This window comes from Psychromonas sp. MME2 (assembly GCF_040566515.1).
In the GTDB taxonomy this organism is placed as follows: domain Bacteria; phylum Pseudomonadota; class Gammaproteobacteria; order Enterobacterales; family Psychromonadaceae; genus Psychromonas.
Window position 1 is genome coordinate 1 of the sequence record NZ_JBEWXI010000011.1, and the last position, 57,671, is coordinate 57,671.

Sequence of the window (57,671 nt, forward strand, 5' to 3'; positions counted from 1 at the left end):
AATACATAGCAATAGCGGTTCTATTATTAATAGCTTCAATATAAAACAAAAAGGTATAATTATGGGTAATGTGCTTGAACTAGTAAAAATCACACGTCGTAAAAATAAATTAAAACGTGAAATTATAGATAATGAAACAAAAGTCAGGGACAATCGTAAACGTGTCGATTTCTAAGCAACTTATTAGAATACATCACGCCTGATATGAACCCAGAAGACGTTCTTGCTATCATTAACAACATGAAGTTTGACTATGAAAATCGTGTTGATGATCACATCATTATTGGTGCGGAACTTTCAAAAGAGCGTCGTGAGCTAAATAATAAAATTATGTCATTCAAACTTACTGGCCATGTTGCTAAATAACTTTCTTATTTAAGAAAAACATTCAACATTGAGGGATAGTCTAATACCAAAGGGTATTCCTATCCCTTTTTTATAGCGCAACGGAGCTCTGGTGGATATTAATCACCCTTCATTATTAACACTGCCTAATCACTCTATTCACCTGTGGCATATTAACCCACAACAGATCAAAGACGCTAACCAAATCAATTATCTGCAGACTCTATTAAGCAGCGATGAACAAGCTAGAGTAGCGCGTTATCGAACCCCAGAGGCGCAGCATAGTGCATTAATAACGCGTGCATTTTTACGTTTAATCCTATCACAGTATGTCGCCATACAACCACAGGATTGGCAATTTACGGTATCTGCCCATGGCAAGCCAGAAATAGCCAACTCGACGTTGCCATTACGTTTCAATTTAAGTCATAACAGTGAGTTGATTATTTGTTCAATCTGTTTAAACCACGATATTGGTTGTGATATTGAAAATGTACATCGTAAGATTAATTACACGGGGATCTCAAAGCGCTATTTCACCGAACGGAACAACGGGATATAGCTTCACAGCCAAGTTTATTACAGGGGCGCCGATTTTTTGAATATTGGACGCTTAAAGAGGCATTTCTCAAAGCGACAGGATATGGAATAAGCCTTGGTCTAGATATCGTTAGCTTTACTATTAAGTCAAATCTAAAAACATTAATTAATGACGATATAAATATCGTTATTACTGACAATCATAAGATCAATTGCAATGATCACTGGTATCACTGCCTCACCTACCCAGACCAAAAACATTGTATTGCTATCTCCGTTAATACTGGCAAAGATAAGCGTGTTCTTGAAATACAACATTTTTCAGCTGAAAAGTTATGCCAATTGGTAAATTAGAGACATTGCTATTAGTTAAATGATAAGGTTGATTTAATCGATGGCAGGGGGAGCCGTCGCGATGAACTCTTTATCCGTATTAGCCAATGCCAGTAAATGTTGCAAAACCGGTAACTCAGACAAGTCTATCCGCCTGCGGTATAGCCCCCAATTTAGAAAACACGCCAACCTCAGCTCGCCATCACTCAAAGGTAATTCATGGGAAAAGGTGCGCTTATTTAAAGCCATTAAACCAGAAAGAACACGCGCATGTTGCCTTTGCAAGTAATGACTTTGCGCTAATTTTATACCATCAAGTTCTAGAAAAAAAATATTCACACAGGCATCAAGCACGGTATTGCTCATATTAAAAAGCTCAAAATCAGCTACATCAGCAAAAAACGGCTGCCCCGACTTTTCCCGCAAATATTTAATAATGGAACTTGAGTCAGTAAGCGTTACACCATTATCAATCAATAGGGGCACTTTTTTAGTTGGCGATAAATTTGCACTGGTTGCGGCATCTGTCTCAATAAATTGATGTTGTAAACCGGTTTGTAATAGGACAATGCGACAATGACGAACAAATGGAGAGGTATAACTACCATATACTTTCATAGTAATCCTTATTGATGGAAGCGTATAAAAAGAAAGGGGGGTGGATTAATAATCCCCCTGTAATAGAGGGATTATCGACTTAACTAACTCGCTTCTTTCTCTTCGCCTTCGTTTGGCTGATCTGCTAACCATAATTCATGATTAGGATCTATTTTTTCCGATAGAGTCAATTCAATGCCCATTTCTAATAACTCTTTAAGTGTTAAGTTATCAGCTAGATTCATTGCTTGACCAGCTTTATTATGAAAAATCATGCTACTCTCCTTTTACGACCACCACCTTTATAACCTTAGCTTAAAATTGCTCAAAAAGTAGCCGATATACAGAAGAGTTTTAATTAAAATTGGTAAATTCAATCGCTGCGATGAAACGCCCTGCTTCCTCTTTAACCCTTAACACATTAGCTTCTACATCTAAGGGGACAAAACGTGAATTTTGTGTATCTAAAATGACTTTAATATTATCACCAGCACGTAAAACAGGCTCCATCACTTGCAAAGACATCCCCGTACTACTTAAATCATTGCAAAGACCAGAAATTTCCATTTCTCCCTTAATTATTTTAACATTCGCTTTAACTTCCATACGCTGAAATACACGTCTTTCATCATGAGTTATTAACACATTGCCTCCAAAGATTAATCGATTTAAATTTAGTAAGTTAATGTTATTTCTATATCAAGCAAGTGATGTTGTTAATTTCTGTTAAGTTTGACTATTTAAAGCTTAATTATTATCGAATAACGCATTTAATATTTGTTCGGGTATCACCTGCAACTGCTTTTGTTTATCTAAACAGACCATTTCAATATCGGCAATAACGGCAGCTTTATTCGCGCCGGGTCGCCATAGTTCCTGTCGCCAAACTGTTTTATATTTTCCATCTAATGAGAATTGGGTTCGGATATCACAAACTTCAGCAAATTCCACTCCCTCTTGGAAGATTAAATTTGCTTTATAGACTGCGAAGCCAACACCTTGTTCTCGCCATAAAAGGTCAAGTTTACGGCAGCCAATTACATGCTCACGCGCCCTTTCAAAATATTTCAAAAAATTAGGGTGATAGACGACGCCTGAATGATCTGTATCTTCGTAATAGATCTGCACCGCATGATGGTAAATTTTAGCCATTGTCGTTTCTCGTTGTTGCTCTATTTCAATCATTCTTTGCTTTATGCACAAGTTTAGCAATGATATGGTCGCTTGCGTTCTCAATTAAATCTAACACTTCTTCAAAACCTTGATCGCCACCATAATAGGGATCTGGAATTTCAGCACATTCACTGTCACCATAACTGAGAAATAGCGATAGTTTGTGCTGTAGATGATTGGGACAAAGTGCTTTTAAATCCGCTAAGTTATGGTTATCCGCTGCAAATATAAAATCAAAATACTCAAAATCTTTAGCAGATATCGGCCGCGACACAATGCCATCAAATCGGTATCCCCTTAATGCAGCAGCGCGCCGAGCTCGCTGATCGGGAAGGTCTCCTTGATGATGATTAATTGTCCCCGCAGAATCAATAATACAATCTAGGCCACGCTGCTGTACTTTTGTTCGTAACACAGCTTCCGCTGTCGGTGAACGGCAAATATTACCAAGGCAAACAATCAATATTTTTACTTTCATTATCCAGTAACGCCTATATAATTCGACAAAATTTACCACAAATTATACACTTTACTTATCATTATACTCATTAAAATAAGAAGATAGCATGTCACTTATCAGTAAAATTCGCTGTGCCTTTACGCTTGGTCAAGGTGTTTTAATCGAAAATAAAGCCCTACAATCAACACAAGATCCAATCGCCTTTTTTAAGGAATGGCTAAAAGAAGCAGAACAGACTGGCGTGGTATTGCCTGAATCAATGTCTCTCTCTACCTGCACACCTGAAGGTCGTCCCTCTTCTCGTATTGTGCTACTTAAAGAGGTTGATCAACAGGGTTTTGTCTTTTTTACCAACTACGGCAGCCATAAAGCGAGTGAATTAGAAGCAAACCCATTTGCTGCTTTACTCTTTCATTGGAATATTTTACAGCGCCAAGTGCGTATTGAAGGACGTATTGAACGAATTAGCAGTGAAGAGTCAAATAGTTACTTCCAAACTCGTGGACGAGGTAGCCGCATTGGCGCTTGGGCATCGCATCAAAGTCAACCTTTAGCGGATAGAGAAACGTTAATAGAACGGGTTAAATATTTTGAGGATAAATTTCAAGGTCAGGAAGTGCCATTACCTGAATTTTGGGGCGGCTATCGTGTTATTCCTGAACGCATCGAGTTTTGGCAAGGTAAGGCAGACAGGTTACATGACCGTTTTGTTTATCAAGTGAATGGCAATAATTGGGATAGAACACGGTTAAACCCTTAACAACAGCTTTACATTGATTGCAGTAACTAATTGTTCTAATTGCAAAATAAATACAAGAAGTGAAACGTAGTTTCACTTCAAGCTCACATTAATGGGTAGATAAATATAACATTCGTTATCACATCCAGCCATGTTTAGAAAACATGTCAGCGAGTTTATCTAATTCATTATCCATATGTTTTTTCCAATCAATGCCATTCTCTCGGCCATTAACTTTACGCATAAACCAATCATAAAATACTTTATTTTCAAAAACACCATGTAGATAGGTAGTATAGATATTATCCATTTGCCAACCCAAACCTTCCTGTAAAAAAGGCACTACATATTCATCTGCAACTGTTTTGCCATGGTGGATCTGGTAGCCCTCGATATTACCACCTAGAAAACTGATTGAGGTCTGTAGGGTTGATTTAGAGGCCTCCAGCTGCGTGACCAAATTAATTAGTGACAGCCCTTTCTTGTCACCATCTTCGATATTCAGAGGATCTAATATTTGTTTACCCAATATTTGCAAGCCACCACAAATACCTAACATCAGCTTCCCTGTACCTTTAAATTGTGCGATACGTTTATCCAATCCCGATACTTTTAAAAATTCTAAACTGACACCACTGTTCTTACTACCCGGTAGAATCAACGCATCATAATGGCATAAATCTTCATTTTGATGAACGGGCACCAAATTAATGTCGTCTTGAAACATAAGTGGATCAAATTCATCTAAGTTCGATGCATAGGGGTAATAGATAAGCGCAATATTAATTGCTCCTCGCTGCCATTTTCTACCAAAACGAAAGCTATCCTCTTCGGGTAATTGATGTCGATAATAGGGAATGTTAGCCACCGTCGGAATACCAGTTTTATCCTCTAACCATTGCATGGCATTTCCGAGTAATAAGGGATCACCGCGAAATTTATTTAATACAAAGCCTTTAATTAATCGCTGCTCCTCTGGTGCAAGCGCCGCCCAAGTTCCCAATAGATGGGCAAATGAACCTCCCTTATCAATATCAGAGAGCAGGTACACATCGGCATTACACTCAAGGGCGACGGCCATATTGACAATATCACCTGCTCGTAAATTTATCTCCGCAGGACTTCCCGCCCCTTCAATCACCACTTGTTCATACTCTTCCTGTAGTGAGTGCAAGGCACTTTGTACTTTGGGCCATAAAAAGGCTTTACGTTGCATCCATGGACAGTGGCTTATTTCATTATTAACGATGCCATTGACTATCACTTGACTGGACGTTTCTGAACTAGGTTTTAATAAAATAGGATTCATTAATACTGACGGGGTAATTTTAGCCGCTAACGCCTGTAAGTATTGTGCGCGCCCCATTTCTAATCCATTATCGGTAATGGCTGCATTATTGCTCATATTTTGCGCTTTAAATGGAGCAACTTTTACACCTCTATTTGCAAGTAAACGACAAATTGCAGTGACGATTAACGATTTCCCTGCATCACTAGTACAACCTAAAATCATAATCGGTCTATTTTTCTTACCCATAACCTTTTCCGAAATTCAGACACAAAAAAGCACTGCCTAAACAGTGCTATGTTCATGTTAACCATTGCTTTAATGATTAAATTAAGCGCGACGTTTTGCCACTGCTGTAGAGAGTTGTTCTAACAGCGCTTCGGTATCATCCCAACCGATACAAGCATCGGTAATACTTTGACCATAATTTGCAGCAACGCCATCAATTAAGTCTTGGCGGCCTTCAACAATATGACTTTCGACCATAACGCCAGAAATAGCTTGCTCGCCTGCAGCAAGTTGTGCACACACATCAGCACAAACTTTCATTTGGTTTTCAAATTTTTTCTCAGAGTTTGCATGACTAAAATCGATCATCAAGGTTTCTGTCATCCCTGATTTCTGTAGTTCAGATTTAATTTCAGCAACATCTTTTGCACTATAGTTTGGTGCTTTACCACCACGTAAAATAATATGACAATCTGGATTACCAGCCGTTTCAACAATGGCACTATGTCCAAATTTATTTACTGATAAGAAATGATGCGACGCATTTGCAGCGCCAATAGCATCAACGGCAATTTTAATTGTGCCATCGGTACCATTTTTAAATCCAACCGGACATGAAAGACCTGACGCCAATTCACGATGCACTTGCGATTCCGTTGTACGCGCTCCGATTGCTCCCCAAGTCATTAGGTCGGCAACATATTGCGGTGTGATCATATCCAAAAATTCAGTGGCTGCGGGTAATCCCATTGCATTGATATCTAAAAGTAGTTTGCGCCCAGTGCGTAAACCTTTATTAATATTGAAAGTACCATTTAATTCAGGATCATTAATTAACCCTTTCCAACCAACCGTTGTACGTGGCTTTTCAAAATAAACACGCATAACCACTTCTAATGTATCTTTATATTTCTCACGCAAAGGTGCCAGTCTAGCTGCATAATCCAACGCAGCGTCCGTATCATGGATGAACAAGGTCCAATGATAACCAATAGACGGTCATCTTCTTGGCTTAAAATTTTATGAATGGCATTACGAGAATTAGCAACAGTTTCACAGATTTCATCGGTTGCAGGAAATTTTTCTAATAATGCGATAGGTGGTAAAAGTTCTTTGATAGCGGTGATATGTATATCATCAGTTATAGTCATTGTTGTTCCTAAAGCACTTACTTGTGCACATTAAGTTAATATATAGATGTTAGTTTTAATACCAATTGGTATAAAATGGAATTAATCAGTAATATGTTTAATCCATTAGGGTGTTATAGGGCTCAATAACCACCATTTCACCGATTTCGACATCACCTCGATGTTGCTCGAGTACGATAAAACAGTTAGATTGACTCATTGAGCTAAAAACACCCGATCCTTGGCTCCCAGTTGAACTAACAACAAGTCGTCCGTGATCATCCACAGCATATATCGCCCGTTGAAAATCGGTGCGCCCTGCTGCTTTTTTTAGTCTGTTTTGTGCTATTGCATTAAAACGAATTGCCGGCTTTGCCTGCATTCCACCAAGAGTGAGCAGTGCAGGCACGACAAGTTGATATAAAGTGACCATAGCGGAAACAGGATTACCTGGCAAGCCAAAAAAAGTACTTCTTGGTAGTTTGCCAAACGCAAAGGGTTTACCGGGTTTAATCGCCAATTTCCAAAAACCAATTTCCCCCATTTCTGCCAAAATGTCTTTAATAAAATCAGCTTCCCCGACGGAAACACCACCACTTGTAATGACTACATCGGCTTGCGCATCTGCCTGTGAAAATGCGTTGTTCAATAAATTTCTGTCGTCTTTAATGATGCCAAAATCAATGACATCAACATTCATTCGCGACAATAAAGCGATAATGCTATAACGATTACTATCGTATATTTGACCACTTAAAAGGGGTTCACCAAGACTCTTAAGTTCATCACCGGAGGAAATAACCGCCACTTTTAATCTGCGAAAAACATTCACATTGGCAATTCCCAGAGAAGCGATCAAAGGGATGTCTCGTGGTGTTAATTTATGCCCTTTATGCAAAACCAATTGATTTAATTTAAGGTCTTCCCCTGCCAAACGTACATTGTCTGATAATTTGGGTAACTGCATAAAAGTGATCAAGTCATCATTTGCCTGCACTCTTTCCTGCATGACAACACAATCGGCACCATCAGGCATAACAGCCCCAGTCATAATGCGAATACAGCATCCTGTATTTAATTGCCGACATAGGGAGCACCAGCGAAAGATTTACCAACCTGTTTTAAGGTGACGGGACTATCAACCGAACAAGCCAATAAATTATCACGCTTTATTGCATAACCATCCATTGCTGAATTATTAAAAGGAGGCACATTCAAAGGCGAGTGAATATCCTCAGCCAACGCGTAACCTAATGCCTCTGATAATGGTAATTCAACCACGTCACAGACATTCGCTATTGACGATTGCATTTGTGCTAATGCTTGCTCAAGGGGCATTAACCCATCAACGTCACAACATCCCATATTTCTTCACCTTAAATAATTAAGTAATAATTGTGACTTTTTATTCGCTACTGTGCAATTACTGATGGTAAAAAAAGGCCAAAAACAGTTCATTAACAGCATATTTAATCACAAATGTACAAATAACAGACAAAACATCTTTAACGAAATATCTAATCGATTAAAATTAATTATTGAGAAACCGACTTAATCCCTTTTAAATGTTCAAAACAGCTAGCTATAGCCGTTTCAATAAAATCTTCAATATAGGCTAAGTGCTTTTGCTTTCGCGCACGGCGGCATAGAGTGTATTCCATAATCCCTCTTTACCTAAGCGTTTAGCAACGACATAATCTTTTTGTAAATACTCAAAAAGCGCCCAGTTTGGTAACCCGGCCACGCCATGCCCACTCGCAACTAACTGCAACATCATCAATGTCATTTCGGCATGGCGAATTTTATCTGGTGAAACGCCCTCTGGAATTAAAAATTGGTTAAAAATATCTAACCTTTCTTTTTCAACGGGATAGGTGATCAATGTTTCGCACTCTAAATCCTTCGCCTCAATATAACTTTTATTTGCCAACTTATGATGTCGACTAACCGCTAGCATCGGCTGATAACTAAATAGTGGGATATAAGTTATACCTTCGAGTGGTTGAGGATCAGAAGTAACGACTAAATCAAGGGTGCCTCGCTTTAATGCTGGCAAAGGCAAAAAACTAAAGGCACTGGAAAAATCTAATTCTACTTCAGGCCAGCTATCTCTGAACTTATCAATGGCAGGCATTAACCATTGAAAACATGAGTGACACTCTATTGCCATATGCAGTTCTCCTGCGTCGCCAGAGACAAAACGCGAAAGGTCTCGTTCAGCACTGCGAATCAGGGGCAATACTTGTTCACCAAGTTCAAGTAAACGCATGCCTGCAATAGTAAAACGAATCGGCCTAGATTTACGAATAAACAGCGCACAATTAAGTCGCCCCTCTAACTCTTTTAATTGATGAGATAATGCCGATTGGGTTAAATGCAACTGCAGCGCAGCTTCCACTAAACTACCCGTTGCTTTTAATGTTAACAAGGTTTTTAAGTGTTTGATTTCTATCATGGCGAAACATAATTCTATGTAATATTCAATAATTTCAACGATACGTGAAATAAATTTATAATTAAAGACTATTTATGCACATATTTTTTTAATTTACTTCACTCTATGCCTAATATCAGGTAGTTTTAGCTTTCTTAATGAGTTGCCGTATTTACGTGCTATTGCCCCCTACTGTTTTTAAGAGGTTTTTATGTATTCCATCGAAAAGTCCCATAAATTAGACAATGTTTGCTATGACATTCGTGGGCCTGTGCTTAAACAAGCCCATAAGCTGGAGGACGAAGGGCAACGTATCATGAAGCTCAATATTGGTAATCCAGCGCCATTTGGCTTTGAAGCACCGGAAGAAGTGCTCATGGATGTGATCAAAAACCTCCCGTTGAGTCAAGGTTACTGTGATAGCAAAGGGCTATTTTCTGCTCGTAAATCCGTTATGCAACACTATCAAGCAAAGGGACTACTATCCCTTGATATTGAAGATATTTACATAGGCAACGGAGTCAGTGAGTTAATTGTGATGGCAATGCAGGGCTTGCTAAATAATGGCGATGAATTGCTTATCCCAGCTCCCGACTACCCACTTTGGACCGCAGCAGCCAATCTTTCTGGAGGCAAACCTGTCCATTACCTTTGTGATGAACAATCGGATTGGTTTCCAGATATTAACGATATTAAATCTAAAATCACGTCGAAGACTAAAGGGATTGTTATTATCAATCCTAATAATCCAACGGGTGCCGTATACAGTAAAGAGTTATTAGAGCAGATTATTGAATTAGCGCGCCAACATAAGTTGATCATATTTTCCGATGAAATCTACTCTAAAATTACTTATGACGATGCGGTGCATGTTCCCATGGCAACGCTCGCCGATGATGTCTTAATCGTCACCTTCGATGGTTTGTCAAAGGCGTACCGAGTTTGTGGTTTCCGTGTCGGCTGGATGATGTTAAGCGGGGCAAAAAAGCAAGCTCGTGACTATATTAGTGGGTTAGAAATCCTTGCCAGCATGAGACTTTGTGCCAATGTACCGATGCAACACGCTATTCAAACCTCACTCGGTGGCTACCAAAGTATCAATGAACTGACCGTTCCCGGCGGGCGTTTATACGATCAAACGCAAACCGCTTGGAAACTGATTAATGATATTCCCGGTGTGACCTGCAACAAACCTAAAGGGGGACTCTATATTTTCCCTAAATTAGATAAGCAAAAGTTCAATATCAAAGATGATCAACGCTTTGCGATGGACTTGTTAATGGAAGAAAAAATACTCATTGTACAGGGAACTGGTTTTAACTGGCATAAACCCGATCACTTCCGCATTGTTTGCCTACCGCGCGTTGATGAACTCACTAAGGCAATCGGTAAAATAAGTAAATTTTTACAACATTATCGTCAATAATAATAAAATGGCCGTTGCGATGTATGCAGCGGCTTACTCTGTAGGAAATAATGACACCTAAAAATCATACAAATAATGGTATCAAAGTAGCCAAAGATATCGAAGGGGTTCGTCGTAGCGCCCTTTGGCACTTGAGTCGACGCGACCATAGCGAAATGGAGCTACGACAAAAACTGGCACGAAAAAGTGATAATCAACAATGGGTTGATGACGTCATTAGTGAATGTTTTCACTATGGTTATTTAGATGATAATCGTTTTGTTAATAACTTTATTCGCGCCTGCCAACAGAAAGGTTTTGCAAAAAATCGCATCATACAAGCGCTGCAACGAAAAGGGATAGAGAGTGACTTAATAGCTTCTACTCTCCTTGACAACCAGTTCGAATACATCACCAGTGCAATCCATTCACTTAACATCAAGTTCCCTCACCATATTGCTAGCCCACATCTCAAACAAAAAGCGATGGCATTTTTACAAACTAAGGGACATAGTTTTGATGATATTCAACGGGCGATTGAACAACATAATGGCGCCTATCCGATGGATGAAGTACTGACCATCAGTGATGCCCTATTGTTACTCAACAATAAGTTTAAAAACAGCGCGATTGTTGAAGCGAAAAGTAAAAATAAAGCGCTACGTTTCCTCGTTTCACGTGGCTTCTCATTTACGGATGCACTAGCTGCAATAAAACAATATAGTCATGAACGCGATCAATAATGACCAACCCTAGGATAGAAGATGACCAAAGCGAAAACCAAAATAGCCTATCTGTGCAGTGAATGTGGCGCTGATTTTAAAAAATGGCAAGGTCAATGTAGTGAATGTAAATCTTGGAATACCATCACCGAATTTAGACAACCCACGGCAACAACGGGCGCTTTAAATTCAGCTATCAATCGTAACAAAACGGCGGGTTATGCTGGTGTATTAAGCAGTGGCGTACAACGTATCTCGACTGTACAAATAGAAAATGCGGCACGCGTTAGCACCGGATTATCAGAATTAGATCGTGTCTTGGGCGGCGGAATAACGCTTGGCTCCGTGGTCTTAATTAGTGGCGATCCCGGCTCAGGTAAAACAACATTACTTACCAAAGTTGCCGCGGTTATGTCACAGAGCATGCCAACATTATACGTCACAGCAGAAGAGAGCCTCAGTCAGTGGGCAAAACGCGGGGTTGAACGATTAAAATTGGACTTCAATAGTGACAATTTTTTATTGTCCGATACTGATTGCGTAGAAGATATTGTCGACCAATGTATTGAAAATAATATTAAATTTTTAATCGCTGATTCCATACAAGCCTTTGAATTTAATCAAGCAGAAGGTTCGGCAGGTGGCGTTACACAGGTAAAAAATTGCGCGAAAATTCTTAACCTGGTGATGTAAACAACACGGTATCACCCTGATTTTAGTTGGTCAGGTAAATAAAAATTCACAAATGGCGGGGCCACAAACCCTAAAACATATTATTGATACGGCAATCCATATTGAAGTGAATGATGCCTCGGTGCGCATATTACGCGCCGATAAAAATCGCTTTGGAGATACAGAACAAGTGGGTATTTTTCAAATGACTGAAAAAGGGATGTACTCCGTTGATAACCCCAGCCGACTTTTTCTATCGGGTAGCGATGAACACTTTGAAGGGTCGGCAATTTCAGTGATTAAAGATGGCGCACGTAATTTATTAATTGAGATTCAAGCCTTAGCAACGGAAGTTGAAGGCGAAAAATCGATTCGTAACTGTATCGGCATCTCCTACAGTCGTCTCTCATTAATCACAGCTGTACTCAGAAAACATGGCGGCATACCGACCTACTACGATATTAATATCAGTCTGGTCGGAGGCTTAAAAATGTCAGATACAGAAACCTCTACGGATATGGCGGTTACCGCAGCCCTATTAAGTTCAATTAATTCTAGACCATTACCGGAGGATTCCGTTTTTATTGGCGAATTAGCATTAACGGGAGAATTAAGACAAATACCACAAATTGTCCCTCGGGTTCGTGAAGCTCTCACTCATGGTAAAAAGCAGATTTATATTCCTGCCGTAGCTTATCACAAATCCATGGAGCAATTTGTTAAAGCAGGTCAATCTATACACCCGCTTAAAAATGTCAGAGCGTTAATAGAGGCGTTGTCTTAAGCAAGCAGCCAATATTGTCTTAATCGTTCAGCCATTAAGACTCTATTTGTTTGCGGAAGAGGCGTAGCATTTCATGGCGCGTTTTTTGATGGTCGAGATAATAGATATCTTTGGGGAATAAAAGCTCAATAACCCCCGTATCAAAAATACGTTTAACCTCATACTCATCGTGCGCAACGTCCTGCTGATACATATAATTTAACCAGGTTTGATTGGTGTGAATAATAAATTCCACTCGCATCCCCCCTAAACGGGCAAAGAATTTCATCATTGAGGTTTTTTCACTGGAGCCTTCTGCCCTGCCTCGATATTGGGTATGTTCGACTAATGTGTCGGAAATATCTTCGAGCACCATTAATGAATTCGCCTTCGAAGCACTGTGCGTTAAGTGTTGCTGAAATGCTTTGACATCGGCAACTGAATCTAAAACGGCCATCAAGCCTAATTCATCATCAACGGCAACGGCAGGATTTTTCTCGTTTTTACGGAGTAATTTTAATACCTTTGCCTCTGGTGGTTTTTTCCTAATAGAGACATAAATTGGTATGTTTTTTTTACCCACCGTAAAACTACGACGCTTTATTAAGGTCAGTTTTTTGCCTTTTTCTTTCTCTTTCAAATTAGCTTGTGAAGGTTGTAATACTTCTACACCAGTACAATAATAATCGTCATCCCGATGCGTCGAATGCAGGTATACGGAGTCAAGTTGGCCAATTTTTAAATCAGAGTTCCATACATATCCATTTAAAAAAGTTAAAAAGCTAGAAAACTTCGTCTCAATTTTGGTTTCACGCTCACGTTGGTCGATACTCCCGGCTAAGGTCATTAATATCAGTTTTCGACGCGCTTCAAAACGTGCTTTTTTGTGGTAATGGTCGTTAAACATAATTAATAGCAGCTCAACGGGATTATTAGCGACTTCAATTTCATTGGTCATTTCAATATGTGATGCATAGGTAGAGAGTACCTTACCCGTTATAGCACGAATTACTGCATCGGCCGTTCGCGCATATTCATCAACACGGCTTTTAATCTCATTTAAGGTGCCATCAATACCAAACATATTACCAAGTAATTTAAGTGCTCGATCACTGCGCGCTTGGTGAAGAGCTGTATTGGCTAATAATATTTGAATTTGTGTTAAAGATGAGACCTCCAAAAACTCAAATATTTGACTGCGTAAAGCGCGATATTTAGTGACATTATTAGGATCTTGTTGCAATCGTTTTACCCATAAACGGGTTTCAGGAGAAAAACAGCCTACATTGAAGGCGCTTTTAGAAACGGCAAGTGGTCCATCTTGTAGCAGAGAAGTAAAAACACTATTTTGCGAAAGCACTGTCATAGCGGATCCTAATTATCATTGAAGCTATAAAATCAAATATACACGAATTTAACACTGCGCTGCATGATTAAGTTAAGTAAATGAAAAATTAACAAAATTTGCCAAATCTTTGCTATCTACATTATCAATGTATGGTATTTCAGCTATTTTTGGCGCTTTAATATTTTCACTTAAAAAAGCGACATTTTCTGTATAAAACGGCATGTCACTTTGTAATTGATTAGCTATCCAACCAACCACCTCTAGTCCATCATTAATAATTGCTTGATAGGTCAACAACGCGTGATTTAAACAACCCAACTTCATACCGACCACTAAAATCACAGGTAAACGCTGACTAATCACCCAATCAGAAAGCATCTGCGTATTATTGATAGGTAAACGCCACCCCCCGGCTCCTTCTACCAAAATAATCTCAGCAGCTTGTGCCTGCAGCTTGTGCAAACCACTGGTTATTAGATTAACATCAATGGGTTGCGCTAGAATATCAGCAGCGATATGTGGTGCTATCGGTGGCTCAAAAGCAATGGGGTTAATAGCTTCATAGGCTAGTTTAATACTGCTATGTGTCTGTAAAGTGATGGCATCTTGATTACGCAATCCCTGTTGCGTTAATTGACAACCTGCCGCAATCGGCTTATAAGCAAGCGTTGTAAGTTGCTGCCTATTCGCCGATTGCAACAACGCTTTACAGCAAATCGTTTTACCGACATCGGTGTCGGTACCCGTGACAAAAAAAGTGTGTTGTTTCACTATACTATTTCTCAACCTCTACATAACAAACTTCATAGGTTAATGGGTATTTTTCAAGGTGGTTAATAAAAGGGCACATAGCCTTGTTCGAGCATCTCAATAAGCCGTCTACCCTTGATGGTCGTACCTTGATGCCCATGTACATGGTTTGCTCCAATTCCTTTTAATGCACGCATTACTTCCATCACATTATCGTACTCAAGCACTCGTGTTTCTGTTTTTATAGTGACATGCGTAAAGCCAATGGCGCCTACCACTTTACGAATTTCTGCAAGCGTTATGAATCGATTTGTATGTGGTAAATCATCAACCTGTTTCCAGGCTTGAGTTAATTCATGCAACGATCCATCTAACAGGGTAGAAAAATATAATTTACCGTTAACCGCTAGAATTTTTTTCAGCTGCGTCAAACAATTGCTAAGATCTTCACTCCATTGCAGAACAAGATTAGAAAAAATCAAATCATACTGAGCAACAGCAAAGGGTAAATCATCGATATCGCCCTGTTGTAGTTTAACACTGGGCAATCCCTTAGCCGCTACTTCATCTAGCATCGCTGGGGATAAATCGAAACAGGTAATTAATGCATTGGCATTATTATGATAGAGTTTTTCGCTGAAATAGCCTGTACCGCAACCTAAATCTAGGATATGCGTGAATGCCCTACTATCTATTTTCGACAATAACGAAATGCCAATATCGCGTTGTAACATGGCGAATTGATCGTAATATTTAGCCGCCTTAGAAAAAGATTCTGCAACCGCATTTTTATCTATTTTTGTGTAATGATTAATATTCATTTAATACTCGGCGAATGGCCGTAACCAACTGTTTAACATCTTCTAACTCATGGCTTGCCGTTAACGTTATACGTAAACGAGCGCTATTTCCGGCACAGTCGGAGGGCGAATAGCGGTCACCCATAAACCCATCTGTTTTAGTTTATTAGCAACCGCGACACAACGTTTACTATCACCCATGATAATAGGTTGAATAGCCGTGTGGGAATCCCCTAGTTGGATCTCATTTTCACAAGCTAAGCGTCGAAAGGTGGCAATTAATTCACTTAATTTATCGCGTCGCCACTGCTCTTTTTCTGCAATAGTGCAGGCTTGACTAATACAGTAGGCCATTGCCGGAGGCATGCCGGTACTATATATGTAAGGTTTGGAATAATTAGTTAAGTAATCAATCAGTTTTTTAGAGCCTGCAACAAATGCCCCACCAACACCTAACGCCTTACCAAAGGTCGCCATATAAATTGGTATATCACGGTTTACTAACCCTGCGGCTTGCACACTACCTTGACCATTTTTACCAACCACACCGAGTCCGTGGGCATCATCGATCATTAACCATGCATCACTGCTTTGGGCTTGTGCGTGCAGCGCGCTAATGGGGGCACAATCCCCATCCATGCTAAACACACCTTCACTGATAATGAGCTTATTAGTTTGTTCCGCCTTACTCAGTAAATGGCCTAAATGAGCAATATCATTGTGCTTAAATCGTTGCATTTTACAGGGAGCTAAGAAGCCAGCTTCCATTAGCGAAGCATGATTTAGTTTATCCTGTAGTAAGATATCTTGCTTATTGAGTAGCAATTTTATGATGGCTTGATTGGCTGAGTAACCTGAATTAAACAAGGCAACGGCTTCAACGCCTAACCATGATTGCAACTGTGCAGATAACTCAGCGTGCGCCTGATTGTAACCAGTGACAAGAAAAGAGCCACCGCTGCCAACACCATATAAATCCGCCCTTTTTGCCATGCTTTTATTAGTGAAGGGTCAGAAGCTAGGCCAAGATAGTCATTACTAGAGAAATTAAGGTAGCTTTTTTGCTCAAACGTTAACAACCGTTCTTGTTTACCCGTTACCGTACTACAAGCGCGATAAAGGCCTTGATCGGCACGCTCCTGCAACTGTGCATCAATGAAATCAAAGGCCATCAGTTAACTCCAGTTAATCGCTATTTAAAGCACACTTGTTGCGTCATAAAAAAGTTCATCTTTTTCATTATGACGAACAATGGCCGCAGCAACGGGTTGCTCTTTTTCATAGGGAGAAAAATTAACCGCCTCTTTATTAATACCTAATTTATTAAATAACTGCTGATCTGAATTTTCATCGGGGTTGGCCGTGGTTAATAATTTACAGCCATAAAAGATAGAGTTTGCACCTGCCATAAAACATAAGGCTTGTGTCTGCTCAGACATTTTTTCACGTCCAGCCGATAAACGTACATGCGATTTAGGCATTAAGATACGGGCAATTGCAATAGTTTTAATAAAAGTAAACTCATCCAAGTCATCCACACTATCAAGCGGCGTACCCTGTACTTTCACTAATTTATTAATCGGAACACTCTCAGGTTGCTGTGGCATGTTAGCCAGTTGCACCAATAACCGCTGAATCTGTACCAGCTTCACCTAAACCGACAATACCGCCGCTACAGACTTTCATTCCCGCTTTGCGTACGTTATCTAAAGTATCGAGTCTATCTTGATAGCTGCGTGTCGTGATGATTTTGTCGTAATATTCTGGAGAAGTATCTAAATTATGGTTGTAGTAATCTAATCCAGCTTCAGAGAGCTGTGCTGCTTGTTGGCTATCAAGCATCCCAAGAGTCATACATGACTCAAGTCCTAGTGATTTCACCTCTTTTATCATCTCAACCAAATAGGGCATATCACGCGCTTTCGGATTTTTCCATGCTGCCCCCATGCAAAAACGAGTCGAGCCCGTCTGTTTTGCTTCTTTAGCAGCTTTGATAACCTTTTCAACTTCCATCAACTGCTGTTTTTCAAGTCCTGTATCATAACGTGCACTTTGCGGACAATATTTACAATCTTCAGGGCAAGCACCTGTTTTAATAGACAATAATGTACTTACTTGGACTTGATTAGGTAAGAAATTAGCACGATGTACAGTTTGCGCCTGAAAAAGCAGATCCATAAAAGGCATTGCATACATAGCTTCGACTTCTGCAACGGACCAGTCGTGACGAATTTGCGTTTGGTTAGCAGAGTTGCTGCTCATAATCGATCTCACTTCGCTTAAAATAGTTTGGCTAGTTTAATCTTGCAGGCTACACTGTCAACTTTTTAGCGCAAAACACTTTACATCCGATTAAAAAGCGAGCAATTATGACCATTGACCTACAATTTGATAGTAAACATATCTGGCATCCCTACACTTCAATGGTTGACCCGCTTCCCTGCTATGGCGTAGTTTCCGCAGACAAATGCCTAATTAAACTCGATACGGGGGAGCTGCTAATCGATGGAATGTCATCTTGGTGGGCATGTTTATTTGGCTATAATGTAGCGGAGCTAAACGAAGCGGGCTAAGAATCAACTCGATAAAATGTCACATATCATGTTTGGAGGGTTAACTCATCAACCAGCCATTGAATTAGCAAAAAAATTAGTCGAAATAACACCTGATGGGCTTGATAAAGTTTTCTTAGCCGACTCAGGTAGTGTTAGCGTTGAAGTTGCGCTTAAAATGGCACTGCAATATTGGCACTCACGAGGCACACCTAGAAGTCAATTTTTAACGATACGTAATGGTTATCACGGTGATACCTTTGGGGCGATGTCAGTGACTGACCCAATAGGATCAATGCATGAGTTATATCATAATTTTTTACCTACTCATTTATTTGCTCCTCAACCTGCTATTGCCTTTAATGAATCGTGGCAAGCGGAGGATCTCAATGCTATCACTGAACTGGTTTTACAACATAAAGATAACATAGCTGCGATTATTGTCGAGCCGATCGTGCAAGGCGCTGGGGGAATGTACTTTTATCACCCTGAATATTTAAAAGGTCTACGCAAATTATGTGACCAACATGATTTACTGCTCATTACCGATGAGATAGCAACAGGGTTTGGCCGTACAGGAAAAATGTTTGCCTGTGAACACGCTGCCATTAGCCCGGATATTTTATGTATTGGCAAGGCGATTACTGGCGGTTATATGAGTCTAGCGGCAACCTTAACCAGTGACAAAGTGGCAACCACTATTAGTCAAGGGAAAGCGGGAGTCTTTATGCACGGGCCAACCTTTATGGGTAATCCGCTTGCCTGTGCCGTTGCCTGTGCTGCGATTGATAAACTGATTGCCTGCAATTGGTCAGAAAAAGTTTCCACCATTGAAAAATTTTTGCAAGAGAATTTAGCACCTTGTCAAACGCTAGCCAAAGTCAAAGCGGTACGCGTATTAGGGGCAATTGGTGTGGTGGAAATGCAAGAAAATGTCAATATCGCAGAAATACAAAAGCAATTTGTCGAGTTAGGGGTTTGATCCGTCCCTTGGTAAATTGATTTATATCATGCCACCCTATGTAATTTCTGAACAGCAACTTAAAACACTCTGTTCTGCTATATATACGGTAGCAAAATAGTATAAAAATCACGATGTAGAATATCTATACTTCAATTTTTTGCCTCGCATCTCGGCACTATATTCCTTGCTGACTTTGCATCTTGAAGTGTCATGCGTATAAGTTCACCCCACCGCATTAATAATTGCGGTGGGAGTACAATCAAGACCCACTTAACCACCAAACAGACGAGCCAATAGAGATAACTGCCCATTTAAATAATTTAAATCCGTTTTGGCATAATAAAAGGCAAAGACGACCGTTGCCGACATGATCACAATTAAGAATTTGTCTGGCGTATTATCCCCTTCACGCCGCTTTTTATTCCATGTATTAATAATGGCAAGAACAGAAACAATGCAGCACGACCAAAGTAAATACATAAATATTTTGATTTCCACAAATTGATAATATTGCTCCGATTCAACACCAACATGGTTCATAATCAAGGGCTCAAAAAATTCTCGCGCATAGTGAAAAAGTAGCATATAACCTAAAAATGCAGCCCATAAAAAAACAGTAAGCCAAAGCATCAATAAACGTCGCCACTCATGTGCATTATGCAGACGTTCTCTTATATACCTCTGTTCCATTATAAATCCTAATAAAAATCGATGATTATCAATCATAGACTTGTATCTGGCACTAGCCAAGGTAAGATATGCAGCAATTAATTTTTTTTACTAAGTAACAGTGAAAACTGTGATTATGGAGCAATAATTCAGATGTCAAAAACAGCGATTGTTGAAATTTTCAACAGCAAATTCCCAATCGGAACTACGGTGACAGTTCAAGGATGGATCCGTACACGTCGAGATTCAAAAGCAGGTATTTCTTTTTTAACGGTTTACGATGGTTCTTGCTTTGATCCAATTCAAGCAGTGGTTCCTGCTGAATTAGAAAATTACAGCTCTGAAATCCTCAATTTAACTGCAGGTTGCTCAGTTCAAGTAACGGGTGAATTAGTTGAAAGTCCTGGAAAAGGACAAAATTTCGAGATCCAAGCGACTCAAGTCAATGTACTTGGTTTTGTGGAAGATCCTGAAACTTATCCAATGTCCGCGAAGCGCCATAGTATTGAATATTTACGTGAGCATGCTCATTTGCGTCCACGCACAAACATCATCGGTGCAGTAACACGTGTTCGTAACTGTCTTTCTCATGCTATTCATAACTTTTTTTATGAAAAAGGGTTCAACTGGATCAGCACCCCAATTATCACGGGCAGTGACTGTGAAGGCGCGGGTGAAATGTTTAGAGTCAGTACTCTTGATTTAGAAAATCTTCCACGCACAGAGCAAGGCGCGATTGATTATAAAAAAGACTTTTTTGCTAAAGAGACCTTTTTAACGGTTTCTGGACAATTAAATGCTGAAACTTACGCCTGTGCATTAAGTAATGTTTATACATTCGGTCCTACATTCCGTGCAGAGAATTCAAATACAACCCGTCACCTTGCAGAATTTTGGATGGTTGAACCTGAAATCGCCTTTGCTGACCTCGCTGATGCAGCTCAACTTGCTGAAGACATGCTTAAATATGTCTTCAAAGCGGTGTTAACTGAACGTGCCGATGATATGGCATTTTTTGCAGATCGTGTTGATAAAGAAGCAATTACTCGCTTAGAAAAAATGATCAGCTCGCCATTCGTGCGCATGGACTACACCGATGCGATTGAAATTTTACAAAACTGTGGCAAAGAATTCCAATACCCCGTTGCATGGGGCGTTGATCTGCAATCTGAACATGAACGCTATTTAGCGGAAGAACATATTGGTGCGCCAATTATTCTGCAAAACTATCCTAAAGATATTAAAGCGTTTTATATGAAACTCAATGCTGATGGTAAAACCGTTGCCGCAATGGATGTATTAGCACCGGGTATTGGTGAGATTATCGGCGGCAGCCAACGTGAAGAAAACTTACAGGCACTTGATAAACGTCTCGAAGAGATGGGGTTAAATCAAGAGGACTACAGCTGGTATCGTGATTTGCGTAAATATGGCACCGTACCACATGCAGGCTTTGGGCTTGGATTTGAGCGTTTGGTTTCTTACGTTACTGGTGTACAAAATATCCGTGATGTTATTGCCTTCCCACGTGCACCAGGTTCAGCAGACTTTTAAAAAAATTAGATAATTACACTCGATATAAATCCGATGTACTACACATCGGATTTTTTATACCTGAAAGGAAAATCGCTATTTTTTCTTATACCAACTCCGGTAAGTATGTGATCTAAATTTTGCGTAGGAAAAACAGCTTAATTCAAGGCGTAATTTGACGTAAATGGTTATTCCCTTTGCAAAAATTACAACGCAGCAGTAAGTTGTTTTAACCAGTAAAATAGATCAGCTATTTATCGGAATTGGTATTAATTGATAGTCACTCTATTTCGCCCAGATTCTTTCGAGTTATACAGCGCCACATCTGCTTTAGCGATGATTGAATGTGCAGAGTCTCCTTCTTGATATAGGGATACGCCAAAGCTTGCAGTTAAACATCCAACATCGGAAAAATTATATACACTTATGTTTTTTCTTAAATTTTCAGCTAGGTTATAAACACCTTCTTTAGATGTTTCCGGACAAATCACTAAGAATTCCTCCCCTCCCCAACGACCGACAGTATCAACATGTCTAATATTAGTTGTTAATATATTAGCAAATTCGACCAACACACTATCTCCTGCTTGATGGCCATAGCGATCGTTAACACCTTTAAAATAATCTATATCGATTAAAATCACTGCGAAAATATTGCCATAACGTAGAGAGCGTTCCTGCTCTTGTTGTAATACTCAATTAAGTTTTGCTCTATTATAAAGCCCAGTGAGCTTATCGGTAATAGATAATTTTTTAAGTGTCTCATTATTTTTCTTAAGTAAATTTTGTGTACGTCTCAACCTAGTGAGGGCAATTTCAGTTTTCTTTTTTTCCCTCCTGAGCGTTCTATTCCACCAAAGTACGACCAAAATAATCACTAAGGTAATCGACAAAACAAGCCATAAAAGTGTGTAATTTGTGGTTTCAACCATTTGAAAGGAAAACCATTTCTGTTGTGTATCCGTGTGAAAATTAGCAGGCAATGCTAAATAAGCTTTGCTTAAAATAGAAGCAAGCTCTGGCCATTCTTTAGGCGCTATAAAGCTATAGTCAATACTGCCGTATCCCGATGGTGCACTAATCTTAAGATTATTAAGTTGCCCATGAACGGCCATGTAATTGGCCACGGCAACATTACCAATATAAGCATCCGCTTTTTCATTATTGACCATTTCTAATGCTTTGATACTAGAAGGAACATTAATTATTTGTATTTCGGGATAGTCGTTAGCTAACCACTTATTCGTTAAATAGCCTTTTTCAATCGCAACCAATTTTCCATTAAGATCGCTCATTTTACCGATGAATGGTGAATTTTTATGGGTGATAATCATCATCGGGTAGGAAAGGTAACTTTCACCGAAAGCGAATCTTAAAGCACGCTCTCTGTTTTTTACTGAAAAAGCAAGTGTATCAAAATCATGCCGTGTCCCTTCGACCATATCCATAGCACCAGCAAGTGACAAATTATTAACAACAAATTCAGCTTTAAAACCAGCATGACTCGCGATGGCAGAAAGATAATCGACTGCTATTCCTGCTGGTTTACCATCACGCAGTAGCTCAAATGGAGGTCGGTCCGATCTTATTCCAAAGCGTATTATTGGGTGTTCCGCTATAAAATTTTGCTCTGCCCTATTGAGAGAAAAATCAGATGAAGCAAATATCCATTTTTGTTTAAGTTTTTGAATTTTCTCTTCCGGAATAGCGCTATTTGCCTTTTCAAGCAGCGATTTAAGAATAACATTTCCCTTTACAACCCCCATCGGTAACTCAGTTTTAGTTGTAACGCCCGCATCTTTAACGTTTATAATCTTAAGATTACTACGCCAATCTAGTTGTATGTAATAGGTTAATCCCGGGAGACTACCTATAACCGCATAAGCTTCATCATTAGAAACAGCGGCAATGCCTTTGGTATCTCTATCAACTAAGAGTAAATTAATATCCGGAAAGTGTTTTGCTAGGTAACTATGTAAAAATGATTTTTCAAGTACTGCTACTATTTTACCATTTAGGTCCAACATAGAACGAATGGTTTCTCCCTTGCGAACTGCAAACCCAGTGCTATAAATCAAATGATTAAAATTTGTATATTCAACTCGCTCTCTGCGCTCCGGTGTCACCGCAATATGTGGAATAACATCAATACTCCCCGTGCTAAGTAAGTGCATTTGCTCATTCCACGGTTTGGTGGCAAAACGTACTTCTTTACCTAACTGCTGTGCAATTAATCGCATAAATTCAACAGTGTAGCCAGATGGCTTACCATCTTTAATAAAGTCAAAGGGAGCAAAATCATTCATACTCCCTACGGTAATATAAGCTTTTGTATCAAGATATTTTTTTTCTGCTTCCGTGAATACTATCGATTTATATTCGCTCTCGTTACTTATCTCCGTTTTAATAAAAAACCATCTATTTTCAATTTCCATTTTAGAAGTACGAGAAATCGCAGCGAGCCCTTTATTGATAATTGAAATCGCTTCGGGATAATCAGCCCTAAAAGAAAAAGAAGATCTAAAGTGCTATCAGGAATCAAAGCCACTGTTTTCATAAAAGGGGATTTGGCTTTATCCACATGATAAATAATATTGGCTTCAATTGTCGCGTCAATATCGCCAACGATAAGCGCATCAACGACCTCTGAAAGCGAGTTCATCGGCACAGCAATAACGCCTTCGTATCTATCTAATAATGATTTATTAAACTGATTATCAGCTTGGTAGCCAACCCGTTTTCCAGCTAAATCTTGCACTGATTGTATATTTTTAGGATTTGTATCTGCGACAATCAACGCTTTTTGCACTGTAAAATAGGGTTTACTATATAGATAATCATGCGCATCAGCAAAATGCCTTGAAGATGTACTGACACCATCAATATCACCCGCTTTTAGTTTTGCTACCATTTCCCCCAAGTGCCAGAGGTTAATTGAAAATTTGCGCCGGTATTCTTATTTATCAGATTTAAAATATCATTATCGAGACCGATAATCGTGCCATCGGCCTGTTTGATAATGTACGGTTCCAACTGGAGTCTGAGCCAAGTGTTATGGTGGGATGTGCTTTTATCCACGCTTTTTCGCTCTCGGTAAGAGTCACATGGGCAGCATTTACATTGCTAACAATTAATAAACATAGCGTAACGAGCAATGAAGCGATGGTCGTGCTCCATTTTCTATTAAAGTTTAATTTGCAACGTCGTTTTTTGGGCATAAAGCAGCTCTCGTTCCATCATCTATATTTTTTCAGTTCCATAATCCAAATATTTTTAGTCAGCTGGTATTAACCTATTAATTATAGGGCAATTTTAAGCCATAAATCTTGAATTGTAATTCAATTGTTAAAATAATGCGTACTAACACAGTAAATCGGTTATTTTTCAAGGCAGATTAATGGTCTTAATAAAAAGCCAACATAAATGTTGGCTTTGTATAAGGTAAGAAAAGCAGATAGAAAAGTTAGGCTTCGTTATGTAATTCCAAACTAGCAATTTCTTCTTTTTGTTCTTGGATTTTTTTTGCATCCTCACTTCTAAGGCTTGCTAAATAATCAAAATAGTTTTGATCAATATCGCCAGTCACGTAAATGCCATCGAATACGGAACATTCAAATTCCTTAATATCTGGATTTTGTTTACCAACAGCATCTTTGAGATCCTGTAAATCCTGGAAAATCAAGCCATCCGTTCCAATGCAAGCATTTATTTGTTCGACACTGCGATTGTAGGCAATTAACTCCGATGCCGTTGGCATATCAATACCATAAACATTAGGATGACATACCTGTGGTGCGGCTGAGGCTAGGTAAACTTTTGTTGCACCAGCATCCCTGACCATCTCAACAATCTGCTCTGACGTAGTACCACGTACAATGGAGTCATCGACGAGTAAAACTGATTTACCCTTGAATTCCGTAGTAATAGGATTAAGTTTACGACGCACTGAATTACGACGCTGAGTTTGCCCTGGCATAATAAAAGTACGACCGATATAGCGATTTTTTACAAATCCCTGGCGATAAGGCAGCCCCAACTCTAATGACATTTGTAATGCAATATCATTAGACGTTTCTGGAATAGGGATAATTGCATCAATATCAATATCAGCCCATTCACGTTTGATCTTAGCACCTAATTTACGCCCCATCTCCAAACGCGCTTCGTAAACTGAGATACCGCTTAACGTAGAATCGGGTCTAGCTAAATATACATATTCAAAGATACATGGGTTAAGGCTAGTTTGTTGCGCACACTGTTTGGTGAATAATTGACGGTCTTCGGTAATATAAATCGCTTCTCCGGGCTCAACATCACGTATTACTTTAAAACCAATGGTATCGAGTCCGACACTCTCAGAAGCAACGATATACTCTAAGTCCCCTTCATCGGTTTTCCGAGAACCAAGTACTAAAGGACGGATTCCGTTAGGGTCTCGAAATGCCACTAAGCCATGGCCAATGACTAATGAAACAACACCATAGGCACCTTTAATTTGCTTATGGACAGCACTAACAGCATTAAAAATATCATCGGCTGATAACTTGTCTGATTCAGCTTTATCTAATTCTGCAGCAAAAATATTAAGTAATACTTCTGAATCTGAAGTGGTATTAATATGACGGCGAGATTTAATTAAAGATTCACGTAACCACGGTGCATTAGTCAAATTACCGTTATGTGCTAGCGCAAGCCCCCAAGGTGAATTAACATAAAATGGTTGCGCCTCAGCGGCACTTGAACTACCAGCCGTTGGGTAACGAACATGGCCAATACCAATCGTTCCTTTTAGACGTTGCATGTGTTTAGATTCAAACACATCCTTGACTAATCCATTCGCTTTACGCTGTTTAAAGTTATCATCTGCGATAGTTATAATACCTGCCGCATCCTGTCCTCGATGCTGCAAAACGGTCAATGCATCATAAATACTTTGATTAACCGGTGTTGAGCCAACGATGCCAACAATTCCACACATAAATTCACGCCTTTGTTTTTATAGATAGTTTAAGATTAATTTTAAATATATGTTTCAATCCAACATTTCCCTATTGAATTGGTTGATATTACTTATATATTAGGGTTTTTAGCAATCTACTTAAATCCCATAATTTCCACTAATTATTATATTGGTGAATTTATTTCCTAGCTAAAAGCGCATACCCATTATGCGGTCAGCTTATTTAAAAAACTGGATGAGTTTTCAATATGTTCAAAAAACCATTCAATGATAATACCAAATTGGGGTATTAAAGTAGAATTTGTCCACCATTCTGCTTGATTTAACGCAGTAAATGAGTCGATGAAAAATAATATAGCGCTAACAATTAATACACCTCGAATAGCACCAAAAACGAGACCGACAACACGGTCAGTACCAGATAATCCAGTAACCGTTACCAGTCTGTTCACTATATAATTGACCAGCGCGCCGAGTAGTAAAACTGAAATGAATAGAATGGCGATGGAAACCGAATCTCGTACTAGTTTATCGGCTATTTGAGTTAAATATTGCGACAGTTCTGGGTAGAAATTACTGGCTATAAAAAATGCACAAAACCAAGTGACGAGTGAAATAGCTTCTTTTGTAAAGCCGCGGAGTAGACTAATAAACGCTGAAAATATAATAATACCGAGAATCGTGAAATCAAACCAATTCATTGTTATCCCTAATAATCTTTTAACCAGTTATAAACGACCGCATTCTAGCAGAAGTAAAAATGAAATGCTGTAAATTATCTATGGGTTTACCGCATTAAAGGGGATTAATTGACCTTTCAAATTTGTTAAACGTTTTAACTGAGGCAACTGTTTTTCAAGTTTTTCTTTAGAGACATCGGGCCCCACAAAAACACGCGTTAATTGACCATCAACGACTTCAGAAGGAACGGTATGTGCCTGAAAGCCGGCCTTATGCAGTTTTTTTAACAACTGATTAATATTTTCGGCATTTTGAAAAGCGCCCAACTGTATCGTCCAGGCTTTGTCAGGGAGCGTTTTTTTTATCGATTTTGCTGTTTCAATAGCATTTAACTCTGATTTGTTAGCTTCTTCACCTGTCTCATCATTTTTAATGGTGACGGTGGGCGCTACTTCCTGAATTTCCCAATCAGTATTATCGATCACATCAATTGGTTCATTCTTTTTATGCTCTACGGAATCAATAAGGTCATGATCACTATCTGGCGAACTATCAGCAACGGCAACTTGCGTATGTTCTTTAATAAGCGGTTTAATTGGCGTGGCCACAAATTCATCTTGATAGGTCGCTTTTTTACCATCAATGATAGAAGGTAAAAAAATAACCACCGAAGCAACCACAATCGTTACACCAACTAATCTATTTTTGAACTGAGAAGCCACGTTTTATCCTTGCGAAAAAGTTAAAAAATCCGAAACCGTAAAGAAGGATCCAAAAATAACAATAATATCAGATGAAGTCACCCGATTGGCGACGGATTTATAAGCTAACTCTATATTTTCAAAACAAGTTACCTGTTGGTGACTATCCTTACTTTGCTGGTAACTACTCAGCAAAGATTGACAGCTAGCCCCTCTAGCACAGGCTAAAGAGATTAAATTGCAATCATCAATTTGGCCATTAATCACATCAAAAGTGCCGATAACATCTTTATCTCGCAGCATACCAATAATAGCAAAAACGCGGCAGTTATCTTTTGCTTGACGTAACTGTTCTATTTGTGAAGCGAGATATTGGGCGGATTGTGGGTTATGAGCGACATCAATATAGAGATCACAAACAGCGCCAGTTACACATTTTTGCAACCGCCCCGCCAACTTCGCCTGTTGTATTGCACGACACAACACGCTTTTATCGATATCAAGCGCTAATGCTTCGATAACTGCCAGTGCCGTTGACGCATTTTGCCTCGGCATTAACGTCTGCGGGATATCTTTAATGGTGCTTTTTCCGCACCAATCCCAACTGGATACTTTATCAGTAAAGTGAAAATCTTTATTGGCATAGTAAATATCAGCACCAATATCTTTGGCATGATTAACTAGGGATTGTGGTGGCTCATATTCGCCACAAATAACCGGCTTATTTCGGCGAAATATCCCCGCCTTCTCATAACCAATTTTTTCACGGTTATCACCTAACCAATCTACATGGTCAATGGCAATGGTCGTTATAACGCTAATATCAGACTCCACCATATTAGTGGCATCCAGACGACCACCCAGACCAACCTCTAAGAGAATAAAATCACAGTTCTCTTTTTTAAGTAGCGCTAGACAACCCAAAGTAACAAACTCAAAATAACTTAACGAGATTTCTTTTCTTGTTTTCTCAATGAGTTCGAATGCTTGGCAATGATCTTCAGCACTTAACTCCTGTTTATTAATGCGTAAACGTTCGCTATAACGCAAAATATGAGGGGAACTATAAACACCGACTTTATAACCAGCCTGCATCAAAATTTCTTCTAAAAAAGCACAGGTAGTGCCTTTACCATTAGTGCCACCGACGGTGATCACCATTGCATCAAAATGAATTAAATCGAGCGCTTTGCCGACTTTAGATATACGCGTTAATCCAAGCTCTATCTCACTAGGGTGAAGCTTTTCAATATAGCTTAACCACGCTTCTAAGCTGTTGTGCAACATTATCTCGTTTTCCATATTTTCCACTATATATCTAAAAACAACGGGCCACAATTTACCTTAGGTAAGGCAAATTCAGTAGGATAGTCAACCTCAACCAGATACAACCCCCCTGGTTTTGCAGTTGCAGCCGCCAAGGAACGGTCTTTATATGCAAGTAAAGTTTGTAACCAGTCAATGGGCTGATTACCACGTCCAATTTCAATTAAACTGCCGGCTATATTGCGTACCATGTGGTGCAAAAAAGCATTGGCTTTAATATCTATGATAATAAAATCCTTGCGACGGACAATATTAAGATACTCAATGGTGCAAACCGGGCTGCTAGCTTGACAATGCAATGCACGAAAGGAGGTGAAATCTTGCTCACCGAGGAGATATTGACCTGCCTGATGCATTAACTCGGCATCAAGAGGTACATGATAATGACTTAACCCCGTACGTAGGATCCCCGGACGAAATTGACCATTATAAATAATATAACGGTAGCGGCGGGCTGTTGCACTAAAACGGGCATGAAAAGAGTCGTCAACCTGGGTCATCCAACGTACAGCAATATCATCGGGTAAATTTGCATTCACACCCAATGTCCAAGCGACATCTTTACGTGCCGCAGTGGTGTCAAAATGAATCACCTGCCCTGTACCATGAACTCCCGTATCGGTCCGTCCAGCACAACTTACCGTTACTGGATGGTTGGCAACAATTGATAATGCTTTTTCTAACTCTTCTTGAACCGATATCACTTCTTTTTGGCGTTGCCATCCATAATATGCGCTTCCATCATATTCAATACCCAGTGCGATACGCATTGATAGTTCACCCTAAATTTAAAAGGTGCAGTATAAATTTTAAAAGCGCTGCTTGCAATTATAGCTGGGGGTTATATATAAAATGTATAGAAATAAATAGACGAGGACGTTTTATTCAAGTAACGCTTTGCCATAGCGCGCTTGGCTGAGGGGGGCTACTTTTAAAACATCAACATTAGCTTCATCAACAATTTGTAGCGCGGAATGAATGGCACTATTATTATTCGCAATAATATTTATATCGTACTTATGTTCATGATAATTAAAATAAACTTTTAATATACCATGCTCTAATTTCCAATGACCGTGATAATCCTCCTTATCAAAAACACTGGTAATATAAAGACAATTATTTTCTTCAAACTTCAACAAGATGGACTGATTCTTTTGTGAGGTTACTAACCAAGAATGAGCAACCACCTCCGTTTCCGTCAATTTACGTTTTTCTAATTCCCAAAGAATATAATCCCCTTCAGTGATAATAAAAGAGCGAAAGTCATCATCTAGCAAATCCAGCGATAAGCTTTTTTTATTAATAAACCTTTTTTCATAGGTAAATAAAATTACCTTACAATCTAAATCTGATAGTAGTGGAAATAGCAGCATCTCAATCTCAACGTTACCTCATACTCATATAAGGTAAAATTAGTTGAGATTAGAGAAACTAGAGTAAGTGAAAGTGATTAAATTTGAGGGGGGTCATATAAAAAGGTAAAGAGATCAGTTTTAGTTGATTTGTATCACAACCGATTCGGGGAATATAGGCCATTTTCACGGCCTATATTGTATTCTTCCTGATAACCTGATTTATCTATTCTTTCTTTTTAGACACTGCGCGTTTCTTCGTTTGCTCTTCTACCCATTTATCATTAATAAATTTAGCAGTCCAGCCCGTCGCTTTCTTATCTACCTCAGTCATCACATACTGCTCTTTATTTTTACGACTATAACGAACAATAGCGAGATTGCCTTCAGGATCCTGTTGCGGCGCATCGGCTAAATAGTAAAATTTAGGCGAAATACGTTCCCTAAAACGCGCTAACTCAGCGACCTTAGGTGCTCTCGTTTCACGCGAGCGAGGGAACGTACTTGCCGCTAAAAATAGCCCTGAAGCACCATCCCTTAGAATAAAATGCGCGTCACTCTGTTCGCATTCTAATTCAGGTAGGTCAACGGGATCTTCTTTTGGCGGTGCGACTTCACCATTACGTAATATTTTACGCGTATTCTTACACTCTTCGTTAGTACATCCCATATACTTACCGAAACGACCATCTTTTAACTGCATATCATGACCACATTTATCGCACTCTACAATCGGGCCATCGTATCCTTTAATTTTAAACTCGCCCATCTCAACAATATGCCCATCACACAGCGGATTATTGCCGCAGACATGCAATTTACGTTTTTCATCGATCAGGTAACTATCCATTGCCATATCACATTTAGGGCAACGTTTTTTAGCCATTAAGGCTGCAGTTTCGGCGTCTTCAGTCGTTAAAAGATCAATCACCTCTTCCCCATCAACTAGATTGATCGTGGTTTTACAACGCTCTTTAGGGGGAAGCGCATAGCCCGAACATCCTAAAAAGACACCTGTTGAAGCCGTTCGGATACCCATTGCTCGCTCACAACTTGGGCAACGAACATCATCAATAATGACTGGTTCATTGAGACGCATGCCGCCCTCTTCAACGGGAAGCTCTGCTTTTTCCAATAGCGATGTTAAATCATTATAAAAGCGATCTAACTCTGCAGTCCAACTTGCTTTTCCTTCTGCAATAGCATCAAGATTAGCCTCCATTTGTGCAGTAAAATCGTAACTCATCAACTCAACAAAGTTTTCGCTTAATCGGTCGGTAACTATTTCGCCCATTTTAACGGCATAGAAACGACGTTTATCTACTTTTACATAGCCGCGATCTTGAATTGTTGAAATGATACTTGCATAGGTCGAAGGACGGCCTATTCCCTGCTTTTCAAGCTCTTTTACCAAGGCAGCTTCAGTAAAACGGCAGGCGGCTTGGTGAAATGTTGTTGAGGATCAAGTTCAATTAAGTTCAGTGATTCACCAACCGCTAAATCTGGCAACTGCACATCATCTACTTTATTTTTTGCAACGGGTTGCGCTTTGGTCCAACCTGCAAAACGCATCGTGCGCCCCTTCGCACGTAATTGATAATTACCAGCTTCAACAATTAACGTACTTGCATCATAAAGCGCGGGTAACATTTGACATGCTAAAAACTGACGCCAAATCAGCTCATAAAGACGTTGCGCATCACGGTCTACTCCGTTTAAAAAAGAAGCAAGCTGTTTCACGTCAGAAGGACGTATCGCTTCATGCGCTTCTTGAGCGCCAGATTTACTGCTATAAGCAATCGCTTCTTTGGGTAGATAATTAGATCCAAACTCTTCGTTAATATAATCACGAGCAGAAGCAACGGCGTCCTTACTTAAATTAGTCGAATCTGTTCGCATATAAGTGATGTAACCAGCTTCATACAGACGTTGTGCCAGCATCATGGTTTTTTTCACACCAAACCCTAATCTTGTACTGGCAGCCTGTTGTAGTGTTGAGGTGATAAATGGCGCACTTGGCTTACTCGTTGTCGGTTTGTCTTCCCGAGAAAGTAATTTATACTGTTCAGGTTTTAATAAATCAACGGCATGCATCGCCTGCGCTTTATTAGTCGGTTTAAAAGCTTGTCCATTTACTTTAAAAACTTCTAAACGTAAGTCGATTTTTTTATTGGTCTGTACGTTGGCATGCAGATCCCAAAATTCATCGGGATTAAATGCTTTGATTAAACGCTCACGTTCAACAATCAAACGTACGGCCACGGATTGTACACGTCCAGCAGAGAGTCCTCGTGCAACCTTTTTCCATAATAATGGGGAGACCATGAAACCAACAACACGATCTAAAAATCGACGCGTTTGTTGAGCATTAACGCCATCAATATTTAAATGAGTTGGATGCTGAAATGCTTCTTGGATTGCACTTTCTGTTATTTCGTTAAACACCACTCGTTGATATTTATCGTGGTCACCACCGAGTGTTTCACGCAAATGCCAAGCTATCGCTTCCCCTTCTCTATCCAAATCGGTTGCGAGATAGATAGTCGGGGCATCTTTGGCCAATTTTTGTAGCTCACTGACCACTTTTTCTTTACCGGGCAATATTTCATAACGAGCTTGCCAGTGATTATTAGGATCGACGCCCATGCGAGCAACTAATGCTTCCTGTGCCCGTTTAGCTTTCTCTTTCTCTTTTTGTGCCAGGCGTCATTCCAGTCAAAGATTTTTGTTTCTTAGCTTCGATTGTTTGCTTTGCACTGCCACTAGTCGGAAGATCTCTAATATGACCGACACTTGATTTAACAATAAAATCGTTTCCTAGATATTTATTGATGGTTTTTGCTTTTGCAGGAGATTCCACAATAACAAGTGATTTACTCATAATTCATCTTTACCTAATGTAGTATTAATCGAGGTAGGGAAACCTAATATTATGTTCATCCAATGAACGCTCTTTTTTTATATAATCCAAAGTTGCAAAGAATAGCAACCTATTTTTGCAATTAAGTTGATAAATAGGGGTAAAAAAGCCAACAATAACATGTTGGCTTTGTACATTGGCTGAAAATTAAACGAAAATCAGAATAAACGGTGACTATTAAGTTGTAATAACTTGAAAACACTTTTTTCCAGGGCAACAGATGCAGCTTGCGCAAATTTATCCGTTATTTTTTTACGTTTTGTATATTTTATCTGTACGATATGGCGTTCTGGTAATTGTGCTACTAGATAGTCATCACTGGTAGAAATTTGATCCACTAATTGACGTTCGATAGCCTGTAATCCATACCAATGCTCTCCCGTGGCGACTTTATCTATTTCAACTTGGCTGCGATGTTCACTTACAAATTGTTTAAACAGTTCATGCGTTTCCTGTAATTCTTGCTTAAATTTATCACGACCTTGCTGATCATTTTCACCGAACATGGTTAAAGTTCGTTTATATTCACCCGCTGTCAATTGTTCAAATTCAATATCATGTTTTTTTAATAAACGATTAAAATTGGGGATTTGGGCAATTACACCAATCGACCCTAAAATAGCAAAGGGAGCGGCAATAATTTTATCGGCTATACAAGCCATCATATAACCACCACTTGCGGCAACTTTATCAACAGCAATGGTAAGTGGGATATTACGATCCTTAATGCGTTGTAATTGAGATGCAGCTAAACCATAGCCATGTACCATTCCTCCGCCACTCTCTAAACGGACAAAGACTTCATCTTTTTCACTAGCAACACTTAAAATGGCAGTGATCTCTTCTCGCAAAGAGGCAACTTCTTTCGCATCTATACTCCCTTTAAAATCGACAACATATAATTGCGGCAAACCATCACTCTGCTTGCCATCTTTGAGAGCTTGCTTGGCTAATTTGTCTTTTTCTTTTTGTGCTTTTTTAGCTTCTTTATGGCGTAACTTTAATTGCTGCGCTGTTAATAATTGCTCTTCGATTGTATTTTTTGTTTCTTCTAACTGTTCAGATAAATCAATTAATTCTAACTCACCTTTCTTACTTTTTTGTTTAGCTGTTAGAGCAATAACGGCAAGCAAAGTTATTATTACCGTTAATACAAAAGTGACTGATTTTGCTAAAAACAGACCATAATCAGATAAAAATTCCAATGTTGTATTCCTTTTAAAAAATATATTGCCATATCATGACAAAAAGCGCGTCTCTGTACAAAAGAGTTTGAGTATTTTATGTAAAAAAAGTTAATATTCCTAGATATTGTTAACCAAGAGAAGCGTTATGATCGAATTTCAACCACAGCCAGACTGTTTGGCAGAAAAAACAATTTTAATCACGGGTGCTGGTGATGGAATAGGTAAAACATTAGCGCTGCAATGCGCTGCATTTGGTGCTACGGTTATTTTGCTCGGACGAACCGTAAAAAAACTGGAAGCTGTTTATGATCAAATTGAGCAACTAGGTAAAAAGCAAGCGGCAATAGTCCCTCTGGATTTACAGGGAGCCACAGAGCAGCACTATATTGACTTAGCAAATACAATACAAAATGACTATGGCAAGCTAGATGGTTTAGTGCACAATGCCAGCGAGCTTGGTGTATTAGGGCCCTTCGCCCATATTGAACAAGATACATGGAATGATGTGATGAAAATCAATGTGACGTCAGCATACCTGTTAACAAAATCATTTTTACCCGTTTTAACACTCTCTGAAAATGCCTCGACCATTTTCACAACCTCTTCAGTTGGCACTAAAGGCCGAGCCTATTGGGGTGTTTACAGCGTATCAAAGTTTGCAACAGAAGGTATGATGCAAGTACTTGCAGATGAGTATGAAAACAGCAACTTACGCTTTAATGCGATTAATCCCGGTGCTACCCGTACAGCGATGCGCGCAAAAGCATTCCCAGCGGAAGATAATTCCACATTGAAATTACCCGAAGATATTATGCAAAGCTATTTGTATCTTCTTAGTAATGATAGCATCAATGTCACAGGGCAAGTTTTAAACGCTCAATAATATCATCGTAACAGATAGATGAGTCCTGTTATTTTCTTGCCCTACGGGGCACTTACTTGACGTAAATTGCACCTAAGTAGATCATATAATTAGAGGAGTAGGTCTTACCCAAAAAGCATTGTGTTTATTAAATGAAGCACTCTATAGAGAAGAAACAGAACAGATAAAGGAAAGGTATTCGAGGAAATTGTGGGTGGCAGACTCCCCAGCAAACCCTCGGCACTTGAATCACCTACTATGGCTGCTGCCTTCCGGCCCTGACCAGGTTAATAAGTTATCAATGCGAGGAACCAAGAAGCCTACCATTGTCACTGTTATCAAAACATGACTAACTGCTTTGATGTCGAGGATTATACGTATGAAATTAATAAATTCAATGACAACTTGCTATATATCGTCTAAGTGCCTAATTAACAAACAAACGGCCATCAAAGAAACAGCTTAGCTGCAATAATAAGCAGTAACATAGAAAATAATTTTTTTAAGATGTTAGCCGGTAAATTGTAGGCAAGCTTAGCCCCTAATTTTGCAAAAATGGTACTGCTTAATATTATACCTAGCATGGCAGGCCAATACACATAACCAAAGCTTTCAGCAGGAAGCGCTTGGTTATGCCATCCCATCCAGATGTATCCTATGCTACCTGATAAAGAGATAGCCACACCTGTTACAGAAGAGGTGGCTATCGCTTGCGTCATTTTTACACGATACAATGTTAATATAGGAACGACTAAGGTACCACCAGCAATACCAAACACCCCCGAAACAATACCTATCGCACCACCTAACAGACTACAGCCAAGTTTTTTAGGTAACACTAATGAAGCCTTTGGTAACCAACTAAACCACATCTGTAGCGCGACTAAGATAGCATAGATTGCAAATACCCGCTGCAACATGGCACTTGATAAATATTCCGCAACATAAGCACCAATAAATCCACCAAATAACATGCCAATACTAAGTTTTATTGATAATGACCAATCAATATTAAATTTTTTATAGTGCACATAAATCGCACTCAGTGAAGTAAATAAAATGGTAGAGAGTGACGTGCCAACAGCCAAATGTGCTATGACTTCAGGTGAAAAGTGTAAATATGTGAATGCAAAAATGAGCGTGGGAACAATAATAATACCGCCCCCTATACCAAATACGCCTGCAGTAAACCCCGCAACCGCACCTAACAATATGTAGCCCAAAATAAGCACTATATTATTCCTTTTACCAGTTTATCGACCTTAGTTCGACGCATACGCAGTAATAATTTTTTGACATGAGCAGGATAAGCTTCAACATCATCTATTTGCGCAGGGGAAGTTATTTGTGTGGTATTTTGCAAAATAGTATTTAACTCTTTATCAAGTAACTCCTGCAACACTTGATTGGGATCATCAATCAGCAGACCATTTTCAAGGTCCAGACGCCACGCACGCGGGTTCAAATTATGTCCAGTCAACATAACAAATCGGTTATCCGCATACATGCCTTTAAGGTGAAAACTATTATCACCATGCTTCCAAAGATGCAATTTCAACTGACCACTTGCAAGGGATGGAATATGTTTTTGCACAAACTTTTTCAAATTACTTTCATATAGATAGGGTAAACCACCGATTGTTCTAAATGGTTTATCCTCTGGAATATAAAAATCATTGGCCGTTTTATCTCCGACGACGATAGTTAAAGAAACGTTACGTTTTAATAATGCATCAATATCGCGGTCTAATACGGCGGGTAAATTAAAGTATGGGGTAAATATCACGAGCTCTTTTTGTGTAGCGTGAATGACATTGCGGATACAGTCATTAAGCTTGTTTTTTTTAGAGCCAAGCCCGGCTATAGGAAAGATAGACAAGTTGTTGGTCGTGCGTTGACCTTCGAATTTATAGGTCGCTTTCTTTAAATGTTTACTTAATTTCTTCTGTACTATTTTAAGTTCTGTAATTTTAGGAATGGTTGCTACGTTCAATGCAACCACTGCATCACTACTTAAAATATCATTTTTCAAGTATTCAACCATTGAATCAGCAAGTTCTTTGTTATTAATTAACCAATATCTATCAAAGCGATAACGTCCATTATTATGTAGATAAATATCGTTAAAACTTGCACCGCTATAGAGAATTTGATCATCAAAAATAAAACCTTTTAGATGTTGAACACCAAATAGCTCTTTACGCTTAACCGGGATACCCACAATTTGAATCCCCGTGCCATAGGTTTGTTGCATTTCTTGATACCAAGTAGCATTAGTATCCTTTGATTTTTTATTCCCAATTAAACCTCTTTGAGCGCGATGAAAATCAATACATACAACAATATCTAAACTGGGAATGTTTTTTTTAGCGGCATAAAGTGCCTGCAAAACCTCTTTACCTGCATCGTCAGCTTCCAAATATAATGCAGCTAAATAGATACGTTTTTTTGCAGCCGCAATTTGTTTTAATAACTCAGCTTTAAATGATGCCGAAGAAAATAGGCAATCCACAGCGTTAGTCGAAAGTGGTATTTTCTTAAGATTGTCTAGATATGATAAACTTCGTTTGATTCGAATACTCATAGAACTCTTTCATGGAATTGAATGTGTTATAGGTACAAATGAATTGCTACCTATAACGACAAAAACAAAACAAGGTTGCCTAGACAACCTTGTTCAATTATCGGTCAATTAACGATTAAAAAACCTCTGCTAATGCATCACAAAGAGGTTGCATATTATTTTTTGTCATTCCAGCAACAGAAATACGACCTGAACCAACAATATATACAGCAAACTCTGCTTTTAGTCGATTAACTTGTTCAACAGATAATCCAGAGAATGAGAACATGCCGTTTTGACGATTAATGAAGCTAAAATCACCAGCAACGCCCTTCTCTTTCAAGGTTTCAACGAATAGCTCGCGCATCTCTTGAATACGTTCACGCATGGCAGCCACTTCCAGAACCCACTCACTGTATAGTTTTTCATCATTTAAGATAGTCGCAACAACAGCAGCACCATGCGCAGGAGGATTTGAATAATTTGAACGAATTCCCGCCTTAATTTGACTAAATGCTGACTCTGCTATTTCACTATTTTCAGCCACTAGCGTGATACCACCGACGCGTTCATTATATAAACCAAAGTTTTTAGAGAATGAATTAGCAATTAATAACTCTTTATTATACTGAGCAAATATACGTAATCCTTGGGCATCTTCTTCAACCCCTTTGGCGAAACCTTGGTAGGCAAAATCGAAGAATGGAATTGCGCCTAATTCAGCAACCAACTTCGCAAGTATTTCCCACTGTTCGGTTGTTGGGTCAATACCCGTTGGGTTATGGCAACAACCATGAAACAAGATAAGGTCGCCAGCTTCAACCTGCTGTAATGATGCAATCATCGCATCAAAATCGAGGTCTTTGCTCGCTGCATCATAATAGGCATAATTAGCAACTTCCAGCCCTGCTGTATTAAATACGTTAGCATGATTAGCCCAAGTAGGGTTACTTACCCATATTTTTTTGATACCTAATTTTTTTACCGCAAAATCAGCGCCAGTACGTAATGCACCCGTACCGCCAGGCACTTGCGCAGTGCATGCTCGATTGGCTGTAATTATCTCGGAATCTTTACCAAATAACAGTCTTTGAACAGCTTGATCATATTCAGCAAGGCCCTCGATACTTAAGTAGCTTTTAGTGGTTTCACTATTAAGTAGGCGCTTCTCCGCTTCTTTAACGGTTGCTAAAATTGGGGTTAAACCGCTCTCATCTTTATAAATACCAACACCAAGATTGATTTTATCAACACGCGGATCCTTTTTAAACGCATCTGTTAAACCTAAAATAGGATCAGCAGGTGCCATACTCACTTGTTCAAACATGTTTATTCCTTCACAAAGATAATTGATAGATTATTTTCTATTTGCAGTTATACCATTACTGCTTTAGTGATCAATAAAAAATTTACTATTGCGTTGATTTCGCTTCAAGTTCTGCAATTTTTACTTTCCAAACTGCCGGCCCTTGATCATGTACGTTATTTCCTTGACTATCTACCGCAACGGTAACAGGCATATCTTCAACTTCAAATTCATAAATGGCTTCCATACCTAAGTCAGCAAAAGCGACGACTCGTGATTTTTTTATTGCCTTAGAAACAAGATAAGCAGCCCCCCCAACAGCCATTAAATATACCGCTTTATGGTTGGCGATGGAATCAACCGTTTGTTGCCCACGCTCAGATTTACCTATCATGCCAAATAGTCCGGTCTGCTCAAGCATAAAATCGGTAAATTTATCCATTCTAGTCGCTGTCGTTGGCCCTGCTGGCCCGACAACTTCATCTCTAACCGCATCTACGGGGCCTACATAATAGATAAACTTACCTTTAAAATCGACACCTTCGGGTAACGCTTTCCCCGATGAAAGCAATTCATGAATACGTTTATGGGCGGCATCACGTCCCGTTAGTATTTTCCCTGAAAGTAGTAATGTATCGCCACTTTTCCACTTACTAATATCACTTTTACTAATACCATCGACATTAACTCGATGTACGTTACTTCCCTCTTGCCGAGTTATAGCAGGCCAATCTGTAAGCTTCGCGGGTATAAACTGCGCTTCACCAGAGCCATCAAGGGAAAAATGAACATGCCTTGTTGCAGCACAATTTGGGATCATCACAACGGGTTTACATGCAGCATGGGTCGGGGCACTTTTAATTTTCACATCAAGTACTGTTGTTAATCCACCTAACCCTTGAGCACCGATTCCTAATGCATTAACACGGCGCATAATTTCTAAACGTAACTTTTCATCACTACTCAATAAATGCGCTGTATTTTTTTCTTTAGATTGGAGATCATGAATATCAATGGGCTCCATCAATGACTGTTTCGCCATTAATGCCGCTTTTTCAACTGTACCTCCAATACCGATACCTAGCATACCGGGCGGACACCACCCAGCCCCCATGGTCGGCAAGGTTTTTTCAACCCAATCTTCAATCGAGTCGGAGGGGTTAAGCATCACCATTTTTGATTTATTTTCTGAGCCGCCTCCTTTTGCTGCGACCATGACATCAACTTTATTACCACTTACTAGCTCAACATGAACAACACTCGGTGTATTATCCTGTGTGTTTTTTCTAGCACCAGCAGGATCACTGACAATGGAGGCGCGCAATGGGTTACTTGGGTCACAGTAAGCCTGACGAACACCTAAATCGATAATTTCTTGTAACGATAAATCACTATCAAACTGGACTTTCATGCCCACCTTAACAAAAACGTTTACGATGCCAGTATCTTGACAAATAGGTCTCTGCCCCTCAGCAGACATACGTGAGTTAATTAAGATTTGTGCAATCGCATCCTTTGCCGCAGGATTTAGCTCTTTCTGATATGCCTTATCCATTGCTTGGATAAAATCAAGCGGATGGTAATAGGATATAAACTGCAAGGCATTGGCAATACTATTTACAAGGTCTTGTTGCTTAATAACTGTCATATAAAACTCCGTACGTTTTCATAATCGCATTTATTATAAGTGGCTTGAGTATAAAGAGAATGTTAATCTTCATCTTTACATTAACCAACCTATTTGTAATAAATTTGTTGCCTGAACTCAAAAATTATGACTAATTGCTCTACAAACGATATTTTAATAAAACCGATTACGCTGACACAAAGTGAGTTTCTCGCCTTTAAAAAGGCAGCCTCTAAACTTAATTGGGCTATATTTTTAGAATCTGCACAAACAGACCACGCTGACAGTCGTTGGTCAATTTATAGTGCACAGCCGATTGCAACGATAGAAACCGTTTCGGCAATCAGCACGGTAACACAGCACGCTTTAATATCAACAACCACTGATGATCCCTTCTCTGTTGTTGAAACATTACGTAAAGCGCTATTTCAACCTGTATGCAATAGCCATGAACTGCCTTTTACTGGTGGTGCACTGGGATATTTTTCCTATGAACTGGGTTATCAATTAGAAAAAATTAACCATGCTACTGATCCAAGCGGCTTAGATTTACCGGAAATGGCCATCGGTTTTTATGATTGGGCATTACTTAAGGATAACCACAACGATCGTTTTTATCTTGTTATCCATAAAAGCAAACAGAGCAACGAGAATACGCAGACGCTCTGGGCAAAAAGATCCGCTTGGATAAAACAACATGAACAAGCACTCCTTGTAAACAAAGCGAATCAACAAAACAATTTTAAATTAACATCGAGCTGGTCGGCAAATATGGACAAACAAGCCTACCAAACTAAATTTACGAGTGTGCAGAATTACATTCTTAGTGGAGATTGCTACCAAGTTAATCTAGCACAACGCTTTAATGCAACCTATCAAGGTGATGAATATCAAGCTTATCAAGCTGTGTTTATTGATAACCGCCCCCCTTTTGCTGCATTTTTCCGTTTACCCAAACAAGTGATTTTATCCTTATCGCCTGAGCGCTTTATAAAGTTACACAATGGCATCGTGGAGAGTAAACCCATTAAAGGGACTAGACCGCGATTTGATGATCACCAGGCCGATCAATTAAGCAGCCAAGCCTTGCTTAACTCAGAAAAAGATAGAGCGGAAAATTTAATGATTGTAGACCTATTACGCAACGATATTGGTCGAGTCTGTCAATCGGGCAGCGTTTCAGTTCCGAAATTATTCACCATTGAAAGTTTCCCTGCTGTGCATCATTTAGTCAGCACGGTGTTGGGTAAATTAGCCAATAAATATAGCAGCGAAGATTTACTCCGAGCTTGTTTCCCTGGTGGTTCTATTACAGGCACCCCCAAAATTCGAGCAATGGAAATTATAGCAGAATTAGAGCCACATAAACGGCAACTTTATTGCGGTAGCATTGCTTATATTAATAGCGATGGTTCAATGGATAGTAACATTTGTATTAGAACATTATTATGCCATCAAAACAGCATCTATTGCTGGGCTGGTGGTGGCTTAGTCGCTGACTCAGACGTGCACCAGGAGTATCAAGAATGTTTCGATAAGGTAAGTAAAATATTACCTTGCCTAGCAGAAATCAATCAACAATTAGAGTGAAACTACGTTTCACTCTAGGCTAGTCTTTATGTAACAAGCATCAATGTGTAGATATGATAGGAATTGCTATAATTAGCGCGTAGGCAATTCAATATCTTCAAATAATTTATTCACTTCTGCACTATATTTTAATTGAATAGCCTTCTCGACCAAGGGGCGCGTTAAATGCGGGGCGAATCGATACATGAAGTCATACATATAATCACGTAAAAAAGTCCCTTTACGAAAGCCAATGCTGGTGGTGCTTGGCGCAAAAAGATGGCTAGCATCTATCACACAAAAATCATCATCGGATTTATTCATCGCCATACTGGCAACCACACCAACGCCCAACCCCAAGCGCACATAGGTTTTAATAACATCGGCATCGGTTGCAGTAAATACCACATTAGGAGAAAACCCAGCTGCATTGAAAGCTTCATCTAACTCAGAGCGGCCAGTAAACCCAAATACATATGTTACGATGGGATACTGGGCAATGTCTGCAATGGTAATATTTTGGACATTAGCTAAAGGGTGCCCCTTAGGGACTATCACAGAACGATTCCAGTGATAACAAGGTAGCATAATCAAATCGCTATAAAGATGTAATGCTTCAGTAGCAATAGCAAAATCCGTTTTCCCTTTCACCACTGATTCACTTATTTGTGCAGGCGTCCCCTGATGCATATGCAAAGAAACATGCGGATAACGTTTAATAAACCCCTGTATAACCTCCGGTAAGGCATAACGTGCTTGGGTATGAGTTGTAGCAATATTTAAAGAGCCTTGATCAGGTTTAGTATATTGTGACGCGATTGCTTTGATACTTTCAACTTTACCCAATATTTCCGAAGCAAAGCGGATCACTTCACTGCCTGCGGGTGTCACCTGCGTTAAATGTTTACCACTACGCTCAAAAATTTGGATGCCGAGTTCGTCTTCAAGCATACAGACCTGTTTACTAATACCTGGTTGTGAAGTAAATAAGTTTTCAGCTGTCGCAGAAACATTTAAATTATTATTTAACACTTCTACAATGTAGCGTAATTGCTGTAATTTCATAAAAAGACCAAGGTTTATAATTAGTTAATGGTTAATTATTCTATCAGAGTTATAATAAACAGAAAGATCTACTTTTCAAATAAGATGATTTAGTGAATGGCTATTTACCAATAATCAATATCTTATAATAAAATGATCTTACTTTTGCAAATATAATACGCATTTCCACACTTTATTATTTTTTATATTGATTATTAAACCGACAGAGGTGCTTATGCAGGATGAAAATAGTCTCGATTTTAATACCATTTTAGCCACCAGCGCGCATGACATGAAAAACTCTTTATTTATGCTTTTACAGTCTATTGAAGAGTTAGACCTTGCCGATAACTTCACGCCAAAACAGCACCAATCTTTTGCAGATCTGCATTATCAGACATCGCGCATTAACGGCAGTTTAATGCAATTATTAGCATTATACCGTGACCAAACAGGCCAACTGCCCATCAACATAGAAGAAAATTCTGTTAGCGATATGTTGCAAGAGGTATTAGATAGAAATCGACTATATATAAATAGCAGCCATATAAAAGTCATACTTGATGTAGATACCGATTTAACCGCTTACTTTGATCAAGATTTAATCACCTATATTATTACAGATGTTTTTGTCAATGCACTGCGCCACACCGACAAAAAAATTATTCTACGCGCATTTACCGATGAACAGTACGTGACCATTCAGGTTGAAGATGACGGCAATGGCTACCCTGACCATATGTTAGCAGTGAATCAAGATCAAGAACTACCATTCAACGCCGCGCGTGGACGAAGCGGCCTTGGTCTTCTATTTGCAAAAAAAATTGCCGCTGCACATAAAACAAAGCTGCTACAAGGTCACATTTTACTAGAAAATAAAGAAGAATCTGGTGGAAGTGTATTTACCTTAAGGTTACCTTAATGCAAACTAGAAACTTTAAATGTCTTAATATTTCTTTTCATCTTTTACTTTGTACCTGAGAATATATGCTATTTCCGATAATTGTTTCATTAATCGCCTTACTCCTGTTTATATTAATTGGCTATAATATGATTCAGCAATATAAGTTAAAAATCGAAACTGAAAAAAGAATTGCCATGAGTAAACAACGGGCAGTGATCAGTGAGGTTGATGAAATATTGCTCAACGCAACGCGCATGCCATTTAGTAAAAATTTATTATTAATTCTCCAACAGCGCATTCGCAACGCATTGATGTTAATGCTAAATAATGCACCAACCAATGAAACTATACGCGACCATTTAAAAAATACAGAAGTACAAATCCAACAAACACGTGAAAACTATAGCCCTCCCGATGAAAGTAGCTTCCGTGCACCAGAAAATGATAAAGAGGCATTACTTCTTTTACAGGTAACTAAAAAAATCAGAGCGGTACTTAGATCAGAGCATGCTAAAGGAAAAATCAATACTGAAATATTTGTTGCAGAAGATCATCGTCTCGAGTTAATGCAATTAAAAATAAACCTTGAAAATAGTATTAAAAGAATTACCAATGCCCATCTAAACAAGCAATTTGGCAGTGCTAATCAGATGATTAATAAACTACTTGAGATTTTACAAAGTATTCCTGACAAAGATAGCTACTTAGAAAGGCAGTATGAAAAATTACTAGCGATCAAAGATGAGATAAAATCGTACTTAGTTAAACATAGCGATAAAGAGCTAGAAGCAATTAAAGCACGTGAAGAGGAGAAGAAAAATGATCTCGATGTACTTTTCCAAGATAAGAAGAAATGGTAAGTAGCTATAACACAATAAATTTAACTGATCCAAATCAACAGAGCGATGCTTTAAGCAATTCCAATTAGTATTGTTTGATTCAAATCATGCGTCATTTAAATTGTAAACTTTAATATGAATTAACTTTTGCAACGAGAATAAACCATGCAACACATCTGTGATAAAAAAATCAATAAATTCAGAAAGATGCTACTAGATTCACTGGAAGTAATACGGAAAAATATTGCACTTAGCTTAGCTAAATCAACAGACAGTAATGATAAAATGCTTGCCTCTCAGCTTTCCATACTATCCATTGATGAGCTACTGGACCTAGCAATAAATAGCAATATAGCGACCATATCAAGCCTCAGCAGTGATATCCAACGTATTGATGCCGCATTAAATAATATACAAATTAATATGTTTGGGTTATGTGCCGACTGTGAAGAAGAAATTGACGAACAAATATTAACTAATGCCCCAACAACACAGCGTTGCAGCCATTGTCAAAGTAAGTATGAAAAACAAAAATGTAAGGGCTTTAAGCTTTAATATTATTAATTTTAAAGTAACTCTGTGACTTATATGCATTGCATCAACTACAGGCACTGCATATAATCTCTTATTTAAGAGTTGTCACCTTGTCGAAAAATAATTCAGCTAACCTACAGCCTTCTGCCTCAAGCGACCATAAAATGAGTGCCTTATCCATAAAGCAGTGCTCCCCTGATTTTACTGCTCAGCTCGCTAGTGGTGATCATCATGTTGAAAATTGGTTATCGATATACCCCATCGTTTCACAAATAATCACTCATTTTACCAAGCTACCACAACCGTTGCTGATTATAAATTCACGCTCTTGGGAAGCCGCTATCGCAGTAACCAATGAAACTTTACCTGATAATTTTCAGTCGTTAGCTCTGCAAAATTACAACCAACAAACTTTATTTGGCCGACTTAACATTGAAAATGATATTTTAGTCAATTTTGCGGCTGGTGAAATAGCCAATCATCAAAATGGCTGTCTCATTCTTCATATTAGTCCGTTACTTGTTTCTCCACATTTATGGTTTTTACTGAAAGCCTTTTTACTTAATCGGACGGTGCCCGCCAGTTCAGCAGTCAATAGTGATAAATTAAAAGGTCCTTTTCCTGATCCCTTAGATAATGAGATCAATACAAAGGTAATCATTATTGCCAATCGTTTTCAACTAGATGAGCTTGCGCAAATAGATCCAGAATATAGCCAAGTTGATCGCTTATTTACTGAATTATCAAGCGATATAGACACGACCGATAGTAATATTCAGTCTCTAAAATTTTATTGCCAGCGATTAATCAAACAGTCCCAAATACATGCACTGACTGATGATGCGATGGCATTACTGTTTCACCATTTATCGAGTTTATGTGAACATCAACGAAAAATACTGTTTTCACCTCGTATTATTGAGAACTTATTACGTTATGCACAATTACTTAATCCAGAGAAACCGACTATTTCTGCATTAGAAATCCAAAATGTACTTGATTTACAGGATCAATCTCATTCATTAGCGCAAAGTTTCAGCGACCAAGCTATCATTGAAAAACAACTACGTTTACAACTTAAAGGTGCTGAAATTGGGCAAATAAATGGTATGTCGGTTGTTGAATTGATGGGCTACCCCAATGAATTTGGAGAAATATTTCGTATTTCAGCAAGCGACATGCTTGGCGATGGAGAGATTATAGATGTTGAACGAAAAGTTGATTTACCAGTAATATTCATGCGAAAAGTATGCTTATTGTACAAGGATACCTAAACCATTTTTTCACTCATATTAATAATTTTCCGCTTTCATGTAATGTCGTATTTGAACAATCCTATCAAGAAAGTGATGGCGACAGTGCTTCTCTGGCGATTTTATTAGCGGTGATATCCTGTTATGCAAAACGTCCTTTGGCACAAAATTTATTTGTCACAGGTTCATTAGATCAACAAGGTAATGTATTAGCGATTGGTGGCATTAACCAAAAAATTCATGCTATAACTCGTCTATTTAACTTACAATTATTAACGGAAGCTGTTAGCGTTATCATTCCGAAAGCCAATCAAATTAATTTAACCTTAGATTCACAGACGCTACTATTGGTTGAAAATAAAATGATAAATATATATGCCATTGACCACTGCCAAGAAGCATTTCCGCTATCGATGAACTGCTCCTTTAGTGATGTAATAGAGCAGATTAACGATCGCATAGAAACGATAAATAAAGATGAAGATAATGACATCAATGACAGTTGGCTTACAAAATTACTCGCTCTATTTAAATAACTAAACTTGATTAAAGTTGATTGTTAGCAATCAGTCAGATAGAGTATGCCCATTTTATTTTAATGGTGTTCATTGCAAACCATGAACTACCACCACATTTTTACCTATGCAAAAGATAGAGATTATGACTAAAACCATATCCCAAAAAGAGTTGGGGAAAAACTCTTATACAAAAGAAGAATTAGTGCAATGTGGCCAAGGCAATTTATTTGGTGAAGGTAATTGCCAACTTCCAGTTGATAATATGCTTATGTTAGACCGAATTATTAGCATTACATCTGACGGTGGTGAACACGGAAAAGGCGAACTCATCGCAGAATTAGATATTGACCAAGCACTATGGTTTTTTCAATGCCACTTCCCAGGTGACCCTGTTATGCCTGGATGTTTAGGACTTGATGCAATGTGGCAACTAGTGGGTTTCTTCTTGGGATGGAGCGGTGGCCCTGGTAAAGGACGTGCGCTAGGTGTGGGTAACGTAAAGTTCACAGGGCAAGTATTACCGACCTCTAAGAAAGTGACTTATAGAATTACCATGAAGCGTCTTATAATGAGAAAGTTAGTCATGGGTATTGCTGACGGTGTTGTAGAAGTTGATGGCAAAGTTATCTATACAGCAGAAGACCTTAAAGTTGGCTTATTTATCGACACAACTAGCTTCTAATTTAAGTTTGATTTGACGCATTTTTTAAAGCACTGTTTATATTAATACACAGTGCTTTATTTTTATCTGCTATCAAAGGTGTAAAAATGAAAACCTTATATACTTGGCTCAAAGCAATTGCGAAATTTATTAATTTTAGCCGATTATTTATTTTAAACAGTCTATTTTTAGTAATTCTAATAGTGATTATCGCCGCTATTAATATAGAAGAGCCGCAACTGCTCATCTCCGATAACTCGACTTTACACCTCAACTTTTCCGGATCAATCGTTGAACAAAAAAAACCCATCGATTTTTCTGCTGAATTATCTAAACAACTCGTCACATCAACAGAACAAATAAATAACGAATATCAGATAGATGAGATACTGCAGGTCATTCGCTACGCTAAATATGATCCACAAATAGATAATATTTTGCTAGAACTTGATGGGTTAACACATGCAAGTATAAACCACTTAACCGATATTGGTGACGCACTTAATAACTTCAAAAGTGCGGGAAAAAGGTAACTGCTACTGCAGATAACTATTCGCAAAGTCAGTATTTTCTTGCCAGTTTTGCAGATCAAATCAATTTGAATCCTCAAGGTATGGTATTTTTACAAGGTTATTCTGTATATCGACTTTATTTTAAAGAGGCGTTAGATAACCTTCTCATTACGCCACATATTTTCAAAGTTGGCACCTACAAATCTTTTGTTGAACCTTTTACACAAAACACAATGTCAGAAGACAGCAAGATAGCCAACAAGCACTGGTTAGATCAACTGTGGAAAAATTATTCTAATACTGTCATTGCACAACGAAAAAATAGCAACATCAACGCAGATTCATTATCACCATCCTTAGTACAATTGAAAAGCGATTTACAAAAGGCAAATGGTGATCCAGCTCGCTATGCACTGCAAGTTGGTTTGGTAGATGAACTCAATAACCGTTTTAACGTGATTAAAACACTAAAAAGAACAAGCCCAATCACAGGGGCATGAATTAAAATTGCTTAGTTATGATGACTATCAATCTACATTACCAGCGCTTTATGAGGATCAATATTCATCAAGTAAAATTGCTTTAATACATGGCAGTGGTGAAATACTAGATGGTCAACAAAATGGTGATACCATTGGTGGTGATAGCTTTGCAAAGTTACTTGAAAAAGCGCTTAACGATACACAAATTAAAGCCGTCGTTATTCGTCTTGATACACCCGGAGGTAGTGCCTTTGCTTCGGAAAAAATACGCCAACAAATATTAGCGTTAAAACAAGCTGATAAAAAGGTGGTTGTATCCATGGCTAGTGTTGCAGCCTCTGGAGGTTACTGGATAGCCTCTGCAGCAGATATGATTGTTGCTCATCCTACGACCTTAACGGGATCTATCGGTATTTTTGGCATGTTTGCAAGCATCGATAAAGCACTAAATAAATTCGGTATCTATAATGACGGTATTGGAACTAATGAGTTATCAACACTCAATCCCACACGCGCACTCAATCCAGAACTTGCTGAGATTATGCAGCTTGGCATCGAACATGGCTATCAACAATTCCTAACTGTTGTGGCGGAAGGTCGTAACATGTCGATAGCAGACGTTGACAAAATAGCACAAGGGCGAGTTTGGACTGGTCAAGATGCACTGCAGTATCATCTGGTTGATAAGCTCGGAAATTTACAAGATGCGATTAATGAAGCGGTGACACTCGCAGAATTAAATGAATACCAAATTGAGATTATTGGCCCAACGCTTTCCACAAAGCAACAATTTATTAATGAGATATTTAGCACTTCGATAAAATGGCTTCCACAGAGTATGCAGATTTCCCCTCTTTATATGAGGCCTTACAATCTATACAAGCACAAACCTCTGTTTTATCAAAATTTAATGATCCACAGGGGCATTATCTTTACTGCCCTATGTGCAGCGTAAAATAAGTTAAAGGTGCTAGAGGTTAAATACTCTAGCGCCTAACTAGATAATCCATGAAACAAATATTTCCACTGCAATACTATACTGAATCGGGCAATTTAAAACCGCCCATCTATTTTTATATAACACTATTCTTTATAGCTAGAACTTGGGCATTACTCATTATCTCGTTAACCTCTCGAGAAACGGGTACTACATTATTGGCTATTTTTTATCCTGAAAAAACACACTTTTATTTAGGCTTATTGACGGGATTTATTGCACTGATGCTTTTCTTGTTAGCAGGACGAGATCATGACAAACATAAATATTTATCACTGTTGTGGCAAAATAGTTACCCATTACTAATGGTCAGTTTACTCTGCGATTTGGCTTTACAGATCTATTACTTATCTCTACACCATTATCAGTATTCCTTAACAGCCTCTATCCAGCTTGTAGCGATACTTTGGTTATTTTTATATTGCTTAACAAGCAAACATTTAAGAGCAAGCTTTATTCGTTATAAAACCAATTAACCTTTGCGAGTAATCGCTAGCAATGACTATTCCATGTAACGCTGTTATCTATTATTTTAACCAACAAGATAGACCAGATACTTATGTGGATTGGTATAATCTCCTTTTAAGTAATAACAGCACTTTATTGCAACTTTTTCCCATGCAAATAAAAAATGCCATTCAAATTAGGTGAATGGCATTTATAATAGATAAGTTATATTAACGAGTTAATTTGCTTATCTTAAATTGCTTCAATTAGAATTAAACCTTCACTTCCGGCATTAAAACTAACCGTGCCATTACTGACCGTTGCGATTGAACCATCATAAGCATTACGTACATTACTGCCATCAACAAAGTAATCAGCAACATTAACGGTAACAGTGCCTGTGCCATCAATTACGACAACCACGTTATTGACATTGCCAGAGATCGGATTTGTCCAACTACGCGCAAACGCTTTACCGCTTGATTGTCCAGAAAGCAGGATTTGCTGTCCAGCACCTACGGCTGGATTATCACGACGGAATTGTCCCACTTTTTGCCAATGCTGATGAATGCCATTATTTGCACGGCTCCAGTCAACACTTGAACGGCTGCCCTGATCTTTATCACTACCGCCATCTCCATTGAAACGGCCTAACTCATCACCGTAAAAAATTTGTACGCCGCCAGGTGATAACATTAATGCTGTACCTGCACGTTTTTGACGCACATCATCACCATTGTAATAAACAGATCCTGTATCATGGCTAGAGATATAACTCAGTACATTCCAATCTGTAGAGCTATTAACTTGGTTTGCATAACTGGCAAATTGATTGATCATGCTGTCAGTGCTTGCCACCATCCCGTCAATAATACCTTTAAAGCTAAAGTTAATGACTGAATCAAAGTTAGCTGTGGTATGAATATCAGACTGGCCAACACCATGCCCCCACACTTCCGCTGTAGACCAGAAATCGTCATTCCAATCAGCACCTGGCGCGCCAGTGTTATTTTGACGCCATTCATGTAGCGCAATATTGGCTTGATAATTTAGGTTTGCCCAGTTGTCATAGGTAACGTGTTTAGCCGTATCAACACGGAAACCATCAATACCATAATCTTTAACATATTGAACTAACCATTCAGTGATCCAATCTCGCACACGTTTAGTACCTTGCGCCTGATAGTTACTTAAATAACCTTGACCGAAGGTTGCTTTATTAGCTAAGAATGGCGGAATTCCAACTGCTTTAGTAGATTCTGTTTTAAAATCAGGTAGATAAGCTAAACATTTAGACAGATCATCACCGCCACAGTTATCATACCCCGGTAATCCCACGCGTATCCAATCTTTGCCCCACCAATTAAGCCATTTATATTCATCACCATCATAGTTAATAGTGCTGTGATAGCCAAACCAGTTTTCTCCGAACCCGGTGTCCAGTATGCCCCCGCCGTTGTTGAACCGTAGTTAAACTCATGCATATCTTTGAGTGTATTGTAGCCAGCATGATTCATTACCACATCCATAACTACGCGAATGCCTTGACTATGAGCGGTATCTACGAACTGTTTAAATTCAGCAGGCGTTCCCATATTAGCATCAAGATTCGAGTAATCCTGTACGTAGTAACCGTGATATGCGTAATGAGCAAAATCGCCATTACTGCCACCACCAACAAAACCATGAGCTTGTTCGTACGGTGCTGTGATCCAGATAGCGTTAACCCCTAAATCAGTAAAGTAACCGGCGTTAAGTTTTTCCGTTCACCGGCAATATCACCGCCGTGGAAGGTGCCGATATTTTTGCCCGTTGCATCAACACTTGGACGACCATAAGAGTTGTTATTAGATGAATTACCATCTTTAAAACGGTCGGTAATAACAAAGTAGACACTGGCGTTATCCCAGGTAAAGTCTGACGCGCTAGGCGGAGCGATTTTAGTTAGCGTGAAACACTCATTGGCACTGCTGTCGCTATTTTCAGCCCATAAACAAACTTGCATTGACTCATCAATGGCTAAGTCTGCCCCCACTACAATTACCGTACCATGGTTGAATGCAATGCCGTTCACAGGATCGCTTCCATCAACGGTGTAACGACCACCTATCACGTTATCACCAGTAGCATGCAGTGTGACGCTTACATCATCCGTAGAAAAAGTAGGACTGACAACATCAATACTAACATCCGCATCTTGAGTTGGGATATCACAACCATCTGTCCAACTCCCTGTAGACACATGATATGTACCATCACTAGCGCGTGTTAAATCAGGCGTTTTATTATTACCACTTTCACTGAAAAGCATATTGCTTGATTCGGTGTCTATAAAACTATAACTGAATAAGCCATCAGCAACTTCAATCATCGCATCGCCTGGCCAAATAGAATCAGGCGGTGTATCAACAGGTAGTGCATTCCAATGATGAATCGTTGGCTGTGATAATCCTTCAACACAAACAATGAACCCGGCTTGTGCCGCTTCCACTTTAGTGTAAGTGTAAGTCTGTGACACAGCTCCCTGCGCATTGGCGACATAAACTTGCAAATCAAGTGATTGGCCAATTTGTAATTCTGCACCGACAGAAATAATATCGCCATTACTAAAAACGGTTCCCTGAGTTGCATCACAGGTACCGATCAGATAGCGGCTATCTGTAATATTAACGCCACTGTAACTTAAGGTCACATTGAGACTATCTGTATCAAATTCACCATTTGCAGGGGTAATTGCTAATTCAGGTTTGACTGGTTGGACAACTTCCGCGGCTTTAATTTCATGCGAGGATGCATTAAAACTAATTGCATAATTTTTGTTATCAGCAACAACAAAATCTTGCGTTGGATAATTTTCACCCCATGAACCATCTGCGCTGCAAGCGGCAATTTTAAAGCGAGCAGGTGTCTCTTGCCCAGTGAACGCCTGCGTCAACTCATATAAACCAGGGGTAGCGCTTAATGCTAAAGGTGTTTGTTGCCAACCATTTGCCGTACCACGGAAACACCAAACGGGATCAGGTGTGCTTGAACAGCTAGCAACAGATTTCAGGGCAATATATTTACTGTCGCTATTGAAAGTAATTTCATAACTACCAGGCGATACAGTGTAATCTGCACTTGGATATGCTTCATTCCAATTACCATAGCGGTCTATTTTAAAACGAGGATTATCACTACCAAAGGTTTGGCAGGTTGTATATTCACTTCCGGAAACGTATTCTAAGGGCGTATTAGCCCAGCCATTTGGTGTACCGCGAAAATCCCATTCTGCTTGCGCAGAGAGAGAAACCGCAAACAAACCAAACAATAATGCTTTATTCATTTTAATTCCTTTTAACAACTAAATTAAAGCAACAACCACAATGGCTATTGCTTGATTTACAGGCAATAAAAAATCTAATTACTTATTCATATTTATTGCTAGATTGAATAGACAGCAAGCGCTGTTATAGTGCGAAGTTAATTGACTTCACGAAAAGATAACTATTTTGATATGCGGAATAATCCGTTATAACAATTCTGACTGATTGTTTAAGCGGCGATTCTAGTGCAAAAAACAAACAACAAGCAAAGAAAACAATTAAAATGAGAATTAAATCAATAAGAAAGCACTTACAAATCAAATTGAGCGGGTTTTCATCACAAAATTTATCAACGCGAACTCGATACATTATCGGTCAAATAAAAACATGATTTAGATAAATCATTTTGTTCTATCTGTTTAATATAAACTAAAACTTATAAGAACCTACTTTTTGGGTGTATTGATTCAAATCAATTTTGCTTTATTTAGTGTTTTACAATAAATAAAAAATAAGTATCCTTCCATCTTTACCGTAATGGGAATGTTTTTCCCATTCTATTGAGTTAGTGTATGGAAGACTAATCAGCGCTTAAAGGACTTTAACTATTAAAGAGTGAAGTTCTTCGATGGCAAATTGGATTAATCACCTAGCAAATATTAGTTGGTATACCTACCTCCCGCTCTTAATTATCCTCGGTCTATTTATCAGTATCAGAATGATACAAATCCGGGACTATATCTCCCCTGTTGATGATTCAAAGTGGAATTTGGTAACGATTAAAGAGGCGCTTTCTATCTCTCTAGCGTCAAAAATGGGAACTGGTGCAATAATAGGCGTTCTTGCTGCGATGTGGCTTAGTTCTGATACCGGTGTTGGTGGTGAAGGCGTCGTCCTATGGATATTCATTGGCATGTTTGTCATGCTACCAATCACCTATTCTGAAGTGTTATTTACTCAAGTAAGCAAATTAACCCCAAGATATTTTATTAAAAAACAGCTAAATAATCGATTTGCACAAATATACGCAATTGGCCTTGTGACGCTCTATGCCTTTGGATTTGTTGGTTTCCAATTTACAGGTGTGCAAACGGTTGTGCGCTTGTTTTCTGAGCAACATTTAGCCTATACCTTCACAGAAACTAGCGCATTAATTGGCATTGTTCTACCTATATTGTTAGGTGTAACTATTGTCATATTAACCAAAAGCCATGCTATCTTTATTAACACATTATCATCTATGATTTTTAGTCTCGTCATAGCCTATCTTTTATTTTTTATTATTTTCCTAATTAACACACCCGATTATTGGCTCGAATATGGGCAACGAATTGTCACCGATTTTTTACAATTTCGTAGTGCGGGTGTTGGTTTACCGCTTGGATTAATTATCGGTTTTCAGCGCATTATTCAGGTTGGAGAAACCTCACTAGGTACCTCTTCACTATCAAGTTCAGCGCGATTAAATTCTCCTCGTAGAGAGGCTGAAGTACAAACTTTCGCTACTATCATTTGTATCTTTGTTGCAGTGATAGTGTCGAGCTATGTCTTTTCTTATGGGCATTATCATATTGCTGATGTGGCGCTTTCTGAAAGTGGGTTTGACCGAATTAAAGGCTTTATTCTAACCGTCTATTCTGTTACCGGATACTTTGGTTTATCGATAGTGCTGGCCTTTTTCATCATTTCTGGATTTACAACAATATTGGGATCTTTTCATTACATCAATACCACATTAAAACTAACGCTTAATAAGCGCATTGCTATCTATCTTTTATTAATTTCAGTCTCTGGCTGCCTCAGTGTCGCTAATTTCGATGTCATCTTTGATGCCACTAACCTACTGATGTTTATAGTAGGCGGTATTAATCTAATCGCAATGGCACGCTTTGTCAGCCAAAAAATTCAACACGTTACCCTATAAGGTTATTATCATGAGTAAAAAAATTCTAATCATTGGTGGTGTCGCAGGCGGAGCCTCTGCAGCGGCACGCCTTCGTCGTCATAGCGAAGAAGATCAAATTATTATGTTTGAAAAAGGACCACACGTATCATTTTCAAATTGTTGCCTGCCTTACCACCTAAGCGGTGTCGTAGAAAAAGCTGACGACTTAGTACTAATGAGTCCTGAAAAATTTGCCTCTCAATATCGCATTGATGCTCGTACAAACCAAGAAGTCGTCACGATTAATCGTCAACAAAAAACCGTCACAATAAAGAAACTGTTAAGTGACGAAGTTTATAGCGAAAGCTACGACAAATTAATTCTTTCTCCAGGTGCAAAGCCAATCATCCCGGCTATTCCGGGTATTGATAAAGTTAACGCCTTTTCGATACGCAATGTCGTTGATATCGACCGATTAAATAGCTACATAAAAGGCAGTGATGCAAAAAACATTACTGTTATTGGTGGGGGCTTTATTGGCGTTGAGGTAGTCGAAAATCTCAAGGAAGCGGGTTACAACGTTACCCTCGTCGAAGCGATGCCACAAATAATGAGACCATTCGATTATGAAATGGTACAAATTCTACATAAAGAGTTACTTGACCAAGATGTTAATCTGATCGTTGCTGATAAAGTCGTTAAGTTTGAAGATAACATAACTATTTTAGCTTCCGGTAAAGCGATTCCATCGGATGTAGTCGTCATGGCAATTGGCGTTTCTCCAGAAACAAACCTTGCGCTTGATGCAGAACTTGAAATTGGTGATAAAGGTGGCATTAAAGTTGACCAAAACTACTGTACTAATGACCCAGATATTTACGCAGTCGGTGATGCGATAGAAGTTTATGGTGCATTATTAAACAGCACCTTTTTGTTGTCACTAGCGGGACCTGCACAAAAGCAAGCACGAAGCGTTGCAGATCATATCAATGGTATGGCCGTTGACAATCGTGGTTTCATCGGCTCCTCTGTTGTTAAAGTATTTAATTACCATGCAGCTGCAACTGGACTTAACGAAGCACAAATACAAGCAAGTGGCATGGGCATTAACTATCAAACGGTAAAAATTATTCCCAACGATAAAGTCGGTTTAATGCCCGAATCATTTGGTGTTCACTTTAAATTAATTTTTGAAGTACCAACGGGCAGAATTTTAGGCGCACAAGCGATTGGTTTAGGTAATATAGACAAACGCATTGATGTTATCGCAACCGTCATCAAATTTGGTGGCACTATTTACGACCTAAAAGATCTCGAATTATGCTACGCCCCACCATTTGGTACAGCAAAAGATGTCGTTAACTTTGCAGGTTATGTTGCAACAAACTTAATGCGTAATGACTTCAAACAAGTCCATGGGCGTGATGTACGTGGATTAGTTGAAAATGGGGCATATATTGTTGATGTACGTGAAATTGATGAATACCAACTAAGTCACATCAAAGGCGCTGTTAATCTGCCACTGAGCGAAATACGTGAGCGCGTTAACGAATTGCCTAGCGATCAAACTATCTATGTACACTGCCGTAGTGGACAACGCAGCTACAATGCCGTTTTAGCATTGCAAAAAATGGGCTTTAAAGACGTTTATAACATATCAGGTGGTTTCATGGGCTTATGTTTTAATGAATATTTCAACGATAAAACCATGCATCGAGACCCTATTGTGACCAATTACAACTTTGACTAATCCAAGTGTCGGCTACGATTTGGCCGACGCTTCATTAT

At 38.9% G+C, this 57,671-nt stretch carries 51 protein-coding genes, 1 other RNA gene and 8 pseudogenes; 24 read left to right on the plus strand and 36 right to left on the minus strand.

Features of this window, described 5'->3' with window-relative positions; translation table 11 throughout:
- The first annotated feature begins 61 nt into the window (after positions 1 to 61).
- The 3 genes and pseudogenes from AB1A03_RS09480 (at position 62) to AB1A03_RS09490 (ending at position 1,239) form a co-directional block, all read left to right on the plus strand.
- Positions 62 to 366: pseudogene (locus AB1A03_RS09480) on the plus strand (DUF496 family protein).
- 91 nt (positions 367 to 457) lie between these two features.
- Complete coding sequence (locus AB1A03_RS09485; protein ID WP_354624435.1) at positions 458 to 907, plus strand: 4'-phosphopantetheinyl transferase family protein; 450 nt, start codon at positions 458 to 460, stop codon at positions 905 to 907.
- On the plus strand, positions 904 to 1,239 hold the full coding sequence (locus AB1A03_RS09490) for a 4'-phosphopantetheinyl transferase family protein (protein WP_354624562.1): 336 nt from the start codon (positions 904 to 906) through the stop codon (positions 1,237 to 1,239). Before AB1A03_RS09485 ends, AB1A03_RS09490 begins: the two co-directional genes overlap by 4 nt.
- Positions 1,240 to 1,272: 33 nt before the next feature.
- Here the strand turns inward: AB1A03_RS09490 and AB1A03_RS09495 are convergent, their stop codons facing one another.
- The 5 genes from AB1A03_RS09495 to AB1A03_RS09515 all read right to left on the minus strand — a co-directional run bounded on the left by AB1A03_RS09495 (position 1,273) and on the right by AB1A03_RS09515 (position 3,466).
- Positions 1,273 to 1,836 (minus strand): glutathione S-transferase family protein, encoded by a 564-nt coding sequence (locus AB1A03_RS09495; RefSeq protein ID WP_354624436.1) that lies wholly within the window; start codon positions 1,834 to 1,836, stop codon positions 1,273 to 1,275.
- 83 nt (positions 1,837 to 1,919) lie between these two features.
- Complete coding sequence (locus AB1A03_RS09500; protein ID WP_354624437.1) at positions 1,920 to 2,090, minus strand: hypothetical protein; 171 nt, start codon at positions 2,088 to 2,090, stop codon at positions 1,920 to 1,922.
- Positions 2,091 to 2,169: 79 nt separating this feature from the next.
- On the minus strand, positions 2,170 to 2,460 hold the full coding sequence (locus tag AB1A03_RS09505; protein ID WP_354624438.1) for a PilZ domain-containing protein: 291 nt from the start codon (positions 2,458 to 2,460) through the stop codon (positions 2,170 to 2,172).
- A 102-nt stretch (positions 2,461 to 2,562) separates the two neighbouring features.
- Positions 2,563 to 2,967 (minus strand): thioesterase family protein, encoded by a 405-nt coding sequence (locus AB1A03_RS09510; RefSeq protein WP_354624563.1) that lies wholly within the window; start codon positions 2,965 to 2,967, stop codon positions 2,563 to 2,565.
- Between the two features lie 25 nt (positions 2,968 to 2,992).
- Positions 2,993 to 3,466: a low molecular weight protein-tyrosine-phosphatase gene (locus tag AB1A03_RS09515; protein WP_354624439.1), complete on the minus strand. Its 474-nt coding sequence runs from the start codon at positions 3,464 to 3,466 to the stop codon at positions 2,993 to 2,995.
- Positions 3,467 to 3,554: 88 nt separating this feature from the next.
- Between AB1A03_RS09515 and pdxH the strand changes: the two genes are divergently transcribed.
- A complete protein-coding gene (gene pdxH, locus AB1A03_RS09520; protein WP_354624440.1) occupies positions 3,555 to 4,208 on the plus strand; it encodes a pyridoxamine 5'-phosphate oxidase in 654 nt (217 codons plus the stop codon).
- 118 nt (positions 4,209 to 4,326) lie between these two features.
- Here the strand turns inward: pdxH and AB1A03_RS09525 are convergent, their stop codons facing one another.
- The 4 genes and pseudogenes from AB1A03_RS09525 to AB1A03_RS09540 all read right to left on the minus strand — a co-directional run bounded on the left by AB1A03_RS09525 (position 4,327) and on the right by AB1A03_RS09540 (position 9,288).
- Positions 4,327 to 5,724, minus strand: coding sequence for a cobyric acid synthase (locus tag AB1A03_RS09525; protein ID WP_354624441.1), 1,398 nt, complete (start codon positions 5,722 to 5,724; stop codon positions 4,327 to 4,329).
- A gap of 81 nt (positions 5,725 to 5,805) precedes the next feature.
- Positions 5,806 to 6,854 (minus strand): annotated as a pseudogene (aroG, locus tag AB1A03_RS09530) (3-deoxy-7-phosphoheptulonate synthase AroG).
- Positions 6,855 to 6,951: 97 nt separating this feature from the next.
- A pseudogene (moeA, locus tag AB1A03_RS09535) lies at positions 6,952 to 8,198 on the minus strand (molybdopterin molybdotransferase MoeA).
- A gap of 250 nt (positions 8,199 to 8,448) precedes the next feature.
- Positions 8,449 to 9,288: a LysR family transcriptional regulator gene (locus AB1A03_RS09540; RefSeq protein WP_502945939.1), complete on the minus strand. Its 840-nt coding sequence runs from the start codon at positions 9,286 to 9,288 to the stop codon at positions 8,449 to 8,451.
- 190 nt (positions 9,289 to 9,478) lie between these two features.
- On the opposite strand from AB1A03_RS09540, the gene AB1A03_RS09545 reads away from it, so the two are divergent.
- From AB1A03_RS09545 to AB1A03_RS17360, 4 genes are read left to right on the plus strand one after another with little or no spacing between them, the layout of a single operon-like run.
- Positions 9,479 to 10,693 carry a pyridoxal phosphate-dependent aminotransferase gene (locus tag AB1A03_RS09545; protein ID WP_354624442.1) on the plus strand — a complete coding sequence of 405 codons (1,215 nt, stop codon included), beginning with the start codon at positions 9,479 to 9,481 and terminating at the stop codon, positions 10,691 to 10,693.
- Positions 10,694 to 10,743: 50 nt separating this feature from the next.
- A complete protein-coding gene (locus AB1A03_RS09550) occupies positions 10,744 to 11,415 on the plus strand; it encodes a regulatory protein RecX (RefSeq protein WP_354624443.1) in 672 nt (223 codons plus the stop codon).
- Between the two features lie 21 nt (positions 11,416 to 11,436).
- On the plus strand, positions 11,437 to 12,087 hold the full coding sequence (locus AB1A03_RS17355; protein WP_502945940.1) for a DUF7125 family protein: 651 nt from the start codon (positions 11,437 to 11,439) through the stop codon (positions 12,085 to 12,087).
- 52 nt (positions 12,088 to 12,139) lie between these two features.
- Positions 12,140 to 12,850: a magnesium chelatase domain-containing protein gene (locus AB1A03_RS17360; protein WP_502945941.1), complete on the plus strand. Its 711-nt coding sequence runs from the start codon at positions 12,140 to 12,142 to the stop codon at positions 12,848 to 12,850.
- A gap of 34 nt (positions 12,851 to 12,884) precedes the next feature.
- On the opposite strand, the gene AB1A03_RS09560 is transcribed toward AB1A03_RS17360, so the two are convergent.
- The 5 genes and pseudogenes from AB1A03_RS09560 to bioB all read right to left on the minus strand — a co-directional run bounded on the left by AB1A03_RS09560 (position 12,885) and on the right by bioB (position 17,989).
- Positions 12,885 to 14,195 (minus strand): hypothetical protein, encoded by a 1,311-nt coding sequence (locus AB1A03_RS09560; protein ID WP_354624444.1) that lies wholly within the window; start codon positions 14,193 to 14,195, stop codon positions 12,885 to 12,887.
- A gap of 72 nt (positions 14,196 to 14,267) precedes the next feature.
- Entirely contained in the window at positions 14,268 to 14,951 is a 684-nt protein-coding gene (gene bioD / locus AB1A03_RS09565; RefSeq protein WP_502945944.1) for a dethiobiotin synthase, read from the minus strand.
- Between the two features lie 59 nt (positions 14,952 to 15,010).
- Positions 15,011 to 15,748, minus strand: coding sequence for a malonyl-ACP O-methyltransferase BioC (gene bioC, locus AB1A03_RS09570; protein WP_354624446.1), 738 nt, complete (start codon positions 15,746 to 15,748; stop codon positions 15,011 to 15,013).
- A 66-nt stretch (positions 15,749 to 15,814) separates the two neighbouring features.
- Entirely contained in the window at positions 15,815 to 16,720 is a 906-nt protein-coding gene (locus tag AB1A03_RS09575) for an 8-amino-7-oxononanoate synthase (protein WP_354624447.1), read from the minus strand.
- Between the two features lie 203 nt (positions 16,721 to 16,923).
- A pseudogene (bioB, locus tag AB1A03_RS09580) lies at positions 16,924 to 17,989 on the minus strand (biotin synthase BioB).
- Between the two features lie 107 nt (positions 17,990 to 18,096).
- On the opposite strand from bioB, the pseudogene bioA reads away from it, so the two are divergent.
- A pseudogene (gene bioA, locus AB1A03_RS09585) lies at positions 18,097 to 19,361 on the plus strand (adenosylmethionine--8-amino-7-oxononanoate transaminase).
- Between the two features lie 152 nt (positions 19,362 to 19,513).
- Here bioA and AB1A03_RS09590 read toward each other — a convergent pair.
- A complete protein-coding gene (locus tag AB1A03_RS09590; protein WP_354624448.1) occupies positions 19,514 to 19,933 on the minus strand; it encodes a hypothetical protein in 420 nt (139 codons plus the stop codon).
- A 132-nt stretch (positions 19,934 to 20,065) separates the two neighbouring features.
- Between AB1A03_RS09590 and asnS the strand changes: the two genes are divergently transcribed.
- The gene (asnS, locus tag AB1A03_RS09595) at positions 20,066 to 21,466 is read left to right on the plus strand and encodes an asparagine--tRNA ligase (protein ID WP_354624449.1); all 1,401 of its coding nucleotides are present in this window, start codon (positions 20,066 to 20,068) and stop codon (positions 21,464 to 21,466) included.
- Between the two features lie 248 nt (positions 21,467 to 21,714).
- Here the strand turns inward: asnS and AB1A03_RS09600 are convergent.
- From AB1A03_RS09600 to sohB, 12 genes and pseudogenes are all read right to left on the minus strand, one after another.
- Positions 21,715 to 22,125: pseudogene (locus AB1A03_RS09600) on the minus strand (GGDEF domain-containing protein); the annotation flags it as partial.
- Positions 22,126 to 22,140: 15 nt separating this feature from the next.
- Positions 22,141 to 23,880, minus strand: coding sequence for a transporter substrate-binding domain-containing protein (locus tag AB1A03_RS09605; protein WP_354624450.1), 1,740 nt, complete (start codon positions 23,878 to 23,880; stop codon positions 22,141 to 22,143).
- The gene (locus AB1A03_RS09610; RefSeq protein ID WP_354624451.1) at positions 23,838 to 24,356 is read right to left on the minus strand and encodes an ABC transporter substrate-binding protein; all 519 of its coding nucleotides are present in this window, start codon (positions 24,354 to 24,356) and stop codon (positions 23,838 to 23,840) included. Before AB1A03_RS09610 ends, AB1A03_RS09605 begins: the two co-directional genes overlap by 43 nt.
- A 58-nt stretch (positions 24,357 to 24,414) precedes the next feature.
- Entirely contained in the window at positions 24,415 to 24,663 is a 249-nt protein-coding gene (locus AB1A03_RS09615; protein ID WP_354624452.1) for a hypothetical protein, read from the minus strand.
- 245 nt (positions 24,664 to 24,908) lie between these two features.
- Entirely contained in the window at positions 24,909 to 26,423 is a 1,515-nt protein-coding gene (gene purF / locus AB1A03_RS09620; protein ID WP_354624453.1) for an amidophosphoribosyltransferase, read from the minus strand.
- A 188-nt stretch (positions 26,424 to 26,611) separates the two neighbouring features.
- Positions 26,612 to 27,106 (minus strand): CvpA family protein, encoded by a 495-nt coding sequence (locus AB1A03_RS09625; RefSeq protein ID WP_354624454.1) that lies wholly within the window; start codon positions 27,104 to 27,106, stop codon positions 26,612 to 26,614.
- A 78-nt stretch (positions 27,107 to 27,184) separates the two neighbouring features.
- Entirely contained in the window at positions 27,185 to 27,808 is a 624-nt protein-coding gene (locus AB1A03_RS09630; protein WP_354624455.1) for an SPOR domain-containing protein, read from the minus strand.
- Between the two features lie 3 nt (positions 27,809 to 27,811).
- Positions 27,812 to 29,089, minus strand: a complete 1,278-nt coding sequence (gene folC, locus AB1A03_RS09635; RefSeq protein ID WP_354624456.1) for a bifunctional tetrahydrofolate synthase/dihydrofolate synthase — start codon at positions 29,087 to 29,089, stop codon at positions 27,812 to 27,814.
- A gap of 8 nt (positions 29,090 to 29,097) precedes the next feature.
- Entirely contained in the window at positions 29,098 to 29,883 is a 786-nt protein-coding gene (gene truA, locus AB1A03_RS09640; RefSeq protein WP_354624457.1) for a tRNA pseudouridine(38-40) synthase TruA, read from the minus strand.
- Between the two features lie 111 nt (positions 29,884 to 29,994).
- On the minus strand, positions 29,995 to 30,489 hold the full coding sequence (locus tag AB1A03_RS09645; RefSeq protein ID WP_354624458.1) for a hypothetical protein: 495 nt from the start codon (positions 30,487 to 30,489) through the stop codon (positions 29,995 to 29,997).
- Between the two features lie 205 nt (positions 30,490 to 30,694).
- Positions 30,695 to 33,349, minus strand: a pseudogene (gene topA, locus AB1A03_RS09650) (type I DNA topoisomerase).
- A gap of 197 nt (positions 33,350 to 33,546) precedes the next feature.
- On the minus strand, positions 33,547 to 34,593 hold the full coding sequence (gene sohB / locus AB1A03_RS09655) for a protease SohB (protein WP_354624459.1): 1,047 nt from the start codon (positions 34,591 to 34,593) through the stop codon (positions 33,547 to 33,549).
- Positions 34,594 to 34,720: 127 nt separating this feature from the next.
- Here sohB and AB1A03_RS09660 point away from each other — a divergent pair, with 127 nt between their 5' ends.
- Entirely contained in the window at positions 34,721 to 35,458 is a 738-nt protein-coding gene (locus AB1A03_RS09660; RefSeq protein WP_354624460.1) for a YciK family oxidoreductase, read from the plus strand.
- A 199-nt stretch (positions 35,459 to 35,657) separates the two neighbouring features.
- Here the strand turns inward: AB1A03_RS09660 and ffs are convergent.
- From ffs to AB1A03_RS09685, 5 genes are all read right to left on the minus strand, one after another.
- An RNA gene (gene ffs / locus AB1A03_RS09665) (signal recognition particle sRNA small type) lies at positions 35,658 to 35,755 on the minus strand.
- Between the two features lie 131 nt (positions 35,756 to 35,886).
- Complete coding sequence (locus tag AB1A03_RS09670) at positions 35,887 to 36,669, minus strand: sulfite exporter TauE/SafE family protein (protein ID WP_354624461.1); 783 nt, start codon at positions 36,667 to 36,669, stop codon at positions 35,887 to 35,889.
- On the minus strand, positions 36,669 to 38,021 hold the full coding sequence (pssA, locus tag AB1A03_RS09675) for a CDP-diacylglycerol--serine O-phosphatidyltransferase (protein WP_354624462.1): 1,353 nt from the start codon (positions 38,019 to 38,021) through the stop codon (positions 36,669 to 36,671). The genes AB1A03_RS09670 and pssA overlap by 1 nt, the downstream gene beginning before the upstream one ends.
- 115 nt (positions 38,022 to 38,136) lie before the next feature.
- Entirely contained in the window at positions 38,137 to 39,327 is a 1,191-nt protein-coding gene (locus AB1A03_RS09680; RefSeq protein ID WP_354624463.1) for an amino acid aminotransferase, read from the minus strand.
- Positions 39,328 to 39,412: 85 nt separating this feature from the next.
- A complete protein-coding gene (locus AB1A03_RS09685) occupies positions 39,413 to 40,954 on the minus strand; it encodes a fumarate hydratase (RefSeq protein ID WP_354624464.1) in 1,542 nt (513 codons plus the stop codon).
- A 126-nt stretch (positions 40,955 to 41,080) separates the two neighbouring features.
- On the opposite strand from AB1A03_RS09685, the gene pabB reads away from it, so the two are divergent.
- Positions 41,081 to 42,523 (plus strand): aminodeoxychorismate synthase component I, encoded by a 1,443-nt coding sequence (gene pabB / locus AB1A03_RS09690; protein WP_354624465.1) that lies wholly within the window; start codon positions 41,081 to 41,083, stop codon positions 42,521 to 42,523.
- Between the two features lie 72 nt (positions 42,524 to 42,595).
- Here the strand turns inward: pabB and cysB are convergent, their stop codons facing one another.
- Positions 42,596 to 43,567 (minus strand): HTH-type transcriptional regulator CysB, encoded by a 972-nt coding sequence (cysB, locus tag AB1A03_RS09695; protein WP_354624466.1) that lies wholly within the window; start codon positions 43,565 to 43,567, stop codon positions 42,596 to 42,598.
- A gap of 214 nt (positions 43,568 to 43,781) precedes the next feature.
- On the opposite strand from cysB, the gene AB1A03_RS09700 reads away from it, so the two are divergent.
- From AB1A03_RS09700 to AB1A03_RS09745, 10 genes and pseudogenes are all read left to right on the plus strand, one after another.
- A complete protein-coding gene (locus AB1A03_RS09700) occupies positions 43,782 to 44,468 on the plus strand; it encodes a sensor histidine kinase (RefSeq protein WP_354624467.1) in 687 nt (228 codons plus the stop codon).
- A gap of 65 nt (positions 44,469 to 44,533) precedes the next feature.
- The gene (locus tag AB1A03_RS09705) at positions 44,534 to 45,310 is read left to right on the plus strand and encodes a DNA repair ATPase (protein WP_354624468.1); all 777 of its coding nucleotides are present in this window, start codon (positions 44,534 to 44,536) and stop codon (positions 45,308 to 45,310) included.
- Between the two features lie 144 nt (positions 45,311 to 45,454).
- A complete protein-coding gene (locus AB1A03_RS09710) occupies positions 45,455 to 45,844 on the plus strand; it encodes a TraR/DksA family transcriptional regulator (RefSeq protein WP_354624469.1) in 390 nt (129 codons plus the stop codon).
- 89 nt (positions 45,845 to 45,933) lie between these two features.
- The gene (locus AB1A03_RS09715; protein ID WP_354624470.1) at positions 45,934 to 47,097 is read left to right on the plus strand and encodes an AAA family ATPase; all 1,164 of its coding nucleotides are present in this window, start codon (positions 45,934 to 45,936) and stop codon (positions 47,095 to 47,097) included.
- Positions 47,073 to 47,612 carry a S16 family serine protease gene (locus tag AB1A03_RS09720; RefSeq protein WP_354624471.1) on the plus strand — a complete coding sequence of 180 codons (540 nt, stop codon included), beginning with the start codon at positions 47,073 to 47,075 and terminating at the stop codon, positions 47,610 to 47,612. The genes AB1A03_RS09715 and AB1A03_RS09720 overlap by 25 nt, the downstream gene beginning before the upstream one ends.
- A 124-nt stretch (positions 47,613 to 47,736) precedes the next feature.
- Positions 47,737 to 48,276, plus strand: a complete 540-nt coding sequence (gene fabA, locus AB1A03_RS09725) for a bifunctional 3-hydroxydecanoyl-ACP dehydratase/trans-2-decenoyl-ACP isomerase (protein ID WP_354624472.1) — start codon at positions 47,737 to 47,739, stop codon at positions 48,274 to 48,276.
- A gap of 86 nt (positions 48,277 to 48,362) precedes the next feature.
- Entirely contained in the window at positions 48,363 to 48,788 is a 426-nt protein-coding gene (locus tag AB1A03_RS09730) for a Clp protease/crotonase-like domain-containing protein (RefSeq protein ID WP_354624473.1), read from the plus strand.
- Positions 48,789 to 48,829: 41 nt separating this feature from the next.
- Positions 48,830 to 49,267: pseudogene (locus AB1A03_RS09735) on the plus strand (S49 family peptidase); the annotation flags it as partial.
- Positions 49,268 to 49,274: 7 nt separating this feature from the next.
- Complete coding sequence (gene sppA, locus AB1A03_RS09740) at positions 49,275 to 50,204, plus strand: signal peptide peptidase SppA (protein ID WP_354624474.1); 930 nt, start codon at positions 49,275 to 49,277, stop codon at positions 50,202 to 50,204.
- Positions 50,205 to 50,257: 53 nt separating this feature from the next.
- Positions 50,258 to 50,722: a DUF2919 domain-containing protein gene (locus AB1A03_RS09745; protein ID WP_354624475.1), complete on the plus strand. Its 465-nt coding sequence runs from the start codon at positions 50,258 to 50,260 to the stop codon at positions 50,720 to 50,722.
- Positions 50,723 to 50,945: 223 nt separating this feature from the next.
- On the opposite strand, the gene AB1A03_RS09750 is transcribed toward AB1A03_RS09745, so the two are convergent.
- From AB1A03_RS09750 to AB1A03_RS09760, 3 genes are read right to left on the minus strand one after another with little or no spacing between them, the layout of a single operon-like run.
- The gene (locus tag AB1A03_RS09750) at positions 50,946 to 52,031 is read right to left on the minus strand and encodes an alpha-amylase family glycosyl hydrolase (protein ID WP_354624476.1); all 1,086 of its coding nucleotides are present in this window, start codon (positions 52,029 to 52,031) and stop codon (positions 50,946 to 50,948) included.
- Complete coding sequence (locus tag AB1A03_RS09755) at positions 51,977 to 52,411, minus strand: alpha-amylase family glycosyl hydrolase (protein ID WP_354624564.1); 435 nt, start codon at positions 52,409 to 52,411, stop codon at positions 51,977 to 51,979. Before AB1A03_RS09755 ends, AB1A03_RS09750 begins: the two co-directional genes overlap by 55 nt.
- 11 nt (positions 52,412 to 52,422) lie before the next feature.
- Entirely contained in the window at positions 52,423 to 54,018 is a 1,596-nt protein-coding gene (locus tag AB1A03_RS09760; RefSeq protein WP_354624477.1) for a starch-binding protein, read from the minus strand.
- 608 nt (positions 54,019 to 54,626) lie between these two features.
- On the opposite strand from AB1A03_RS09760, the gene AB1A03_RS09765 reads away from it, so the two are divergent.
- Entirely contained in the window at positions 54,627 to 55,922 is a 1,296-nt protein-coding gene (locus AB1A03_RS09765; RefSeq protein WP_354624478.1) for an ACGS family protein, read from the plus strand.
- 10 nt (positions 55,923 to 55,932) lie between these two features.
- The gene (locus AB1A03_RS09770) at positions 55,933 to 57,633 is read left to right on the plus strand and encodes an FAD-dependent oxidoreductase (RefSeq protein ID WP_354624479.1); all 1,701 of its coding nucleotides are present in this window, start codon (positions 55,933 to 55,935) and stop codon (positions 57,631 to 57,633) included.
- Positions 57,634 to 57,671 lie beyond the last annotated feature (38 nt).

Bases quoted from the DNA above. Each gene is read 5' to 3' on its own strand.
- AB1A03_RS09495 (WP_354624436.1), bottom strand. From the start codon at position 1,836: ATGAAAGTATATGGTAGTTATACCTCTCCATTTGTTCGTCATTGTCGC.
- AB1A03_RS09500 (WP_354624437.1), bottom strand. From the start codon at position 2,090: ATGATTTTTCATAATAAAGCTGGTCAAGCAATGAATCTAGCTGATAAC.
- AB1A03_RS09510 (WP_354624563.1), bottom strand. From the start codon at position 2,967: ATGGCTAAAATTTACCATCATGCGGTGCAGATCTATTACGAAGATACA.
- AB1A03_RS09515 (WP_354624439.1), bottom strand. From the start codon at position 3,466: ATGAAAGTAAAAATATTGATTGTTTGCCTTGGTAATATTTGCCGTTCA.
- pdxH (WP_354624440.1), top strand. From the start codon at position 3,555: ATGTCACTTATCAGTAAAATTCGCTGTGCCTTTACGCTTGGTCAAGGT.
- AB1A03_RS09525 (WP_354624441.1), bottom strand. From the start codon at position 5,724: ATGGGTAAGAAAAATAGACCGATTATGATTTTAGGTTGTACTAGTGAT.
- AB1A03_RS09540 (WP_502945939.1), bottom strand. From the start codon at position 9,288: ATGATAGAAATCAAACACTTAAAAACCTTGTTAACATTAAAAGCAACG.
- AB1A03_RS09545 (WP_354624442.1), top strand. From the start codon at position 9,479: ATGTATTCCATCGAAAAGTCCCATAAATTAGACAATGTTTGCTATGAC.
- AB1A03_RS09550 (WP_354624443.1), top strand. From the start codon at position 10,744: ATGACACCTAAAAATCATACAAATAATGGTATCAAAGTAGCCAAAGAT.
- AB1A03_RS17355 (WP_502945940.1), top strand. From the start codon at position 11,437: ATGACCAAAGCGAAAACCAAAATAGCCTATCTGTGCAGTGAATGTGGC.
- AB1A03_RS17360 (WP_502945941.1), top strand. From the start codon at position 12,140: ATGGCGGGGCCACAAACCCTAAAACATATTATTGATACGGCAATCCAT.
- AB1A03_RS09560 (WP_354624444.1), bottom strand. From the start codon at position 14,195: ATGACAGTGCTTTCGCAAAATAGTGTTTTTACTTCTCTGCTACAAGAT.
- bioC (WP_354624446.1), bottom strand. From the start codon at position 15,748: ATGAATATTAATCATTACACAAAAATAGATAAAAATGCGGTTGCAGAA.
- AB1A03_RS09575 (WP_354624447.1), bottom strand. From the start codon at position 16,720: ATGGCAAAAAGGGCGGATTTATATGGTGTTGGCAGCGGTGGCTCTTTT.
- AB1A03_RS09590 (WP_354624448.1), bottom strand. From the start codon at position 19,933: ATGGAACAGAGGTATATAAGAGAACGTCTGCATAATGCACATGAGTGG.
- asnS (WP_354624449.1), top strand. From the start codon at position 20,066: ATGTCAAAAACAGCGATTGTTGAAATTTTCAACAGCAAATTCCCAATC.
- AB1A03_RS09605 (WP_354624450.1), bottom strand. From the start codon at position 23,880: ATGGAAATTGAAAATAGATGGTTTTTTATTAAAACGGAGATAAGTAAC.
- AB1A03_RS09610 (WP_354624451.1), bottom strand. From the start codon at position 24,356: ATGGTAGCAAAACTAAAAGCGGGTGATATTGATGGTGTCAGTACATCT.
- AB1A03_RS09615 (WP_354624452.1), bottom strand. From the start codon at position 24,663: ATGCCCAAAAAACGACGTTGCAAATTAAACTTTAATAGAAAATGGAGC.
- purF (WP_354624453.1), bottom strand. From the start codon at position 26,423: ATGTGTGGAATTGTTGGCATCGTTGGCTCAACACCGGTTAATCAAAGT.
- AB1A03_RS09625 (WP_354624454.1), bottom strand. From the start codon at position 27,106: ATGAATTGGTTTGATTTCACGATTCTCGGTATTATTATATTTTCAGCG.
- folC (WP_354624456.1), bottom strand. From the start codon at position 29,089: ATGGAAAACGAGATAATGTTGCACAACAGCTTAGAAGCGTGGTTAAGC.
- truA (WP_354624457.1), bottom strand. From the start codon at position 29,883: ATGCGTATCGCACTGGGTATTGAATATGATGGAAGCGCATATTATGGA.
- AB1A03_RS09645 (WP_354624458.1), bottom strand. From the start codon at position 30,489: ATGCTGCTATTTCCACTACTATCAGATTTAGATTGTAAGGTAATTTTA.
- AB1A03_RS09660 (WP_354624460.1), top strand. From the start codon at position 34,721: ATGATCGAATTTCAACCACAGCCAGACTGTTTGGCAGAAAAAACAATT.
- pssA (WP_354624462.1), bottom strand. From the start codon at position 38,021: ATGAGTATTCGAATCAAACGAAGTTTATCATATCTAGACAATCTTAAG.
- AB1A03_RS09680 (WP_354624463.1), bottom strand. From the start codon at position 39,327: ATGTTTGAACAAGTGAGTATGGCACCTGCTGATCCTATTTTAGGTTTA.
- AB1A03_RS09685 (WP_354624464.1), bottom strand. From the start codon at position 40,954: ATGACAGTTATTAAGCAACAAGACCTTGTAAATAGTATTGCCAATGCC.
- pabB (WP_354624465.1), top strand. From the start codon at position 41,081: ATGACTAATTGCTCTACAAACGATATTTTAATAAAACCGATTACGCTG.
- cysB (WP_354624466.1), bottom strand. From the start codon at position 43,567: ATGAAATTACAGCAATTACGCTACATTGTAGAAGTGTTAAATAATAAT.
- AB1A03_RS09700 (WP_354624467.1), top strand. From the start codon at position 43,782: ATGCAGGATGAAAATAGTCTCGATTTTAATACCATTTTAGCCACCAGC.
- AB1A03_RS09705 (WP_354624468.1), top strand. From the start codon at position 44,534: ATGCTATTTCCGATAATTGTTTCATTAATCGCCTTACTCCTGTTTATA.
- AB1A03_RS09710 (WP_354624469.1), top strand. From the start codon at position 45,455: ATGCAACACATCTGTGATAAAAAAATCAATAAATTCAGAAAGATGCTA.
- AB1A03_RS09720 (WP_354624471.1), top strand. From the start codon at position 47,073: ATGCTTATTGTACAAGGATACCTAAACCATTTTTTCACTCATATTAAT.
- fabA (WP_354624472.1), top strand. From the start codon at position 47,737: ATGACTAAAACCATATCCCAAAAAGAGTTGGGGAAAAACTCTTATACA.
- AB1A03_RS09730 (WP_354624473.1), top strand. From the start codon at position 48,363: ATGAAAACCTTATATACTTGGCTCAAAGCAATTGCGAAATTTATTAAT.
- AB1A03_RS09745 (WP_354624475.1), top strand. From the start codon at position 50,258: ATGAAACAAATATTTCCACTGCAATACTATACTGAATCGGGCAATTTA.
- AB1A03_RS09760 (WP_354624477.1), bottom strand. From the start codon at position 54,018: ATGAATAAAGCATTATTGTTTGGTTTGTTTGCGGTTTCTCTCTCTGCG.
- AB1A03_RS09765 (WP_354624478.1), top strand. From the start codon at position 54,627: ATGGCAAATTGGATTAATCACCTAGCAAATATTAGTTGGTATACCTAC.
- AB1A03_RS09770 (WP_354624479.1), top strand. From the start codon at position 55,933: ATGAGTAAAAAAATTCTAATCATTGGTGGTGTCGCAGGCGGAGCCTCT.